Source organism: Mycobacteroides franklinii (assembly GCF_002013895.1).
In the GTDB taxonomy this organism is placed as follows: Bacteria; Actinomycetota; Actinomycetes; order Mycobacteriales; family Mycobacteriaceae; genus Mycobacterium; species Mycobacterium franklinii.
On record NZ_MAFQ01000001.1, the window covers coordinates 448,207 to 505,877 of the forward strand.

Annotated in this window: 46 protein-coding genes, 2 tRNA genes and 3 pseudogenes (1 of these 51 running past the window's edge); 32 read left to right on the forward strand and 19 right to left on the reverse strand. The window is 64.5% G+C overall.

Annotated elements, in window-relative coordinates; genetic code table 11:
- The 7 genes in view from B4393_RS02420 to rdgB are tightly spaced (at most 53 nt apart) and all read left to right on the forward strand, a layout consistent with a single transcriptional unit that may run on beyond the window.
- Positions 1-234, forward strand: the 3' portion of a protein-coding gene (locus tag B4393_RS02420) for a MoaD/ThiS family protein (RefSeq protein WP_070935767.1). It extends 39 nt beyond the left edge of the window; only the last 234 of its 273 coding nucleotides appear in the window; the start codon falls outside the window, past its left edge; it ends in the stop codon at positions 232-234.
- Between the two features lie 6 nt (positions 235-240).
- Positions 241-1,215 carry a cysteine synthase gene (locus B4393_RS02425; protein ID WP_078332759.1) on the forward strand — a complete coding sequence of 325 codons (975 nt, stop codon included), beginning with the start codon at positions 241-243 and terminating at the stop codon, positions 1,213-1,215.
- Positions 1,206-1,889: a rhomboid family intramembrane serine protease gene (locus B4393_RS02430; RefSeq protein ID WP_078332760.1), complete on the forward strand. Its 684-nt coding sequence runs from the start codon at positions 1,206-1,208 to the stop codon at positions 1,887-1,889. Before B4393_RS02425 ends, B4393_RS02430 begins: the two co-directional genes overlap by 10 nt.
- Positions 1,886-2,773 (forward strand): glutamate racemase, encoded by an 888-nt coding sequence (gene murI / locus B4393_RS02435; RefSeq protein WP_078332761.1) that lies wholly within the window; start codon positions 1,886-1,888, stop codon positions 2,771-2,773. The genes B4393_RS02430 and murI overlap by 4 nt, the downstream gene beginning before the upstream one ends.
- 53 nt (positions 2,774-2,826) lie before the next feature.
- Complete coding sequence (locus B4393_RS02440) at positions 2,827-3,588, forward strand: cyclic nucleotide-degrading phosphodiesterase (RefSeq protein ID WP_070935761.1); 762 nt, start codon at positions 2,827-2,829, stop codon at positions 3,586-3,588.
- 49 nt (positions 3,589-3,637) lie between these two features.
- Positions 3,638-4,414, forward strand: a complete 777-nt coding sequence (gene rph, locus B4393_RS02445) for a ribonuclease PH (protein ID WP_078332762.1) — start codon at positions 3,638-3,640, stop codon at positions 4,412-4,414.
- A 12-nt stretch (positions 4,415-4,426) separates the two neighbouring features.
- Positions 4,427-5,047, forward strand: a complete 621-nt coding sequence (gene rdgB / locus B4393_RS02450; protein WP_078332763.1) for an RdgB/HAM1 family non-canonical purine NTP pyrophosphatase — start codon at positions 4,427-4,429, stop codon at positions 5,045-5,047.
- A gap of 46 nt (positions 5,048-5,093) precedes the next feature.
- Here rdgB and B4393_RS02455 read toward each other — a convergent pair whose 3' ends face one another.
- From B4393_RS02455 to B4393_RS02465, 3 genes are read right to left on the reverse strand one after another with little or no spacing between them, the layout of a single operon-like run.
- Positions 5,094-6,029, reverse strand: coding sequence for an NADP-dependent oxidoreductase (locus B4393_RS02455; RefSeq protein WP_078332764.1), 936 nt, complete (start codon positions 6,027-6,029; stop codon positions 5,094-5,096).
- A 57-nt stretch (positions 6,030-6,086) separates the two neighbouring features.
- Entirely contained in the window at positions 6,087-6,446 is a 360-nt protein-coding gene (locus tag B4393_RS02460; protein WP_078332765.1) for a DUF3817 domain-containing protein, read from the reverse strand.
- Complete coding sequence (locus B4393_RS02465; protein WP_191987052.1) at positions 6,443-6,811, reverse strand: hypothetical protein; 369 nt, start codon at positions 6,809-6,811, stop codon at positions 6,443-6,445. The genes B4393_RS02460 and B4393_RS02465 overlap by 4 nt, the downstream gene beginning before the upstream one ends.
- A 143-nt stretch (positions 6,812-6,954) precedes the next feature.
- Between B4393_RS02465 and B4393_RS02470 the strand changes: the two genes are divergently transcribed.
- The 5 genes from B4393_RS02470 to B4393_RS02490 all read left to right on the forward strand — a co-directional run bounded on the left by B4393_RS02470 (position 6,955) and on the right by B4393_RS02490 (position 14,683).
- A tRNA-Leu gene (locus tag B4393_RS02470) sits at positions 6,955-7,038 on the forward strand.
- Between the two features lie 141 nt (positions 7,039-7,179).
- Complete coding sequence (locus tag B4393_RS02475; RefSeq protein WP_078332767.1) at positions 7,180-8,973, forward strand: fatty acyl-AMP ligase; 1,794 nt, start codon at positions 7,180-7,182, stop codon at positions 8,971-8,973.
- A gap of 148 nt (positions 8,974-9,121) precedes the next feature.
- Positions 9,122-10,582, forward strand: a complete 1,461-nt coding sequence (locus B4393_RS02480) for a DUF3375 domain-containing protein (protein ID WP_078332768.1) — start codon at positions 9,122-9,124, stop codon at positions 10,580-10,582.
- Positions 10,579-11,349: a DUF4194 domain-containing protein gene (locus B4393_RS02485; protein WP_078332769.1), complete on the forward strand. Its 771-nt coding sequence runs from the start codon at positions 10,579-10,581 to the stop codon at positions 11,347-11,349. Before B4393_RS02480 ends, B4393_RS02485 begins: the two co-directional genes overlap by 4 nt.
- Positions 11,336-14,683: an ATP-binding protein gene (locus tag B4393_RS02490; protein WP_078332770.1), complete on the forward strand. Its 3,348-nt coding sequence runs from the start codon at positions 11,336-11,338 to the stop codon at positions 14,681-14,683. Before B4393_RS02485 ends, B4393_RS02490 begins: the two co-directional genes overlap by 14 nt.
- 9 nt (positions 14,684-14,692) lie before the next feature.
- Here the strand turns inward: B4393_RS02490 and B4393_RS02495 are convergent, their stop codons facing one another.
- Positions 14,693-15,478, reverse strand: a complete 786-nt coding sequence (locus B4393_RS02495; RefSeq protein ID WP_078332771.1) for a crotonase/enoyl-CoA hydratase family protein — start codon at positions 15,476-15,478, stop codon at positions 14,693-14,695.
- A gap of 73 nt (positions 15,479-15,551) precedes the next feature.
- Between B4393_RS02495 and B4393_RS02500 the strand changes: the two genes are divergently transcribed.
- Positions 15,552-16,124: a TetR/AcrR family transcriptional regulator gene (locus tag B4393_RS02500; protein ID WP_109558242.1), complete on the forward strand. Its 573-nt coding sequence runs from the start codon at positions 15,552-15,554 to the stop codon at positions 16,122-16,124.
- The gene (locus B4393_RS02505) at positions 16,121-18,352 is read left to right on the forward strand and encodes a molybdopterin-dependent oxidoreductase (protein WP_078332773.1); all 2,232 of its coding nucleotides are present in this window, start codon (positions 16,121-16,123) and stop codon (positions 18,350-18,352) included. The genes B4393_RS02500 and B4393_RS02505 overlap by 4 nt, the downstream gene beginning before the upstream one ends.
- On the opposite strand, the pseudogene B4393_RS02510 reads toward B4393_RS02505, so the two are convergent.
- Positions 18,349-19,776 (reverse strand): annotated as a pseudogene (locus B4393_RS02510) (FAD-dependent monooxygenase). The gene B4393_RS02505 and the pseudogene B4393_RS02510 sit on opposite strands and share 4 nt — an antisense overlap.
- Positions 19,776-20,345 (reverse strand): TetR/AcrR family transcriptional regulator, encoded by a 570-nt coding sequence (locus tag B4393_RS02515; RefSeq protein WP_078332774.1) that lies wholly within the window; start codon positions 20,343-20,345, stop codon positions 19,776-19,778. The pseudogene B4393_RS02510 and the gene B4393_RS02515 overlap by 1 nt, the downstream one beginning before the upstream one ends.
- 65 nt (positions 20,346-20,410) lie before the next feature.
- Between B4393_RS02515 and B4393_RS27745 the strand changes: the two are divergent.
- The 3 genes and pseudogenes from B4393_RS27745 to B4393_RS02530 form a co-directional block, all read left to right on the forward strand.
- A pseudogene (locus B4393_RS27745) lies at positions 20,411-20,554 on the forward strand (2-aminoethylphosphonate ABC transporter permease subunit); the annotation flags it as partial.
- Positions 20,555-20,583: 29 nt separating this feature from the next.
- A pseudogene (locus tag B4393_RS02525) lies at positions 20,584-20,865 on the forward strand (hypothetical protein); the annotation flags it as partial.
- Between the two features lie 171 nt (positions 20,866-21,036).
- Complete coding sequence (locus B4393_RS02530) at positions 21,037-22,161, forward strand: AI-2E family transporter (protein WP_078332775.1); 1,125 nt, start codon at positions 21,037-21,039, stop codon at positions 22,159-22,161.
- Here the strand turns inward: B4393_RS02530 and B4393_RS02535 are convergent, their stop codons facing one another.
- Complete coding sequence (locus B4393_RS02535) at positions 22,162-22,617, reverse strand: MaoC family dehydratase (protein WP_070935719.1); 456 nt, start codon at positions 22,615-22,617, stop codon at positions 22,162-22,164.
- Positions 22,618-22,700: 83 nt separating this feature from the next.
- Between B4393_RS02535 and B4393_RS02540 the strand changes: the two genes are divergently transcribed.
- A complete protein-coding gene (locus B4393_RS02540; protein WP_078332776.1) occupies positions 22,701-23,447 on the forward strand; it encodes a sensor domain-containing protein in 747 nt (248 codons plus the stop codon).
- Positions 23,448-23,453: 6 nt separating this feature from the next.
- Here B4393_RS02540 and B4393_RS02545 read toward each other — a convergent pair whose 3' ends face one another.
- Positions 23,454-24,194 (reverse strand): TetR family transcriptional regulator, encoded by a 741-nt coding sequence (locus B4393_RS02545; RefSeq protein WP_078332777.1) that lies wholly within the window; start codon positions 24,192-24,194, stop codon positions 23,454-23,456.
- A 265-nt stretch (positions 24,195-24,459) separates the two neighbouring features.
- Here B4393_RS02545 and B4393_RS02550 point away from each other — a divergent pair, with 265 nt between their 5' ends.
- The 6 genes from B4393_RS02550 (at position 24,460) to B4393_RS02575 (ending at position 38,916) form a co-directional block, all read left to right on the forward strand.
- A complete protein-coding gene (locus B4393_RS02550; protein ID WP_078332997.1) occupies positions 24,460-26,211 on the forward strand; it encodes an alpha/beta hydrolase in 1,752 nt (583 codons plus the stop codon).
- 72 nt (positions 26,212-26,283) lie between these two features.
- Positions 26,284-27,105, forward strand: coding sequence for an alpha/beta fold hydrolase (locus B4393_RS02555; RefSeq protein ID WP_078332778.1), 822 nt, complete (start codon positions 26,284-26,286; stop codon positions 27,103-27,105).
- 103 nt (positions 27,106-27,208) lie between these two features.
- Positions 27,209-27,931, forward strand: coding sequence for a DUF1906 domain-containing protein (locus tag B4393_RS02560; protein ID WP_078332779.1), 723 nt, complete (start codon positions 27,209-27,211; stop codon positions 27,929-27,931).
- Between the two features lie 797 nt (positions 27,932-28,728).
- The gene (locus B4393_RS02565) at positions 28,729-37,983 is read left to right on the forward strand and encodes a type I polyketide synthase (protein ID WP_078332780.1); all 9,255 of its coding nucleotides are present in this window, start codon (positions 28,729-28,731) and stop codon (positions 37,981-37,983) included.
- Positions 37,980-38,384 carry a holo-ACP synthase AcpS gene (acpS, locus tag B4393_RS02570; RefSeq protein ID WP_070935711.1) on the forward strand — a complete coding sequence of 135 codons (405 nt, stop codon included), beginning with the start codon at positions 37,980-37,982 and terminating at the stop codon, positions 38,382-38,384. Before B4393_RS02565 ends, acpS begins: the two co-directional genes overlap by 4 nt.
- A 46-nt stretch (positions 38,385-38,430) precedes the next feature.
- On the forward strand, positions 38,431-38,916 hold the full coding sequence (locus B4393_RS02575; RefSeq protein WP_078332781.1) for an NUDIX hydrolase: 486 nt from the start codon (positions 38,431-38,433) through the stop codon (positions 38,914-38,916).
- Here B4393_RS02575 and B4393_RS02580 read toward each other — a convergent pair.
- Both B4393_RS02580 and bcp read right to left on the reverse strand, forming a co-directional pair.
- Entirely contained in the window at positions 38,913-40,511 is a 1,599-nt protein-coding gene (locus B4393_RS02580) for a DHA2 family efflux MFS transporter permease subunit (protein ID WP_078332782.1), read from the reverse strand. The genes B4393_RS02575 and B4393_RS02580 overlap by 4 nt on opposite strands.
- A gap of 127 nt (positions 40,512-40,638) precedes the next feature.
- Complete coding sequence (bcp, locus tag B4393_RS02585) at positions 40,639-41,112, reverse strand: thioredoxin-dependent thiol peroxidase (protein ID WP_078332783.1); 474 nt, start codon at positions 41,110-41,112, stop codon at positions 40,639-40,641.
- A gap of 83 nt (positions 41,113-41,195) precedes the next feature.
- Here bcp and B4393_RS02590 point away from each other — a divergent pair, with 83 nt between their 5' ends.
- Positions 41,196-41,432: a DUF3618 domain-containing protein gene (locus B4393_RS02590; protein WP_070935701.1), complete on the forward strand. Its 237-nt coding sequence runs from the start codon at positions 41,196-41,198 to the stop codon at positions 41,430-41,432.
- Positions 41,433-41,454: 22 nt separating this feature from the next.
- Here the strand turns inward: B4393_RS02590 and B4393_RS02595 are convergent, their stop codons facing one another.
- Entirely contained in the window at positions 41,455-42,285 is an 831-nt protein-coding gene (locus B4393_RS02595) for a class I SAM-dependent methyltransferase (RefSeq protein ID WP_078332784.1), read from the reverse strand.
- A 52-nt stretch (positions 42,286-42,337) separates the two neighbouring features.
- On the opposite strand from B4393_RS02595, the gene B4393_RS02600 reads away from it, so the two are divergent.
- The gene (locus B4393_RS02600) at positions 42,338-42,973 is read left to right on the forward strand and encodes a TetR/AcrR family transcriptional regulator (RefSeq protein ID WP_078332998.1); all 636 of its coding nucleotides are present in this window, start codon (positions 42,338-42,340) and stop codon (positions 42,971-42,973) included.
- Between the two features lie 91 nt (positions 42,974-43,064).
- Complete coding sequence (locus B4393_RS02605) at positions 43,065-43,448, forward strand: hypothetical protein (protein ID WP_078332999.1); 384 nt, start codon at positions 43,065-43,067, stop codon at positions 43,446-43,448.
- On the opposite strand, the gene B4393_RS02610 is transcribed toward B4393_RS02605, so the two are convergent.
- Positions 43,445-46,357, reverse strand: a complete 2,913-nt coding sequence (locus tag B4393_RS02610; RefSeq protein WP_078332785.1) for an MMPL/RND family transporter — start codon at positions 46,355-46,357, stop codon at positions 43,445-43,447. The genes B4393_RS02605 and B4393_RS02610 overlap by 4 nt on opposite strands.
- 134 nt (positions 46,358-46,491) lie before the next feature.
- Between B4393_RS02610 and B4393_RS02615 the strand changes: the two genes are divergently transcribed.
- Together B4393_RS02615 and B4393_RS02620 are read left to right on the forward strand one after the other, a co-directional pair.
- A complete protein-coding gene (locus B4393_RS02615) occupies positions 46,492-47,706 on the forward strand; it encodes a sensor histidine kinase (protein WP_078332786.1) in 1,215 nt (404 codons plus the stop codon).
- Positions 47,699-48,355, forward strand: a complete 657-nt coding sequence (locus tag B4393_RS02620; RefSeq protein WP_070935692.1) for a response regulator — start codon at positions 47,699-47,701, stop codon at positions 48,353-48,355. The genes B4393_RS02615 and B4393_RS02620 overlap by 8 nt, the downstream gene beginning before the upstream one ends.
- A gap of 2 nt (positions 48,356-48,357) precedes the next feature.
- On the opposite strand, the gene B4393_RS02625 is transcribed toward B4393_RS02620, so the two are convergent.
- From B4393_RS02625 to B4393_RS02635, 3 genes are read right to left on the reverse strand one after another with little or no spacing between them, the layout of a single operon-like run.
- Entirely contained in the window at positions 48,358-48,846 is a 489-nt protein-coding gene (locus B4393_RS02625) for a DUF1003 domain-containing protein (protein ID WP_078332787.1), read from the reverse strand.
- Positions 48,843-50,132, reverse strand: coding sequence for a magnesium transporter MgtE N-terminal domain-containing protein (locus B4393_RS02630; RefSeq protein WP_070935688.1), 1,290 nt, complete (start codon positions 50,130-50,132; stop codon positions 48,843-48,845). Before B4393_RS02630 ends, B4393_RS02625 begins: the two co-directional genes overlap by 4 nt.
- A 60-nt stretch (positions 50,133-50,192) precedes the next feature.
- Complete coding sequence (locus B4393_RS02635; protein ID WP_078332788.1) at positions 50,193-50,828, reverse strand: TetR/AcrR family transcriptional regulator; 636 nt, start codon at positions 50,826-50,828, stop codon at positions 50,193-50,195.
- Positions 50,829-50,916: 88 nt separating this feature from the next.
- Here B4393_RS02635 and B4393_RS02640 point away from each other — a divergent pair, with 88 nt between their 5' ends.
- Both B4393_RS02640 and B4393_RS02645 read left to right on the forward strand, forming a co-directional pair.
- Positions 50,917-51,774, forward strand: coding sequence for an SDR family oxidoreductase (locus tag B4393_RS02640; protein WP_078332789.1), 858 nt, complete (start codon positions 50,917-50,919; stop codon positions 51,772-51,774).
- Complete coding sequence (locus B4393_RS02645) at positions 51,771-53,219, forward strand: flavin-containing monooxygenase (RefSeq protein WP_078332790.1); 1,449 nt, start codon at positions 51,771-51,773, stop codon at positions 53,217-53,219. The genes B4393_RS02640 and B4393_RS02645 overlap by 4 nt, the downstream gene beginning before the upstream one ends.
- Before the next feature lie 6 nt (positions 53,220-53,225).
- Here the strand turns inward: B4393_RS02645 and B4393_RS02650 are convergent, their stop codons facing one another.
- The 3 genes from B4393_RS02650 to B4393_RS02660 form a co-directional block, all read right to left on the reverse strand.
- Positions 53,226-54,041 carry an aldo/keto reductase gene (locus B4393_RS02650; protein ID WP_078333000.1) on the reverse strand — a complete coding sequence of 272 codons (816 nt, stop codon included), beginning with the start codon at positions 54,039-54,041 and terminating at the stop codon, positions 53,226-53,228.
- 176 nt (positions 54,042-54,217) lie between these two features.
- Positions 54,218-54,709 (reverse strand): FAS1-like dehydratase domain-containing protein, encoded by a 492-nt coding sequence (locus B4393_RS02655; protein WP_078332791.1) that lies wholly within the window; start codon positions 54,707-54,709, stop codon positions 54,218-54,220.
- 218 nt (positions 54,710-54,927) lie between these two features.
- Positions 54,928-55,000 (reverse strand) — tRNA-Lys (locus B4393_RS02660).
- A gap of 159 nt (positions 55,001-55,159) precedes the next feature.
- Between B4393_RS02660 and B4393_RS02665 the strand changes: the two genes are divergently transcribed.
- Positions 55,160-56,380, forward strand: a complete 1,221-nt coding sequence (locus tag B4393_RS02665; protein WP_078332792.1) for a L,D-transpeptidase — start codon at positions 55,160-55,162, stop codon at positions 56,378-56,380.
- A gap of 63 nt (positions 56,381-56,443) precedes the next feature.
- On the opposite strand, the gene B4393_RS02670 is transcribed toward B4393_RS02665, so the two are convergent.
- Positions 56,444-57,331, reverse strand: coding sequence for a DivIVA domain-containing protein (locus tag B4393_RS02670; RefSeq protein ID WP_070935675.1), 888 nt, complete (start codon positions 57,329-57,331; stop codon positions 56,444-56,446).
- Positions 57,332-57,671: the final 340 nt, after the last annotated feature.

A 57,671-nucleotide genomic window follows, 5' to 3' on the forward strand; every position in this document is an offset into this window, starting at 1 on the left:
CACACTGGCGGTGAGAAGCGTGTCGCGGCAACGGGTTCCACTCTGCAGGCAGTGATCGCGGATCTGGAATCCAACTATTCGGGGATTTCCGACCGGCTCGTCGATGACGGCAAGCTGCACCGTTTCGTCAACATCTACGTCAACGACGAGGACGTGCGGTTCTCGGGTGGGCTGGACACCGTGATCGCCGATGGCGATTCGGTCACCATCCTGCCTGCCGTGGCCGGTGGCTAGCGGCGCATGACCCGATACAACTCGTTACTGCAGGCTCTCGGGAACACCCCGCTGGTGGGGTTGCAGAGGCTGTCCCCTCGGTGGGATTCAGGTGGTGACGGTTCTCCGCACGTGCGGTTGTGGGCCAAGCTGGAAGACCGCAACCCGACCGGATCCATCAAGGACCGGCCCGCGTTGCGGATGATCGAACAAGCCGAACAGGATGGATTGCTGGAGCCGGGCGCCACGATTCTGGAGCCCACCAGCGGTAATACCGGTATCTCGATGGCGATGGCCGCGCAGCTCAAGGGCTACACGATGATCTGTGTGATGCCGGAGAACACCTCCATCGAACGGCGTCAGCTGCTCGAGCTCTACGGTGCCAGGATCATCTTCTCCCCGGCCGAGGGTGGCTCCAACACCGCCGTGGCCACTGCCAAAGAACTTGCCGCACAAAACCCTTCGTGGGTGATGCTGTACCAGTACGGCAACCCGGCCAATGCCGATGCGCACTACCGCGGCACCGGGCCGGAGATTCTGGCCGACCTGCCCGAGATCACACACTTCGTCGCGGGGCTCGGCACCACCGGCACCCTTATGGGGACGGGAAGATTCCTGCGCGAGAACGTGCCGGGGGTCCAGATCGTCGCCGCCGAGCCGCGATATGGCGAGGGTGTCTACGCACTGCGCAACATCGACGAGGGATTCGTGCCCGAGCTGTACGACCCCGAGGTGCTCACCACCCGTTTCTCCGTCGGGTCCTTCGACGCGGTGCGCCGCACCCGGGAGCTGGTCCAGGTGGAAGGCATCTTCGCGGGCATCTCGACCGGGGCCATCCTCCACGCCGCACTCGGCATGGCCGCCAAGGCCGTCAAAGCCGGGGAGCGCGCGGATATCGCGTTCGTGGTGGCGGATGCGGGTTGGAAGTATCTGTCGACCGGCGCGTACGCCGGTACCGTGGATGACGCGGAAGATGCACTGGAAGGGCAGCTGTGGGCGTGACGGGATACGGCAGTGGATCCGAGTATTCGGGGTCCGCTGCATCCCGTCCCGAGCGGCCCGGCCGTCCGCAGTGGGTGACCGGCGGAATCCTGGTCGTCTCGTTCATCGCCCTGTTGTATGTCGTCGAGGGCATCGATTCGGTCAGCGGCCACCGCCTCGACGAGAACGGCATCCGGCCCCTGGAGACCGACGGATTGGACGGCATCCTCTTCGCGCCGTTGCTGCACGCCAACTGGGGGCACTTGGCTGCCAACACGGTGCCCGCGCTGGTGCTGGGCTTCTTGGCGGCAGCTGCGGGCGTGGGGCGCTTCCTGTTGGCCACCGCCATCATCTGGGTTCTCGGTGGTGTCGGCACGTGGCTCATCGGCAACATCGGATCGCCTTACGAGACCAATCACATTGGGGCGTCGGGTCTGATCTTCGGCTGGCTCACCTATGTGGTCGTCAGGGGTTTCTTCAATCGGAGCGTGGCGCAGATCCTCATCGGCGTCATCGTGATCGTCCTCTATGGCGGAGTGCTGTGGGGTGTGTTGCCCGGACAGTTCGGAGTGTCCTGGCAAGGACACCTCAGTGGCGCCATCGCCGGCGTGCTCGCCGCCTATTGGCTCTCCGGTAGGGAACGCAAGGCTAAGGCCATACGTGGTCCGGGGGCGCCGCCGAGGCTGATCACGTGAGCGGGCCGAGCGCGGCATCCGACGGTGTTCGCGCGAGCGGATCATCCCCGATCGGGATATTCGATTCGGGGGTCGGCGGATTGACCGTGGCGCGGGCGATCATCGATCAGCTACCCGATGAGGACATCGTCTACGTCGGCGATACCGGCAACGGGCCGTACGGTCCGTTGACCATTCCGGAGATCCGTAAGCACGCGCTGGCGATCGGCGACGACCTCGTCGAACGCGGGGTGAAAGCGTTGGTGATCGCCTGCAACACGGCATCGGCAGCTTGCCTGCGCGATGCCCGTGAACGGTACGCACCGGTGCCCGTGATCGAAGTGGTGCTGCCCGCGGTGCGGCGGGCGGTGCACACCACGCACAACAACAAGATTGGTGTCATTGGCACCGAGGCGACCATCGCATCGGGTGCTTACCAGGATGCGTTCGCGGCCGCGCGTGACACCGAGATCACGGCGGTGGCGTGTCCGCGTTTCGTCGATTTCGTCGAGCGCGGCATCACCAGCGGACGGCAGGTACTTCAGCTTGCCGAGGGCTATCTGGAACCGCTGCAGCGGGCACAGGTGGACACCGTGGTGCTGGGCTGCACCCACTATCCGTTGCTGTCCGGGTTGATCCAATTGGCCATGGGCGAGGACGTGACGCTGGTGTCCAGCGCCGAGGAAACCGCCAAGGACCTGCTACGGGTGCTGTCGGAGCGCGATCTGCTGCGGCCGCATCCGGACAACCCGAGCACCTCGCATCCGAACCGGATTTTCGAGGCAACCGGCGACCCCGATGCGTTCCGCACTCTGGCGGCCCGATTCCTCGGCCCGGCTGTGACAGCGGTGCAAACTCGAGCTAGCGGTGTTCCGGGTTACACCGAAATTACGCGGTCCAGTTAGACACCCCTGCGACCCTCTGCCGAGACGCTTGCCAGGCGTGGCAAGCTAGGGCTGTGCGAGTCACCGTGCTCGGCTGTTCAGGCAGTGTCACCGGACCGGATTCACCGGCATCTGGTTACCTTCTGACGGCACCGGATGCGCCACCGTTGGTCATCGACTTCGGTGGTGGTGTCTTGGGCTCTCTGCAACGTTTCGCCGATCCCGGATCGGTGTCCGTTCTGCTGTCGCATCTGCATGCCGATCACTGCCTGGACTTGCCCGGTCTGTTCGTGTGGCGCCGTTATCACCCGAATCCGCCCAAGGGTAAGGCGATCATGTATGGGCCCGCGGACACCTTGGTGCGCGTCGGTGCGGCCTCTGCCGAGATCGGGGGTGAGGTCGACGATTTCACCGACATCTTTGACCTGTACGCGTGGAGCGAGGGTGTGCCCGTCCAATTCGGGTCACTCACCGTGACTCCCACCAGGGTGGCGCACCCGCCGGAGTCGTATGGGCTGCGGATCGAGGATGCCTCGGGTGCCGTCCTGGCCTACAGCGGAGACACCGGCATCTGCGATGCCGTGGTCGAGCTGGCTCGCGATGCCGATGTGTTTCTCTGTGAGGCGTCCTGGACCCATATGCCGGGACACCGTCCGCCGGACCTTCACCTGTCGGGGACCGAGGCGGGGCAGATCGCGACCCGTGCGGGTGTGAAGGAACTACTGCTCACCCATATCCCGCCGTGGACCTCGCGCGAGGACGTGATCGCGGAGGCCAAGTCGGCGTTCGACGGACCGGTCCGTGCCGTGGTCGCCGGGGAGAGCATCGACCTGTAGGGCTGCCACTCGGACTCGGCGCCGCCGCGGAGACGATAGGGTCGAAGGCGTGTCCAGACGAGAAGACGGCAGACAAGACGACGAGCTGCGCCCGGTAACCATCACCCGCGGATTCACCGCCCATCCGGCGGGTTCGGTACTCATCGAGTTCGGCCAGACGCGGGTGATGTGCACCGCCAGCGCCACCGAGGGTGTACCCCGCTGGCGTAAGGGCTCGGGAATGGGTTGGCTGACAGCCGAATACGCGATGCTGCCGGCATCGACGCACACCCGTAGTGACCGCGAATCGGTCAAGGGGCGCGTGGGCGGTCGTACCCAGGAGATCAGCCGTTTGATCGGACGCTCGCTGCGCGCCTGTATCGACTTGTCGGCGTTGGGGGAGAACACCATTGCCATTGACTGCGATGTGTTGCAGGCCGATGGTGGTACCCGCACCGCCGCGATCACCGGTGCCTATGTGGCCCTGGCCGACGCGGTGACGTACCTGGCAGCACACGGCAAGCTGGCAGATGACGAGCCACTGTCGTGTGCGATCGCCGCCGTAAGTGTCGGCGTGGTAGATGGTCGGGTGCGTGTCGACCTTCCGTACGAAGAGGATTCGCGCGCCGAGGTGGATATGAACGTGGTGGCCACCGATACCGGCACCCTCGTGGAGGTGCAGGGCACCGGTGAGGGTGCCACCTTCCCGCGGTCTACCCTGGACAAGTTGCTCGACGCTGCCGTGGGCGCCGCAGATCAGCTGTTCGTCTTGCAGAAGGAAGCACTCGCGTTGCCGTATCCCGGGGTACTGCCCGACGCGCCCCAGAAAAAGGCATTCGGTTCGTAGTAGGCGGGGGCCATGAAAATACTCGTCGCAAGCCGTAATTCGAAGAAGCTCGCGGAGCTTTCACGGGTGCTCGAATCATCGGGTGTTTCCGGTGTCGAGTTGGTATCGCTGGCCGATGTTCCGGAGTACGAGGAAGCGCCCGAAACGGGCGCGAGCTTTGAGGACAACGCACTGATCAAGGCGCGCGAGGGCGCCAAGCACACCGGATTGGCCTGTGTTGCCGACGATTCCGGTCTCGCGGTGGACGCGCTGAACTGGATGCCCGGGGTGCTGTCGGCGCGCTGGAGTGGGCGGCACGGAGACGATGCCGCCAACACCGCGCTGCTGCTCGCACAACTTTCGGACGTGCCCGACGAACGCCGCGGTGCGGCCTTCGTCTCCGCGTGCGCACTGGTGACACCGGAGGGTGAAGAGGTCGTCGTCGAGGGCCGCTGGAAGGGTTCGATCGCGCGGGTACCCGCGGGGCAGAACGGCTTCGGCTACGACCCGATCTTCCTTCCCCGCGGTGGCCTCCGGACCGCCGCGGAGTTGACGGCCGAGGAGAAGGACGCGGTATCGCATCGCGGGCGCGCGCTGGCGGCGTTGCTACCGATGCTGCGCAACTTGGTGAATCTGGGCCGCACCGCGCCGTAGTTTCTCCTGGAGAGCAGTCCCCCGCGCGGGGGACTGCTCGCGAGGGTTATGGCTGCAGGATGATCTTGCCGCGGGCGTGACCCGTCTGTCCGTACTCGTGGGCCTGGCGAGCTTCGGCCAACGGATAGGTGCGGTCGACGGTGACTTTCAGTTCGCCGTTGCCCGCCAGGCGGATCAATTCGGGACGCGCTGCGCGCCGGACTTCGGTGCCCGGGTCGGCGCCGGGACCGCCGCCCAGTGCTTTGAAGCCATCGCTTGCGGCGCGGCCGAATCCGGCGATCGTGGCGATGCGGTCCTTATCGGCGACGAGCGCCAACGAGACGTCGGCGGCCTCATCGGTGCCGACGAGATCGAGTGCGGCGTCCACGGGCCCGATCGCGCTGACCCGCTCTTGCAAACCGGGGCCGTATTCGACGGGGATCGCGCCGTATCCGCGCAACTGGTCGTGGCGCGCGGCACTGGCGGTGGCGATCACGGTCGCGCCACGAGCCTTCGCGAGTTGGGTGGCGAGTAGGCCCACGCCGCCCGCGGCGCCGTGGATCAGGACGGTGTCGCCCTCGGTGACGTTGGTGGCTTCGAGGAGATGGACCGCGGTCTGTCCGGTGAGGAGGAAGCCGGCGGCCTCGTCGAAGGACAAGCTCGCGGGTTTCTTGAAGACCTCGTCCGCGGCGGCGATGATCTGATCGGCGTAGCCGCCGATCTGCCCGGCCGCGATGACGTCGTCACCGGGTTTGAGCCCGTCGACACCCGGACCGACGGCGGCGACGGTGCCGGAGATTTCGAGCCCCAGGCGCATCGGAAGGTTGTCGGGATCGGTGCCGAAGGCTCCCGAGTACAACTTCCAGTCGATCGGATTGACGCCGGCGGCCTTGACATCGACGAGGACCTGGCCCTCGCCGGGGCCGTCGAGGGGCACCTCGCGGAGTTCGAGGACGTCGGATGCGCCATACGCGGTAGCGACAACTGCATGTGTGGTGGTCATACCGCTATCCAAGCCCCATCTTCATGTCAGTATTCCTGACATGAAGATTTTCTTTCACTAGAGGCCGAACTGCTCCTTGACCTGCTTGGTGCGGTAGTGCTCGACGATGAATCCGAGGAGCGGGATGGTGCCGGCGAGCAGTGTGCCGATGGTGCGCGGCCACGGCCAGCGCACCTTGACGGCCAGATCGGTGGTGAAAATCAGGTACACGAAGTAGATCCACCCGTGCACGATGCCGATCCAGCTCGGCGGATGCGCAACCTGCTCAACGTATTTGAGCCACATCTCCCAGCAGAGGGCGATAAGCCACACCCCGGTGGTCCAGGCCAGGATGCGGTAGCGCCACAGCGCGCCGCGGATCTTCTCCACCGGGGTGGTGACCACGGGCGTGTCGGGAGTGGCTTTGGGCTCGGTCACGGGGTGGGCTTCCTATCTTGTTCGGCCAGGGCGGCGAGGTAAGCGTTGTACTCGGTGAGTGTGTGGTCGGCGGGGTCCGGCGTGGCGGCGGCCGGGCGCGGGGGCAACAGACCCTCGGGTATCTCGGTGACCCGATCGGCGGGCGGCGGGGGCGGGCCCTCGTCCTCGTATTGGACGAAGCGGCGGTAAGCCCAGATCACGAAGGCCGCGAACAGCGGCCATTGCAGCGCGTAACCCAGGTTCTGGCCGTCGCCGGTCACGGACTCGAAGCGCTGGAACTGCCAGTAGGCCAGGCAGAGGAATGCGACCACGCTGACGCCGACCAGCACGATGAGTGCCGGTCTCCGACGCCGTGTAGTGGACACCTTCTGACGGTACCGCGTGAGGTAGGTACAGATGCCAACGCCCCTGGTCAGCGCTTAGGTCCGAGGAAGTTGTGGCGGCCCGACGTGGTCGCTTTGCGGTAGCGACGGCGGGCTCGGTCCGGCCTGTAAGATTGACCTGCCTTGCGGGCGTGATGAAATTGGCAGACATGCTGGCTTTAGGTGCCAGTGCTTGAAAGAGCGTGTGGGTTCGAGTCCCTCCGCCCGCACAAATCGACGTTCATGCTGTTGCGCCATGCGGTTCTTCGCCGCGCTGCGTCCGAAATCGACGTTATGTAGACAACGTGCGAGTGAGCGTGTGCACAACGTAGATCTCGGCGCCCACTGCAGCCGCGCCTAGACTTGAAAACGTGGTTCGCAGTGACGGTTTGCTTGACATCGATGATTGCCTGGACGCCGACGGAAACATCGGGCTGCCGCCCGGCACCACACTGATATCTCTCATCGAGCGGAACATCAGGAATGTCGGGGACACCGTCGCCTACCGCTACCTGGACTTCACCGGTTCGGAGGACGGACAGGCCATTGAACTCACCTGGTCGCAGCTCGGCGTCCGCCTGAACGCTGTCGCGGCCGGAGTGCAAGACCATATGGCGCGCGGTGATCGGGTCGCCATCTTGGCCCCGCAGGGCCTCGACTATGTCATCGGCTTCTTCTCCGCCATCAAGGCCGGCGCCATCGCGGTGCCGCTCTTCGCCCCCGAGCTGCCCGGCCACGCCGAACGGCTGGACACCGCCTTGCGCGATTGCACGCCCACGGTCGTTCTGACCACGGCGGCGGCGCGGGATTCCGTCGAGGAATTCCTTGATGGCCGTCCGGAAACGCCGCGCGTGCTCGTCATCGACGAGATTCCCGACGAAGAGGGGGATGCCTTCGAGTATGTCCATCTCGTGGACGACGACGTCTCGCATCTGCAGTACACCTCGGGCGCCACCCGCCCTCCGGTGGGCGTGGAGATCACCCACCGGGCCGTCGGCGTCAACTTGACGCAGATGATCCTGTCCATCGATCTGCTGGATCGAAACACGCACGGCTGCAGCTGGTTACCGCTCTACCACGATATGGGCCTGTCGATGATCGGTTTTCCGACCGTGTACGGCGGCCACTCCACGCTCATGTCGCCGACGGCTTTCGTCCGACGTCCGCAGCGCTGGATCAAGGCGCTCTCCGACGGCTGCAAAGAAGGTCGCGTGATCACGGCCGCACCCAACTTCGCCTACGAGTACACGGCGCAACGTGGTGTGCCCAAGGATGGCGCAGATATCGATCTGGGCAAGGTGGTGATGATCATCGGTTCCGAGCCGGTCAGCATCGACGCCATCCGCACCTTCGAAAAAGCGTTTGCGCCCTTCGGTTTACCGTCGACCGCCTTCAAGCCGTCCTACGGTATCGCCGAGGCGACGCTGTTCATCGCGAACATCGCCCCGGATGCCGAACCCTCCGTCGTATATCTCGATCGCGCACAGCTCACCGAAGGCCGCGCGGTGCCAACAACTCCCGATGCGGCCAACGCCACCATCCATGTTTCCTGCGGTCAGCTTGCCCGCAGTCTGCACGGGGTCATCGTCGATGCCGAGGGCGCAGATGAGCTTCCGGACGGTCAGGTCGGCGAAATCTGGCTGCAGGGCAACAACGTTGGACGTGGATACTGGGGCCGACCAAAAGACACGGAGAGGGCTTTTCACGCGCGGCTCGGCAAAACACAGGCGAAAAGCCATGCCGTCAAAGCCAATGTCGAGGGCAATTGGTTGCGCACCGGCGATCTTGGCTTTTATCTCGACGGCGAGTTGTACGTCACCGGCCGCCTCGCCGATCACATAACCATCGATGCGCAGAGCCACTATCCGCAGGACATTGAGGCCACCGTGGCCGATGCCTCGCCGATCGTGCGGCGCGGATACGTGACCGCGTTCACAGCCGATGATGGCCTCGTCATCGTCGCCGAGCGCGCTTCCCGCACCGCCAAGGCAGACCCGCAGGAAGCCATCGACGCGATCCGCGTGGCGATCGACACCGAATACGGACTGGAGCCCTTCGACGTGCGGTTACTTCCGGCCGGGGCCATCCCGCGCACCACCAGTGGAAAACTGGCGCGGCGGGCCTGCCGCCGCCAGTACCTGGACGGCACGTTGGGCGTTCACTGAGATCCCAGCTAACTCATTTGCCTCATTTGTCCCACGTCAGCGAGCCCATTCGCCACGCCCTCTTCGGCCCGGTAGGTTTTCCGGGCCAGTGGCTGTGACGGCCGCGCGGCCGGGGGACAAGCCGCTAGCGATGTGATGGAGGTGTGCGATGAATGATCTGACAGTCGAAGAGCTGTTCGCGCACAACGATGACGTGCAGAAATCCCGCGCGGTCCGGCTGCTGGCCGCCAAGAATCTGGCGCCGTACATCACCCTCATGGAACGCCACCTGGACCGCAGCGCGAAGGTTTCCGAACCCCTGCTGGTGGCCAAGCTGGACAGAGATCTGGGGGCTGTCGGCCTGGGGGAGCAGTCAGGGCTGGCCCTCATCAAGAGTTGGGCGAGCGACGGGTGGCTGCACCGGGCATCGGATGGTACCGGTCCCGACGCCGAGAACGTCTGCTCGCTGACCGAGGATGCCCGCAGTGCGCTGGCCTTTGTCCGCCGGTTGCGCCGGGCCGACACCGTGGCCACGGGCGGATCGATCGCCGGTATCGCCGCGGGCCTCAAGCGAGTCGCCACGCAGCTGGACGGTGACCCGTCCCGCATGCGCGCCGATATCGAAGCGCAGATCGCGGAGCTGCAGACCCAGCTGCATGCCATTGACGACGGATACCGTCCCGAACCGGACATCGTCGACCTCGAGGACGAGACCCGCGCCATCGCGTACCAGATGGAACAGGTGATCACCGACATCGTGCGTTACGGCAGCATGCAGAATGAGATCACCGCCGGGTTGATCGATGCCGCCGAGGACTCGGATTCCGGATTCCGCGACCGCGCACGCCGGATGTTCGCCGACTACGACGCACTCTTCGATTCCCGAGAGCGCGCCTCCTTCTCGGCCTTCACGCGGACCATCCAAGACCCGGATCAGCGTGCCGCGCTGCGCAACGATATCGCCTGCGTCGCTGACGGATTGCCCGAACTTGATCCCGGGCTGCGCGAGGTCATGAAGAACTTCTTCAAGCTTGTTTCCCAGCAGATCGCGGAGGTTTCCCGCATCGAACAGCGCTGCGCACAGCGCATCCGGCGGTTCTTCGCCGCCGGCACCACCGAGCAGGCGCGTGGGCGCGCGCGGCAGCTCAACGACGCGCTGGCCGCCGGGCATGCCCTGCTCAAGGTGTCGACGGCGGATTCGCCGATCGACGCCGAACTACCCATCGGCCGTTCCGCCGCCGCCGCCATTGGTGCGCTCTCGTTCACCATCAAGGACACCGCGCCGCCGGTGCTCGCGCAGGATGCGCCGTCGGGAGCACTCGATTTGAGCGGATTCTCGGCGTTGGCCACTCAGGTGGACATGGCCGCGCTGGCCGAGACCGTCAACAGCGCTGTTGCCGGTGGCCCAGTTTCCCTGCCCGACATGATCTCTCATGTCGACGCGCCGTATCTGGGCGATGTGATCGTGCTGTGGTCGTTGGCCCTCAAGCAGGACAACACTGCCGACCGTGAATCGGTAAAGGTGAAGTTCCGGTCCCTCGACGGGCAGGACCGGGTGATGGAGGTACCTCAGTTGATGTTCCGTGAACCGGTGCTGGCCACCCTCGAGGAAGAGGGAGCGACGCTGTGACGACACAGACTTCGGGGATGCCGTTGGGAAACATCAATTTTGACGACCTCCCGGGTGTCGAACCCGACGCCTCGGTGCCCAGAACGGTCAAGGGACCGCGGTTCGACGGCGATACCAGCGACCTGCCCGACAAGGCGTGCTGGGCACTGCAGAACCTGGTGGCTCGACGCTACCTGAGCAAGGACGGCCAGCCCGAACTGTGGGCGTCGATGATTGAGCACCGAAAGGTGCTGGCCTCGCGTCTATCCGAATTGGACCTACGGCTGCGGGTATTCGACGATCTGGAGGTCGCGTACGCCGAACCTGCCCCGTTGGAGAATCCCAGCGCATATGGCGCCCGGGTGCTGCGCCGGGAACCCTTGGGCACCTACGCATCGATCGTGGCGCTGCACCTGGCCAAGATCGCGCGGACCGCGCATGACGAGCACGTGTTGGTCAGCCGCGACGATATCCACGAGCTTTTCGCCAACGTCAGCCACGACATCGACCGTGACGAGGCGATGCTGCGTGACCGTGTTGACGAGGCGATCAAGCGGTTGTCCAAGGCCGAGATCCTGCAACGCACCCGCGATGACGAGCACAGCTACACCATCAGCCCGGTGATCAACGCGCTGATGTCCGCGCAGATGATCGAGGCGCTACAACGCCAATATGAGCTGCTGCAGCGCGGCGATGAGTCGCTGGAGCGAAGAGCGTTGGACGAGACCGCCGCCTCGTTAGACGACTCCACCGACGAAGAAGATGGCGAGACCGATGACGATGAGTGATGCAGCGACCCAGCAGTTTTGGCTGTCCCGGCTGCAGGTCATCAACTGGGGTGTGTTCGACGGCTACCACAGTATCGAGTTCAGCCGCCGCGGCACGCTGATCACCGGTTCCTCGGGTAGTGGGAAATCATCGCTGCTGGATGCGATCTCACTGGCGTTTCTGTCCTCGAACCGCCGCAACTTCAACGCCTCCAGCGACACCACTGCCGCGGGCTCCAGCATGGGCAAGCGCACCGTGGACAAGTATGTGCGCGGTCTGTGGGGCGAACTGAAGAACCCGGGGGAGCGGCCCAAGCAGATGTTCCTGCGCGGCAAGGGCGGGGCCTGGTCGGCCATCGCCGTCACCTACTCGGGCACCGACGGCCGCGTGATCACCGGCCTCGTACTCAAGTGGCTTGCCCCAGGCTCGGATTCGGACTCGTCGAGTCGTTACTACCTGATCGATGCCGACGCCGACATCCGTGACCTGTGCAATGCCTGGGCCAGCAAGGGATACGCCGGCTCAGTGTTCGAGGGGGCGGGTTGGCGTGGTCACAAGAGCGAACGCTGGTATCTGGAGCAGCTGTACGCCGCCGTCGGTATTCAGGGCTCCTCCGCCGCCCAGCAGCTGCTGGGTAAGGCCAAGTCGCTCAAGAGTGTCGGCGGCCTGGAACAGTTCGTGCGCGAGTACATGCTCGACGAGCCCGAGTCGATGGCCGCGATTTCCGAAGCACTGGGCCAGATCACGCCATTGGTCGACGCACGCGCCGCGCTCGCGGTCGCACAGCGCCAGCGGCAGACCCTGGGCGATATCGAACAGATCCAACAGACCTACGCCAGCGACGCCGCACAGCTGGCCACCGTTGACGTGGTGGACCATCACACCGTCCGCGACTATGTCGACCAGCAACGCCTGGCCCTGGCGGGTCCGGAAATCGACCTGCTGGATACCGAGATCACCCGTCTCGGCGGTGAATGCGACGAAATCCAGTCGCGCCAAGACATTCTCACCGGTGAGCGAGACAAGCTGCTCGGCCGGATCGCCGCCGCGGACAGCAACCTGGCGCCGCTCAAGAGCGAGCTGGCTCATGCCCGTGCCCGTGCCGAGGAGGTGTCGCGCCGTCGTACCGCCTACGACAGCGCGCTATGGGATCTGGGCCATGACGAGGACATCGAATCCGCCGAGGAATTCGAAGCCATGCGGGTGGAGAGCCTGCGTGCGGTCACCCGGATCAATGCCGAGCTTGAGGCCGGCCATGACGCCTATGTCATGGCGGCCGGTGCATTGTCGACGGCACGCGATCAATTGAGGGCCGCCTCCACCGAATTCAAGCGGGTCGAGCATCTGGGCACCCCGGTGCCGCCGGATGAAGACCGCATGCGTGGGGAGATCGCCGCGGCGCTCGGCCTGACCGCCAAGGATCTGCCTTACGTCTGTGAGTTGATGGATCTGCGTCCAGGGCAGGAACGGTGGCGCAAATCCGTGGAGAAGGTGCTGCGGTCGACCGGGCTCTGCCTGCTGGTGCCCGATCAGCATCACCGGCAGGTGCTGCGCTATGTCAATGAGAACCCGATGCGGGGCTACCTGCAGATGGAACGGGTGATCCCCTCGGGTGCGCCGCGCCGGGCGGAGCCGGGCACTCTTGCCGACTGTCTGCGCGTGACCAACCCGAACCACGAATGTGCCGGCGCAGCCATGAATTTGGTGGCCGGTGTGGGCGACTACGTGCTGGTCGACAGCCCCGATGAGTTCAGTAAGCACCGCCGGGCGGTCACCGATCAGGGGCTGCGCAAGGACGGCGACCGGCGCGCGGTCAAGGACGACCGGCGAGAACTACGCGCGTCCCAATACATCTACCAGGGCAACGCGGGCGACAAGCGGGCTGCGCTTTCCGATGACGTGGTCGAAGCGCAGCAGGTCGTCGGTGATGCCGAGAAGTTCATCGGCGAAATGGATACCAAGCGCGAGGAGCTGCGCTCGGAGGTGGTGCGATGGTCCAAACTGCATAGCCAGTACGAGTATTGGAGCCAGATCGACACCGATTCGGCCGAGGCGGCCGTGGGGCGGCTACAGGATCAGTACGACGCGATGCTGGAAGCCAATCCCGACCTCACCGGCTTGCAGCAGCAGGCCGATTCGTATCTCGACGAGATCAAGAAACTCTCCGAACGTATCGGAGCTTTGAGAAGGCAAGAATCCGAGCATGATTCGCGTCGTACCCGGCTGCTGGATCTGCTGGACAATCTGAACCCGCGCGAGGTGGGCGGGCATACCCGTTCGGGTATCGAGGCCTACGTACCGCAGCTCTCGTCCAGCCTGGACGTGCTGGAGCCCGATGCCTATCGGCTGGAGCTGTGGCGCCAGATCGAGAAGGATCAGTCGGTGTTGCGGGAGAGTGTGACCCGCTCCCGCAACGAGCTGAACCGGATCTTGAACGCCTATGACCGGGACTTCCCTGATTCGATTCCCAACGACAGCGAGAACTTCGACGAGAAGATCCACGACTATGTCGCGTTGTGCCGCCGGATCGATGAGCGTGACCTGCCCGCCGCTTATGAGCGCATGCTGCGGCTCATCACCGAGCAGGCGCCCACCGCCGTGCTGCGGCTGCACCAGCTTGCCGAGGAGGAGGCGCACCGCATCACCGACCAGATCGATCGGGTCAACAGCGGTCTGGGCTCGGTGGAGTTCAACCGGGGCACGCGACTGACGCTACGGGCCGAGCCGAAGGCGCTCGAGGCGGTGGGCGAGCTCAACGAGCGCGCCCGGCGGATTTCGGCTCGCGCGGTGGCAGTGTCCATGGGGGATGAGAAGGCCATCCACGACCAGTACCAGGACATCCTGCAGCTGCGGAATCTACTGGCGGCCGAGACTCCCGAGGCCCGCCAATGGACGCGCGACGCGTTGGATGTGCGTAACCGCTTCGTGTTGTATTGCGAAGAACGTGATGCCACCACCGGCGAGGCGATCCGCACTTACAGCAATGCGGGTGCGAATTCCGGTGGAGAACAAGAGAAGCTGATGGCGTTCTGCCTCGCCGGTGCGCTGAGCTTCAACCTGGCCAATCCGGAAACAGGGGATAACCGGCCGGTCTTCGCGCAGCTGATGCTCGACGAGGCGTTCTCGAAATCGGACCCGCAGTTCGCGCAGCAGGCGCTGTCGGCGTTCCGCAAGTTCGGGTTCCAGCTGGTGATCGTTGCGACCGTGCAGAACACCACCACCATCCAGCCCTACATCGACAGCGTGGTGATGGTGTCCAAACCCGACGGCCCGGGTGTGCGGCCCGTTGCCTCGACGCGCACCGTGCCGATCGGCGAACTCGGTGATGTGCGTAAGGCAGTGAACGCCCGCTAGCGATCTGCGCTACCTACCGAGGAACTCGGCTGTGGTGCGGGACAGGAATGCCTGCACACCGAGCGAGGCGTCCTCGGTGGTGAACAGCTCGCGAACCGTGGGGACCAGCTGTTCCTCGGCGGCGGCATCGCCCTCGCGCACAGCCAGTCTGGCGTTGCGCAGCGTGGCCTGCACACCCAACGGTGCCTGACGGGCGATGGTCTGAGCGATGGCGATCGCCTTGTCGACGTGCTCACCGACCGGCACGATCTCCTGCACGATCCCGATGCGATGAGCCTCGGCGGCGTCGAAGGTGTCGGCCGTCAGCATCCACCGCATGGCGTTGCCCCAACCGGCGGTGCGGGGGAAGCGGATGGTGGCACCCCCGAACGGATATATGCCACGGCTGATTTCGAGCTGTGCGAATGTCGCGGTCTCATCGGCGATCACGATATCGCCGGCCAGCGCCAGTTCGATACCGAGAGTCAGGACCTTGCCGTGTACGGCGACGATCAGGGGTTTGGAAAGTTGCCGTCCGTCGACCTGCCACGGATTGATTCCGCCTTCGGGCGTCAGCGATGCGCCGCCCTGTATCTCGGCGGCCACGCTGGCAAGGTCCAGCCCCGCGGTGAACATCGGCCCCTCGCCGTACAGCACCGCGGCCCGTAGCTCGGCATCGGTGTCGAACTCGCCGAGGGCCAGCGCGAGCTCCTGGAGCATGGTCTTGTCGAAAGCATTGCGCTTGGCGGGCCGATTCAGGCCGATGACCAGGACATATCCGTCGCGGCGAATGCTCAGGGTTTCGTAGTCGGACATTGACTTCTCCGGGTCGATGGCGGATTATGTAGAGCATCATACATAGACAGGAATTCCTCGGGAAGGACGACGATTGAGCACCCCGCGTGAACGAATGGTGGCCTCGGCCGCCCTGTTGATCCGCGAGCGCGGTGCCCACGCGACGGCGATTTCCGACGTTCTCGAACACAGCGGTGCACCCCGTGGCTCGGCGTACCACTATTTCCCGGATGGCCGTACCCAATTGCTTGGTGAGGCAGTGGATCTGGCGGGCGAATACATCGCCGGGATGATCGATGCCAAACCCTCGGCGCTGGATGCCCTGGACTCACTGGTCATGTCCTACCGCAAGCAACTGGTGCGGAGCGACTTTCGGGCGGGATGCCCGGTGGTGGCGGTCGCTGTCGAGGCCGGCGATCCGGAGAGCCCTGCCAGTAATCAGAAGCTCATCGAACATTCGGCGGCAGTGTTCCGGCGCTGGATCAACCTGATCGCCGACAAACTGGTTGCCGCCGGCGTGGCCCGTGTCCGCGCCGACGAGCTGGCGATGCTGATGACGACCTCCCTGGAGGGGGCCATCATCATCGCGCGATCAACTCACGACATCACACCAATCGATGTGGTGCACAAGCAGTTACGCACACTTATTGAGGAGGCCGGACGATGACCGCTGAATGGTTGCCCACCGCGTGCATATTGTGTGAATGCAACTGCGGCATCGTTGTTCAGACGGAGGGTCGCACACTCGCGAAGATCCGCGGCGACAAGGAGCATCCGGGAAGCAAGGGCTACACGTGTAACAAGGCACTGCGTCTGGATCACTACCAGAACAATGCGAACCGGCTGACCTCGCCCATGCGGCGCCGTGCGGACGGCAGCTATGAGGAAATCGATTGGGACACGGCGATCGTGGAGATTGCCGAGGGTTTCAAACACATCCGCGACAGCTATGGCGGAGACAAGATCTTCTATTACGGCGGGGGCGGTCAGGGCAATCACCTCGGTGGCGCCTACAGCGGCGCGTTCCTGAAGGCCATCGGGTCCAAGTACCGTTCCAACGCGTTGGCGCAGGAGAAGACGGGGGAGGCCTGGATCGACAAGAATCTGTACGGCGGGCATACCCGTGGCGAGTTCGAGCATGCCGAGGTGTCGGTCTTCGTCGGCAAGAACCCGTGGATGTCGCAGAGCTTTCCGCGGGCGCGCGTGGTGCTCAACGAGATCGCCAAGGATCCGCAGCGCTCGATGATCGTCATCGACCCGGTGATCACCGACACGGCCAAGATGGCCGACTTTCATCTGCGGGTGCGCCCCGGTGCCGACGCATGGTGTCTTGCCGCACTGGCGGCGGTGCTGGTGCAGGAGAACCTGTGCGATGAAGCCTTTCTCGCGGAGCATGTCACCGGCTCCGCGGAAGTTCGGGATGTGCTGCACACGGTGCCGATCGCGGACTACGCACAACGCAGCGGTGTCGAAGAAGACCTCATTCGGCGGGCGGCCCGCCGGATTGCCGCCGCCGAGAGCGTGGCGGTTTTCGAAGATCTGGGCATCCAGCAGGCTCCCAACAGCACCCTGAGCTCCTACCTGAACAAGATGCTCTGGATTCTCACCGGGAGCTTCGCCAAGCGCGGTGGACAGCATCTACATTCGTGGATGGCGCCGCTCATGGGTGGGTTTTTCGGCAATACCCCGGTGACCGGAGCGCGCATCATCGGCGGCCTGGTGCCTTCCAATGTCATTCCGGACGAAATCCTCACCGATCATCCGGACCGCTTCCGCGCGATGATCGTCGAGAGCAGCAATCCCGCGCATTCCCTCGCTGATTCGGCGCGATGCAAGGAGGCGTTCGGAGCCCTGGAGCTGCTCGTGGTCGTCGACGTGGCGATGACGGAGACCGCGCGGCTTGCGCACTATGTGCTGCCTGCCGCTACCCAGTTCGAGAAGGTGGAGGCCACCTTCTTCAATCTTGAATTCCCGCACAACACCTTTCAGCTGCGTCACCCGCTGTTCGAACCCGAGCCCGGAACCCTGCCCGAGCCCGAGATCTGGGCGCGATTGGTCCGGGCGCTGCAGGTGGTGGACGATAAGGATCTGCAGCCGCTGCGCGAAGCCGCCGCACAGGGGCGGGATGCCTACCTGCAGGCGTTCTTCGCAGTGCTTGCCAATCCGGTGCTCGGCGCGCTGGCTCCCTATGTCCTGTACGAAACCCTTGGCCCGACGCTTCCCAGGGGGCTGGAGGGCGCCGCCGCGCTGTGGGGCCTGGCGCAGAAGGCGATGATGACCTATCCGCAGGCGGTGGCGCGGGCGGGGCATCCCGACGGCAACGCGCTGTTCGACGCCATCCTGAACAGCCCATCCGGCGTGACCTTCACCGTCCACGACTATGAGGACGACTTTGCCCTCATCACGCATGCGGACCGCAAGATAGCCCTTGCCATCCCCGAAATGCTGGATGAGATAAGAGGTCTGGCATCGCGACCGGCACAGCTGACGACACCGGAGTTTCCGATCGTGCTGTCCGCCGGAGAACGGCGGGCGTACACCGCCAACGACATCCTGCGCAATCCCTCGTGGCGTAAGCGCGATCAGCAGGGCGCGCTGCGGATCAGCCTGGAGGATGCGCAACAGCTCGGTATCTCCGACGGCGACCGGGTCCGCATCTCGACGGCCGCCGGCGCGGCCGAGGCCACCGTCGAGATCAGCGACATGATGCAGCCCGGCCATGCCTCCTTGCCCAACGGGTTCGGGCTCGATTACACCGATGAGTCCGGGGAAACGCACACACCTGGCGTGGCGCCGAATGCACTCACGTCATCGGCCTGGCGTGACGAATACGCCGGAACGCCTTGGCATAAGCACGTCCCCGCGCGTTTAGAAACACTGACCGCCGCCATCTAACATACGTGGGTGAGGTACTCGCGGACTGTACTCTCGGACTCGGTCATGACGCCGATGTACCCGTCCGGGCGCACCAGCACCAGTGTCGATTCCGTGACGTCGTAGTCGGGCGATGGTGCCATCTGCTGGATGCGCACACCGGCGATGGCGGGGCTTCGGCCGCCGAAGGTCAATAGGGTGAAGTGTGTGCCCCGCAACACATCAAACAGGCGCACGCTCCCTTGCGTCATGGCATCGGGAGCTCGGTCACCGGCTTGGAGCTCGCCGCGAGAGAGGCGATCATCCATGGCCAACGGACCCCCGCGATAGCTGATGTCCATCTGATGCAGTTGTGGGGCAGGGTTATTCGAGGGTGCGAAGTTGCGGCGATGCAGATCGGTGCTCAACCCGAGTGCCGAAGCGGCGACGGGCATTCGTTCCTCTTCATAGGTGTCCAGCAGTGCCTCGGGGGCCCCCGAGATGACCGCCGCCAGCTTTCACCCCACGTTGTAGGCATCTTGCACACTGGTGTTCAGCCCTTGCCCACCTGCGGAGGAATGCACGTGGGCGGCGTCGCCGGCCAGTATCACTCGGCCCACCCGAAATCTGTCCACCATCCGTGCGTTCACCCGATACAGGGAGATCCACCGCAGATCTCGCAGCACAACGTCTTCACGACCGGAGCGCTCGACGAGTAGATTCCGAACCGAGTCGAGGGTCAGCGGAGGAACATCCTCGGTGGCCATGTTCGCGACAAACTGGTAGTGGTCACTGCCCGGCAAGTTCCAGAGCGAAAAGCGTTCCGACACATGGCCACCACGCGTCAGTACGTGACAGAACGTACCTTCCAAACCGTCGGCCCTGACATCGCCGATCAACGTACGTTCGCTCTCGAAGGTCTCTCCGGCGAAACCCACGCCGAGGGCCTTGCGGATCGTGCTGCGCCCGCCGTCGCTGCCGACAAGATACGAGGCGCGGATGGGCTCGACAGTTCCGCCGCGGGACACCGTGACGGTCACTCCGTGCGCGTCCTGTGTGAAACCGGTTACTTCACAGCCGAACTCCACATCACCACCCAGTTCACGCAGCCGGCCCAGCAAGATCTCGTCGGTACGCCACTGCGGTACCAGCCAAAATCCTGGGTACGGAACACCCGGCCCCGACGGGATAGCGGTACCCAGCATCTCCAGAAGTGTGCGCTCGGCGACTATCTCGTGCCCTGCATAGATGCGAAAGGACGGCATGGCCATACCTCCGCTCCTGATCGCGTCCGCGACACCCAGATCGTCGAGCACCTCCTGGGTGCGTGGGGACAACCCCTTGCCGCGCGAGCCGGGGAACAGGCCGGGCGCCTTGTCGAGCACCCGGCACGGGATGCCGCGCCGCGATAATTCGCAGGCCAGCGTCAAACCGGCGGGTCCGGCGCCCACAATCACCACGGTCATCAGGGCGCGTCCCGGACGAGGACGAGCAAGACATCATCGACGAGTCGGTCGACAAACGCATCGTCAAGAGGTTGACCCAAGGTCATCCGGCGGGTAAGCATCGCTTCGGCGACGTCGTGAATGAGCTCGCGGTCAATGTCGGCAGAGACCTCACCGCGTGAGACTGCGAGCGAGAGTGGAGCATCGAAAGGGGAGAGTCCCGGGTCGGCGAGGTGCCGGTTGATGGCGTCCGCCAGTTCCGCATCGTGTGCCATCGCGCGAATCAGATCCACGTACAGGCTTGGCGGCACGGTCTCGGCCTTGCGGCGCAGCATGTTCAGCGTCGCAACGAGGTCCGTGCGTAGTCCTCCGGTGCTGGGGATCTCCTCGTTGAAGCTCGCATCGTGGGTGTCCAGCGCCGCCTTGACCAGCTCGGCCTTGTTGCTCCATCGGCGGTAGATCGTGGTCTTGCTGGCATGAGCCTGTGCCGCAACAGAATCCATGGAAAAACGGTCATATCCGTCGCGTATCAGGACCTGCAGTGCGGCCTCGAGTATTGCTGCGCTGCGCGCTTCTCCGCGGGGAACCATATCTTAAGTGTACGCACAACGTACACTTACTGTCACTCCCGTAATACCGCCTCAAACGCTACGCGGTCCCCGGGCTGATCTATACCCGCGGAATTATCACCTTTGATCTGCCCGGGGCTGCAATCCGCGCGACCGTTCAGGTGGTGCTCTCGCTCGCGTTATATGGCCTTTACCGGGTCGTCCTCTCGCGCATGCTGTCCGAGCGAGCGCCCACCTACCCACCCGAAGGGGTTCTGACGTGCTGCTGTGGAACAGGCGGAGCAGGTTCATCCTGTGGGCGGTCTTCGCGGTCCGCCGTCACGGTGATTTTCGTGGCGCCGATTGCCCTCGCGGCTCGGGCGAGCCCGTGGACGCCGTCTTCCACCTGCCGATCCGATCCCTATCTATGGCAATCGGCTTGGGACTGTTGACTGCCTTCAACGAACGTCCCTTCTTGCTCGGCGGAACGAAATGGATTGTGATTGTTGCCCATGCCGCGCTGGTACGGGCCTTTGTGCTCAGCTCGGTTTCGGCGGCACTGCTGCTTCTGGTCACACTGCTCGCGCGGCTCCTGGTGGGCGAGGTTCGCGGGAGGGCGGCACTTCGGTAGACGGAACCGGTCCCAAGCGCGGCTGTCGCTCCTATGATGTCGCTGTCCACATGACCAGACGGGTACGCATTGGCTGATACCGGCGACGGCCACCATCGTTTGGTGGCACAACCTCACAGCGAGGACGAAGGTCCCATCGCAGAGGCGGAACGCCGTGCGGCACAAATGCGTTCAGACGGGCATCCGCTGGGCCGTCGCGGAACCACCTGGAATCGGCATGCGCCGTTCTATGTAGGGCTCATGGCTTCGGCGGGTGTGGCGGTTACCTACGGCGCGATCCAGCTGCTGGCCGCCATGTCGTCGGTGTTGATCCTCATCGGGCTGGCGATGTTTCTCGCGCTGGGACTGGAACCCGCGGTGTCCTGGCTGGTCATCCACAGATTCCCGCGCTGGTCGGCAGTGCTGGTGGTGGTGCTGGTCGCGTTTGGGGTGCTGGCCGCTTTTCTTGCCGCCGCGATTCCACCGCTCGTGGAGCAGGGAACTCAACTAATTCAGCAGACCCCGCATTACCTACAGGCGGCACAAGACCATTCGTCGATTATCGGGCAAATCAACGACCGGTTGGACGTGCAGCACCGCGTCGGCGAGTTCGTCAACCGTGAGGGGGAGACGGCGTTCTCCGATCTGCTGCGTGCGGGAACTGCCGTCTTCGGGGCGCTCACCGATATTGGCATCGTCGGAGTGCTGACGATCTACTTCCTCATCGATATGCCCCGTATCCGCGCGACGGTGTACCGCCTGGTGCCGCATTCACGTAGGCCACGCACGGTTCTCATCGGTGACGAGGTGTTCGCAAAGGTGGGAGCGTACGTCGGCGGCAACGTGATGACCTCGATCATCGCCGGGGTGGCCACCTTCATCTGGTGTGCCGCGTTTGACGTGCCCTATGCGGTGTTGCTCGGGGTCTCCGTAGCGATATTCGACCTCATTCCCTACGGGTCGACGGTTGCGGGCATTGTCGTCGCGGCGGTGGCCCTCACGGTGTCGATACCGGTCACCGTCGCCACCTTGGCGTACTATGTCGCCTTCCGCTGGTTTGAGGATTATGTCTTGACGCCCAAGGTGATTGGACGCGTGGTCAAGGTACCCGCGGGCGTCACCGTGGTCGCAGTGCTGATCGGCGGGGCACTGCTCGGCATCGTCGGGGTGCTGGTAGCCATCCCGATCGCGGCGGCGATTCAGCTGCTCGCGCAGGAACTGTTGTTTCCGGCGCTCGATGAGTCCTGACTACTGGTACAGGTAAACGCTTTCGGCGGCGCAGGGCGGCCGATCCTTGCCCTCGATCTCGTACTTGATTCCGTACGTCGCCTCGACGGTGCCCTTGTCGCGCAGCTTGGCCGACAGCAGGGTGACGTGCCCGCGAACTCTCGCGCCCACATGCAGTGGTGCGGGGAATCGCACCTTGTTCACTCCGTAGTTGAGTACCGCGTCGTATGACGCAATCTCCAGAACCTCGTCCAGGAACGCCGGGGCAAGCGCGAGCGTGAGGTATCCATGCACGATGGTCCCCCCGAACGGGCCAGATTTGGCACGCTCGGTGTCGATGTGAATCCACTGCCGGTCACCCGTCGCGTCTGCGAACTCGTTGACCTGTTCCTGGGTGATCTGAACCCAACTGCTGGTACCCAATTCGACTCTGCCCAGGGACAGCAGCTCCTGTGGTGTCGCCAGCTTGGTGGACATACCGCGCGCTCCTCTTCGGGTCGTGGTGCCTGATCGCATTACCGACTCGTCACATCGGCTGGACTCTTCTTACCCGAGATCGCATGCCCGCCACGGGACAATGCGGAAATCCAAGCGAGCGCTGGATGCGGGTAAAGTTTGCCGATATGAGGTGGTCCGTACCGCTCGTCTTCGTGTTGCTGCTCGCGGCGACCGGCTGCCAACAGGGGGTCGACGGAGAGGCGACAGCGGAAAGGGGAGCCGGCTCGGCGGGGCCGATTCAACCTGCTCAGCTCGATCAACTCCTGACTCCGGCCCTGTCGTTGACCGTCACTCCGGGTAAGCCGCTGTTCGAAACCGACATGCAATCGGTGCTGTGGATCGGTGCCGATCCCGCGGAGTGCCAGGGGGTCGTCGGGTACGGCCGCCATCCGCTTTTCCCCACGGACTACACCGGGCGCGAGGCGCGAACCCAGACCGACAACCAATATCCCAACCAGCACCAACTTCTCGAGGTCTCGGCCACGTACCCGGGTGATTTCCAGGCGACGAAGTTCTTGGACTCGGTCCGCACGACGGTGTCCAAATGCCAGCGTTCGGTCGCTGCCTGGGGCGATGACCAGAAACGTAGCCTGGTCACGCCGGGCCCGGCGACTCCGGGCTCTCCGGACATGGTGCGATGGTCTACGAATCTTGCTGGTGATCAATGGGTTTGCGACTTCACCGTGATTGCCAAGGCGAACGTGATCTCGCAGCTCGTCACCTGTTCGCCGGATCGATCCATCGACAACCAAGCGCTGTCGAATCAGCGACTTCAGAAGATCGACGAGCTGCTGAACTCCAAGGCCTGAGCCCAGTCAGGACGCTTCGCGTGCCGCGATGTCCTGGGCGAGCAGGTTTTCGGCCCGTTCGATGATGGCCTCGACAGTGAAATCGAAATTGGCATCGGAGATCGTCGCGATCGAATGACCGCGGGCCGCGAGCTCGTGCAGGGTGGGGGCGAGGGTGGCGTTCGGCACCAGATTGCGCGCCTTCCCGGACGCGGGCATGACGGTGTCCATGTGTTCCAGCACCACGACACCTCGGATATGTAAGGACAGCGCGAAGTACACGTCCAGGGCGTTGTCTGGGCTAAAGCCGACGCCGATCAGGGTCCGGACAAGTGATTCCAGGTTCTGAATGCTCGCCTGCAGGGCTTCATTGCTGAGCTCACTGGTGCGCATCAGGATGAGCTCGACCAGTACCGGGCGCTCGCGAAACGCTTGACGCATCCGGTGGGTGTGGCCGCGCAAGGCGTCCTGCCAAGTTTCGTCGCCAATGAACGGTGCGGCGAAGTGATACTGCTTGGTCGCGCGGTCCGTCATCGCGTCGAGCAGCTCACCCTTTTTGCGGAAGTACCAGTAGATACTGGTGACACCGACGTCGAGATGCTTCGCTAGCAGCGGCATGCTCAGCCCACATATCCCAATTTCCTCGGCGAGCTCGAATGCTCCGGCGATGATGTCCTCGGCCGATATGGAGCCGCGGCGTCGCCGTTCCCGCTTGGGGCTTTGTGCGCTGGTCGTCGTGGCCTCGCGGCCGACACCGGCATGTCGCATGTGTAATCCTCGTCGTGCCCCCGTTGCGTAGCTCTGTCCCCGTCCTACCTTTGAAGGCCCTGATGGCAAGTTGGCAGGATACCGCAGAAACGTGGCAGTACGGTCGGCTCCCTAACACCACCAGTTCGCTGCGCTGCTGCTGCACGGCTGCTTCCGGGGATTTGCGCAGCGAGATTGCCGGGCCTGTTGGCGCCGCCGTCTTGCCGTCGGACCTGTCTTGCTGATCTGGTAATACCCCTGTGCGGTGCGCCGACGTGCGGGCACCATTGACTTCCGGGCTGGCGGCATCAAGAAGGGTGTGGCAATGGCGATTGACAGGGATATCGACAATGACCAGGACAAGGAGTCAGCAGCCGGCTCAGCCATAGCGTCGAAGCCCCCAAGGGCCGCGTGGTGGGTGAGGCAGTACACGTTCACGGGTACCGCGGTCGGCCTGGTCTTCCTCTGGCTGTCGATGACCCCGTCGCTGCTTCCGCGCGGACCGCTGTTCCAGGCGTTGGTGAGTGGGGGCTCGGGCGCGATCGGGTACGGGCTAGGCGTGCTGGCGGTATGGCTGGTGCGCTACATGCGGTCGAAGGACTCGAGTCCGAAGGCGCCGCCGTTCGCGTGGCGGATTCTCATCGTGATCGGACTCATCAGCACCGTCCTGATGATCGTCTGGTTCCACTTCTGGCAGGACCGGGTGCGCGACCTGATGGGCGTGCCGAGACTGAGTTTCTGGGCACATCCGCAGACCGCAGTGATGTCGATCATCGTGCTGTTCGTTCTGGTGGAGATCGGCCAGCAGATTCGCCGGCTGATCCTGTTCCTCATCGCGCAGCTCGATCGTGTTGCCCCCAAACGCGTGTCCGCGGTGGTGGCCGTCACATTGGTGGTGGCTCTTGCGCTGGCGCTCATCAACGGCGTCGTCGTCAGGGTGGCGATGGATTTCTTGAACAACACCTTCTCGGCGGTGAACAACGAAGAGAGTCCGGACAATCCGGCACCGACCACGTCGCTGCGCTCGGGTGGACCGGGTTCGTTGGTCTCCTGGGCGTCCCTCGGCAATCAAGGCCGGGCCTTCATCGGGGGCGGTGCCACCACACAGCAGCTCTCGGCGTTCAACAATGCTCCGGCGACCGAACCGATCAGGGCGTATGCGGGTTTGGAGTCGGCCGATGGCATCAAGGCGACGGCCGAGCTCGCCGCGCAAGAACTCGAACGCGAAGGCGGCTTGCACCGCAAGGTGGTGGCGGTGGCCACCACAACAGGGACCGGGTGGATCAATCAAGCAGAGGCGGATGCCCTCGAATACATGTACAACGGCGACACCGCCATCGTCAGCATGCAGTACTCATTTCTGCCCAGCTGGCTTTCGTTCCTGGTGGACAAGGAGAACGCGCGTCAGGCGGGGCAGGCACTGTTCGAGGCCGTTTCGGCGCGGGTCCGCGCCATGCCGGAGGCCGTGCGGCCCAAGCTGGTGGTGTTCGGGGAGAGCCTCGGATCGTTCGGCGGCGAGGCGCCGTTCTTGTCGGTGAACAACATCGTGGCCCGCACCGATGGTGCGCTCTTCTCCGGTCCTACGTTCAACAACTCCATGTGGCTGGAGGCCACGCACAATCGCGACGACGGGTCGCCGGAGGTGTTGCCCATCTACGACAACGGTAGAAACGTTCGATTCGTCTCGCGCCCAGAGGATCTCAATCGTCCCGCTGATCCCTGGGGGCGCCCGCGCATCGTGTATCTGCAGCACGCCTCGGACCCCATCGCCTGGTTCAATCCGGATCTGATCCTGAGTAAGCCCGATTGGCTGCGCGAACCTCGTGGCTATGACGTGCTGCCGAGTATGCAGTGGATACCGTTCGTCACCTTCTTGCAGGTGTCCGCCGATATGGCGGTCGCGGTCAACGTTCCCGACGGGCATGGCCACGTCTACGTCAAGGCAGTCGCCGATGCGTGGGCCGCGATTCTGCAGCCACCCGGATGGACACCGGAAAAGACTGCGCGGCTGCGGCCACTGCTGCACTCGGGGGCATAGCGGGCCGTCCAGGAGGGGCCGCTATTCCGTACGGTGGCGAGGGTGAGCCACACCCTTGGGTCGAGCAACTACGTGACCACTGCCGACGGGCGCGCCTTGCACTACATGGTGGCCGGCAGCGGTGAACCGACCGTTGTCTTCGAATCGGGGATGGGCTTCTCGCGAACGGCCTGGGGCCTCGTCCAACCCCTTGTCGCCCAGCGTTTTCGGTCGGTGGTCTACGACCGTGCGAACCTGGGGCGCAGCGATGACGATCACCAGCCGCGCACGCTGGAACGAATCACCGGGGATCTGGATGCGCTGCTGGCGGCGCTCGGTTCAGGTCCGTACATCTTGGTGGGCCACAGCTACGGCGGAAGCATCGCGCTGGCCTCTACGGTGGCCGACCCGTCGCGCATCGCGGGCGTGGTTCTCATCGACCACTCTGACGAGAATCTCGATGCCTACTACCGTCCGGCATCGCGCGGCCTTCGGCTCGTCGGCCTACTTCACCGCGCGGCGCTCGATGCGATGGGCCGGGTGGGTGTGCTGCCGCATCTCGTTCGTCGCATGATGCCCCGGATGCCGCGCGATGTCCTCGACGACATGGTGTCCGAAGACCTCACATCGAGGGCTCGGCGTGCCGCCGACGAGGAGGACCGCCGGTTCGTCGCGGGAATGACCGGACTGCGGGATAACCCGCCGGTGCTTGACGGCATCCCCGTCACTGTCATCTCGGGAGCGCGCGCCGAATTTTTCAATGAGGAGACACGATCGGAGCTGAACGCCGCGCATCAGCTCACCGCGCGTCGACTGGGGGCGCGCCATGTCGTGGCCCGTAAATCCGGGCATCAAGTTGTGCTCACCGAACCGGGTTTGATCGCCGACGAGGTGTTTCGGATCGCCGACGCGTAGTCGCCGATGTGTCGCATGCGACAAGCGTGGCTGCCGTGCTTGCTGAGGTGGTTGTCGTAATCTGAGGACTGAGTTGTTCACGGAGCGGCCTGGTGAGGTAGTAGTGGTGTCCATATCCCGTCGGGATGTCCTCAAATACGCCGCTGCCATGCCGGCGGCGGTGGCGCTGGGCGGAGCAGCCGCTGCGGCGACAGCCCCATTGGCGAACGCCGAGTCACTGGGAACACTTGTCGACTACGCCGGCGGTGTTCCCACTCCCGAGTCGATCAAGGCCGCAGGGCACCTCGGCGCTATTCGGTATGTGTCCGACCCGCGTAGTCCCGGGTTGTCGGCGGGTAAACCGATCAGACTCACCGAGGCCCGCGATTTGTACCGGGCCGGCTTGAAAATTGTCTCCAACTATCAGTACGGCAAGCAGGACACCGCCGACTGGCTCGGCGGTCACGACGCAGGAATCAAGCACGCGCAGCGCGGTTGGCAGCTACACGTCGCCGCGGGTGGTTCCTACAACGTGCCGATCTATGTTTCGGTCGACGACAACCCGACGCCCGAGCAGTACAAGAATCAGGTGGCTCCGTACCTGAAGGCGTGGGAGTCGGTGCTGGGGCATGCCCGCACCGGTCTGTACGGCAACTCCAAGACCATCGACTGGGCCCTGCAGGATGGACTGTGCTCGTATTTTTGGCAGCACAACTGGGGCAGCCCTAAGGGCTTTGTACATCCCGAGGCGCACCTGCATCAGTTCGAGATCGACAAACGGCAGGTCGGCGGAATCGGCGTAGACCTGAACGACATTCTCAAGCCCAGCTTTGGGCAGTGGGTCTAGGCCCTGGCGCAGCGAACGCCTTGACGGGCCCGTGTGCCGTCGCGCTGGCCTGGCGTGCCGTGCCCGAGGCGGGCGGCATCCTTGGTGGCTGTGTGTTGATGCCACACAGGCCACTACGTAGCGAGCGGACCGGGCACTCTGCGGTCAGTGACTGGTGGAATGTCTCGGTTGATACCGAAACCGCTGACACCGACGGGTATTGCTGAACCCCCAGGATGCTGGCCGATGCGGAGTCTCATGCCCAGGCCGGGGTCGGTGAGGTCTGCGATCTCCGGTGCTGCCGGATGGAGGCGGTGTCCAGCCGGACTGAGGTGTCGCTAGACAAACATCACCAGTCACACCCGTCACATAAGTTGAAACTGCGTTTCAGTATCAGCAAACTTTCGGCACACGTTCTAAGTTTTGGGGGTTGTGACGGCCTTGTCGGAGCCGCCGGACGCGACACGCGCGAATGTGGTCGGCGCCACCTCAATCAAACATAACGATTAGATAACAATCCATGTCTGATCTGCGATGTTATACCTACTCGACCGTAACCACCTGCACGCAGCACGTTTGATTCGGCGGTTAGTAGCCAGCGGCTGGCCTGCTGTTACGTAAGCGGTGGTTACTCCCGCGTAGAACTCGGCAGTAACTATTACGCCAGAAGAAATCGCCACCCCTCTTATGACACTCTTAAGTCCAGACCTGCGGTGATGGTGCAGATGGAACGTGCCACAACATGCCCCGATCGACAGAGACGACGACACGGGCGCGGCTGGAATCACGACTGACGGAAAAGACGGGTAGGCGGCGACGTGACGATCAATGAATACGACAAGGTGACCAGCTCTGAGGACCCCGACGCCAACGGTGCGGTCGATCCGGGTCCCGGTGCGGGTCCGGCGCTGATCGATCGTCTGGAGTCCGGTGAGCCCTACGCGGTGGCGTTCGGTGGCCAGGGCAGTGACTGGCTGGAATCGCTCGCGGACCTGGCGGCCTCGGCCGGCATCGAATCGGAGCTGGCCACGCTCGCCGGTGAGGCCGAGCTGCGGCTGGAACCCGTCGCCAAGGAACTGGTCGTTGTGCGTCCCGTCGGCTTCACACCACTGGCCTGGGTGCGCGCGCTGACCGCCGAAGAGCCCGTGCCCGCCGCCGCTCAGCTGACCTCGGCCGCAGTTTCCATGCCCGGCGTGCTGCTGGCTCAGTTGGCTGCGATCCGCGCTCTGAAGATTCAGGGTCTGGATCTGGCCCAGCTGCCGCCGGTCGCCGTCATCGGACACTCGCAGGGCGTGCTGGCCGTCGAGGCGCTCAAGGCTCATGGTGCTCGCGATGTCGAGCTGCTGGCCATTGCCCAGCTGGTGGGTGCGGCGGCCACCTTGGTCGCACGCCGCCGCGGCATCGTGGTGCGTGGTAATCGCACGCCCATGGTGTCGGTGACCAATGTCGACCCAGAACGCATCAAGGCGCTTCTCGACGAGTTCGCTCAGGACGTTCGCACCGTTCAGCCACCCGCGTTGTCCATCCGTAACGGGCGTCGCTCCGTCGTCATCACCGGTACGCCCGAACAGCTCTCGCGGTTCGAGCTGTACTGCGAGCAGATCGCCGAGCGTGAGACCGCCGAGCGCAAGGACAAGGTGCGCGGTGGCGCGGTATTCAGCCCGGTCTTCGACCCGGTCGACGTCGAGGTGGGCTTCCATACCCCGCGCCTGGCCGACGGCGTCGAAATCGCCGGTCGCTGGGCCGCCGCGGCGGGCCTTGATGTCGAGTTGACCAAGGCACTGACGGAGTCCATCCTCGTCACCCCGGTTGACTGGGTGAATGACGTCAATCACGTCGCCGATGCCGGCGCTCGCTGGATCCTCGACCTTGGCCCCGGTGATCTCCTTACCCGCCTGACCGCCCCGGTCATCCGCGGCCTGGGAATCGGGATCGTGCCCACCGCCACGCGCGGCGGGCAGCGCAACCTGTTCATGCACGGTGCGGTACCCGAGGTTGCCCGGGCATGGACCTCGTTCGCGCCCACCGTGGTGTCGCTGCCGGACGGCTCGGTCAAGCTGTCCACCAAGTTCACCCGTCTTACCGGACGTTCGCCTATCCTGCTGGCGGGCATGACGCCGACCACCGTCGATGCGAAAATCGTTGCGGCCGCTGCCAATGCGGGTCACTGGTCCGAGCTCGCCGGTGGTGGGCAGGTCACCGAGGAAATCTTCAGCGCCCGCATGGAGGAGCTCACCGGGTTGCTGGAACCGGGTCGTCAGATCCAGTTCAACTCGCTGTTCCTCGACCCCTACCTGTGGAAGTTGCAGGTCGGCTCGAAGCGCTTGGTGCAGAAGGCTCGTCAGGCCGGTGCGCCGATCGACGGTGTTGTCGTCACCGCCGGTGTCCCGGAGCTGGAAGAGGCCGTCGCGCTCATCGACGAGCTCACCGAAATCGGCTTCAGCCACATCGTGTTCAAGCCGGGCACTGTCGAGCAGATCCGCTCGGTGGTGCGCATCGCGGCCGAGGTTCCGACCCGGCCGATCATCATGCACGTCGAGGGTGGCCGCGCGGGCGGACACCACTCATGGGAGGACCTCGACGACCTGCTGCTGGCCACCTACTCGGAGCTGCGTTCGCGCTCCAACATCACCGTGTGCGTCGGTGGCGGCATCGGAACTCCGGAGCAGGCCGCCGAGTACCTCAGTGGCCGTTGGGCATTGAAGTTCGGATTCCCGCTCATGCCGGTCGATGGCATTCTGGTTGGCACCGCGGCCATGGCCACCCTGGAGGCCACCACCTCGGCGTCGGTCAAGCAGATGCTCGTCGAGACCCAGGGCACCCCGGAATGGGTGCCCGCCGGAAAAGCGCAGGGCGGCATGGCCTCCGGGCGCAGCCAGCTGGGCGCCGACATCCACGAGATCGACAACGCGGCCTCGCGCTGTGGCCGCCTGCTCGACGACGTGGCCGGTGACGCGGATGCGGTGGCCAAGCGCCGCGACGAGATCATCGCCGCGATGGAGCTGACCGCCAAGCAGTACTTCGGCGACGTCACGGAGATGACGTACGCGCAGTGGCTGAACCGGTATGTGGAACTGTCCATCGGTGACGGCGACAGCACCGCCGACACCGCCGTGGCGCATTCGCCGTGGCTGGACATCACCTGGCGGGATCGGTTCGAGCAGATGCTCAAGCGTGCCGAAGCCCGGCTGCACCCCAAGGATTTTGGGCCCGTCGAGACCCTGTTCGTCGACGAGGACTTGCTGGAGCGTCCGGCCGATGCCATCGCGGCCCTGCTGCAGCGCTACCCGGAAGCCGACGCCATCAAGCTGCACCCGGCGGATGTGCCCTTCTTCGTCGCGCTGTGCAAGACCCTCGGCAAGCCCGTCAACTTCGTGCCCGTCATCGACAAGGACGTGCGCCGCTGGTGGCGCAGCGACTCGCTGTGGCAGGCGCACGACGCCCGCTACACCGCCGAGCAGGTGTGCATCATTCCTGGCACCGCCGCGGTTGCCGGGATCACCCGGGTCGACGAGCCGGTGGGTGACCTGCTGAACCGGTTCGAACAGACCGCCATCGACGAGGTCGTCGCCACCGGCGTCGAACCGCTGCCGGTGCGCACGCGCCTGCGTCGCCGCTGGGATGTCGAGGGTCCGTTGGCGACAGTCCTGGACGCGCCAGATGTGCTGTGGTCCGGACGTATTGCCGTCAACCCGGTGCACCGGATCGCTCCCGACGGAGCCTGGCAGGTCTTCGAAGACCGCACCGCTTCACATCCTTCGACCGGTGCCCGTCTTGAGGTCACCGGCGACGACTCGGTGCGTCTGAGCGTGCCGTTGTCGGGTACTTGGGTCGACATCGACCTGACGTTGCCCGTCACCACGCGAGACGGTGGCACCCCGGTGGTGACCACCGAGGCGGCGGCCGCCGCCATGCGGACCGTGCTTGCGGTCGCCGGCGGGTTCGAAGATGCAGCGGGCCCGGCGTCATTGGTCGAGAACGGGACCGCACGTGTTGTCGCGCAGTGGGATCCGGAGCGCGTCGCTGACCACACCGGCGTTACCGCGGTGCTGCCCGCGCCATTGGCCCCCGGATCGTCCACCGTGCCGGACGCGCTGGTCGGCCTGTGCTGGCCGGCCGTGTTCGCCGCCATCGGCGAGGCCAAGACCGAGGACGGAACCGGCGTAATCGAGGGTCTGCTCTCCCTGGTGCACCTGGACCACGCCGCGCACCTGCTCTCGGCACTTCCTGCCGAAAGCGCCGAATTGACCGTCACCGCAACAGCTTCTGCTGCCACCGACACCGAGGTCGGTCGGGTCGTCCCCGTCGACGTCACCGTGGCGGCAGCCGACGGCACCGTGCTGGCGACTCTGCAGGAGCGGTTCGCCATCCTCGGGCGCAACGGCGCAGCCGAGCTGACCGACCCGGTACGGGCCGGTGGTGCACTCTCCGAGCACGAGGTGGATACCACTCGTCGCCGTCGTCGTGACGCCAAGATCTTCGCCCCGACCGATATGCGGGCGTTCGCGGTGGTTTCGGGCGATCACAACCCGATTCACACCGACAAGTCGGCCGCACTGTTGGCCGGACTGGGATCGCCGATCGTGCATGGCATGTGGCTCTCGGCTGCCGCACAGCACGTAGTCACCTCCGCGGACGGCTCGAGTACCCCGCCGCGCACGCTCATCGGCTGGACGGCTCGCTTCCTGGGCATGGTGCAGCCGGGCGATCAGGTTGATGTGCGCGTGGATCGTGTCGGAATCGATTCCGGCGCAGAGGTTGTAGAGATCCAGGCCAAGGTCGGCACCGATCTGGTGATGTCGGCCACCGCACGCCTGGCCGCCCCCAAGACGGTCTACGCGTTTCCGGGCCAGGGCATTCAGCACAAGGGCATGGGTATGGACGTGCGTTCGCGTTCCAAGGCCGCCCGCAAGGTCTGGGATAAGGCCGACAAGTTCACCCGCGAGCGCCTCGGCTTCTCGGTGCTGCACGTCGTGAAGGACAACCCGACGAGTCTCATCGCCGGCGGCGTGCACTACCAGCATCCCGAGGGTGTGCTGTACCTGACGCAGTTCACCCAGGTGGCCATGGCTACCTTGGCCACCGCGCAGATCGCCGAGATGAAGGAATCCGGGTCGTTCGTGGAGGACGCGATCACCTGTGGTCACTCCGTCGGTGAGTACACCGCGCTGGCCACCGTCAGCGGGGTCATTCCGCAGGACGGTCTGCTCGAGGTGGTTTTCCACCGCGGGTCGGCGATGCACGACATCGTGCCGCGAGATGAGCAGGGGCGCAGTAACTACCGACTGGCGGCGATCCGTCCGTCGCAGATCGGGCTGGAAGACGCCGACGTCCAGGCGTTCGTCGCCGATATCGCGGCGCATTCCGGAGAGTTTCTTCAGATCGTGAACTTCAACCTGCGGGGTTCGCAGTACGCGATCGCCGGCACGGTGCGCGGCCTCGAGCTGCTGGAGGCCGAGGTCGAGAAGCGGCGCGAGGCGTTCGGCGGCCGCCGCTCCTTCATCATGGTGCCGGGTATCGATGTGCCGTTCCACTCCGAGGTGCTGCGGGTCGGCGTTGCCGAGTTCCGCCGTTCCCTCGAGCGAGTTCTGCCCATGGATGGCGATCCGAACCTGATCATCGGCAAGTACATCCCGAACCTGGTGCCCAAGCCGTTCACCTTGGACCGCGAGTTCATCCAGGAGATTCGGGATCTGGTTCCGGCCGAGCCGCTCGATGAGGTGCTCGCCGACTACGACACGTGGCGCAACGAGAAGCCGGTGTTGTTGTGCCGCAAGGTGCTTATCGAGCTGCTGGCATGGCAGTTCGCCAGCCCGGTGCGGTGGATCGAGACCCAGGACCTGCTGTTCACCGAGGAGGCCGCGGGCGGTCTCGGTGTGGAGCGGTTCGTCGAGGTGGGCGTGAAGTCGATGCCGACGGTCGCCGGTCTGGCCAACAACACCCTGAAGCTGCCCGAGTTCAGCCACAGCTCGGTCGAGGTGCTCAACGTCGAACGCGACCATGCGGTGCTGTTCGGCACGGACAGTGATCCGGAGCCCGAGCCCGAAATCGAAGAGCCCGTGGAGAACACCGCGGCGTCCTCCGCATCCGCCGAGGCGGCTCCGGCTCCCGCTGCCGCCCCCGCGGCACCGAGCGGCGGCCCGCGTCCGGACGACATCGGGTTCGATGCCTCTGATGCGACGCTGGCCTTGATCGCACTTTCGACGAAGATGCGCATCGACCAGATCGAGCCGGTGGACTCCATCGAGAGCCTCACCGACGGTGCCTCCTCGCGCCGTAACCAGTTGCTGGTCGACCTGGGCTCCGAGCTGAACCTGAGCGCCATCGACGGTGCCGCGGAAGCGGATCTGTCCGGATTGCGGGTGCAGGTCACCAAGTTGGCGCGCACCTACAAGCCATTCGGCCCGGTGCTCTCGGACTCGATCAACGATCAGCTCAAGACCGTCTTCGGGCCGTCGGGTAAGCGCCCCACCGCCATCGCCGAGCGGGTCACCAAGACGTGGGAACTCGGCCCGGGCTGGGTCAAGCACGTCACTGTCGAGCTGTCCCTGGGTACCCGTGAGGGCACCAGCGTCCGGGGTGGCGACCTCGGTGGCTTGGCCCCCAGCACGCTGGCGGATGGCAATGCCGTGGATGCCGCGATCGATGCTGCGGTTGCCGCGGTGGCCGGCCGTCGCGGTGTCGGTGTGTCGCTGCCGTCGGCGGGTGGTGGCGGCGGTGCGACCGTCGACGCTGCCGCGCTGAGTGAGTTCACCGATCAGATCACCGGCCGCGAGGGCGTCTTGGCCTCGGCTGCCCGTCTGGTGCTCGACCAGCTGGGCCTGTCGGCTCCGGTCGTGACTCCCGATGGCGCTGCCGATACCGAACTCGTCGAGCTGGTTTCTGCCGAATTGGGTTCGGACTGGCCGCGTTTGGTGGCGCCGAGCTTCGACGCCAAGAAGGCAGTGGTGTTCGACGACCGCTGGGCCAGTGCTCGTGAGGACCTGGCGCGGTTGTGGATCACCGAGGAAGACGAGATCGACAGCCAGTGGGCACAGTTGGCCGAAAGCTTTGAAGGTGCCGGGCATGCCGTTGGCACGCAGGCCAATTGGTGGCAGGGCAAGTCGCTGGCGCAGGGCCGCAATGTGCACGCCTCGCTGTACGGTCGCATCGCCGCAGGTGCCGAGAGCCCCGATCAGGGCAAGTGGGGCGGCGAGGTCGCGGTAGTGACCGGTGCGTCCAAGGGCTCGATCGCCGCCTCGGTGGTGGCCGCGCTGCTCTCCGGCGGTGCGACGGTCATCGCGACCACCTCGCGTCTTGACGAGGCCCGGTTGGCGTTCTACCGCAACCTGTACCGCGAGAGCGCACGGTTCGGCGCCAAGCTGTGGGTGGTGCCGGCCAACATGGCCTCGTACGCCGACATCGACGCGCTGGTGCAGTGGGTCGGCACCGAGCAGTCCGAAAGCCTTGGGCCGATGTCGATTCACCTCAAGGATGCGCAGACCCCGACGCTGCTGTTCCCGTTCGCCGCACCGAAGGTGGTCGGGGATCTGTCGGAGGCCGGGTCGCGTGCCGAGATGGAGATGAAGGTGCTCCTGTGGGCCGTGCAGCGGCTCATCGGCGGCCTGTCGGCCATCGGTGCCGAGCGCGACATCGCCTCGCGTCTGCACGTGGTGCTTCCCGGTTCGCCGAACCGCGGCATGTTCGGTGGCGACGGCGCGTACGGCGAGTCCAAGGCGGCTCTCGATGCGCTGGTCACCCGCTGGAAGGCGGAGTCGTCGTGGGCGTCGCGAGTCAGCTTGGCGCACGCCCTGATCGGCTGGACCCGCGGCACCGGGCTGATGGGTCACAACGACGCCATCGTCACCGCCGTCGAAGAAGCCGGAGTCACCACGTACTCCACCGCGGATATGGCCTCGATGCTGTTGGCGCTGTGCAACGCGGAGGCGCGCGTGCAGGCCGCACAGGCGCCGGTGGAGAAGGATCTCACCGGCGGGCTGGCCGAGGTTGAGCTCGATATGGCCGAGCTGGCCGCCAAGGCCCGTGAGGACATGGCGAGCACAGCGGCCAAGTCCGATGAAGAAGGTGACGACCCGGAGTCTCCGGGATTCATTGCGGCACTGCCTTCTCCGCCGCGGGGTTACACCTCGACGCTGCCGCCTGAGTGGGCCGACCTCGACGTCGACCCCGCGGACCTGGTGGTAATCGTCGGTGGTGGTGAGCTTGGTCCGCTGGGCTCCTCGCGCACCCGCTACGAGATGGAGGTCGACGACGAGCTGTCGGCGGCCGGCGTCCTGGAGCTTGCCTGGACCACCGGACTGGTCAAGTGGGAGAACGACCCCGAGGCCGGTTGGTACGACACCGAAACCGGTGAGCTGGTTCCCGAATCGGAATTGGTGGAGCGTTACCACGACAAGGTGGTCGGCAACATCGGTGTCCGTGAGTTCGTGGACGACGGTGCGATCGACCCCGATCACGCGTCGCCGCTGTTGGTTTCGGTGTTCCTGGACAAGGACTTCACCTTCACGGTGTCCACCGAGGCCGAGGCCCGCGAGTTCGTGAAGTGGGATCCCGAGCACACCACCATCCAGCCGTTGCCCGATGGCAGCGACTGGCAGGTGACGCGCAAGGCGGGTACCGAGGTTCGCGTGCCGCGCAAGACCAAGTTGTCGCGGACCGTCGGTGCACAGATCCCGACCGGTTTCGATCCGACCGTGTGGGGAATCACCCCGGACATGGTCAGCTCCATCGACCGGGTGGCGCTGTGGAACATGATCGCCACCGTGGACGCGTTCCTGTCGGCGGGCTTCACCCCGACCGAACTGATGCGTTGGGTGCACCCGAGCCTGGTGGCCAACACACAGGGCACCGGCATGGGTGGCATGACCTCGATGCAGACCATGTACCACGGAAACCTGTTGGGCCGTAACAAGCCGAACGACATCCTGCAGGAAGTACTGCCGAACGTCGTCGCCGCGCACGTGGTTCAGTCATACGTCGGTTCCTATGGCGCGATGATCCACCCGGTGGCGGCCTGCGCCACCGCGGCGGTGTCCGTCGAGGAAGGTGTCGACAAGATCCGGCTCGGCAAGGCGCATCTGGCGCTGGCCGGCGGGTTCGACGACCTGACGCTGGAAGCAATCATCGGCTTCGGTGACATGGCCGCGACCGCCGACACCGAGATGATGCGGGCCAAGGGCATTGCGGACAAGCGGTTCTCGCGGGCCAATGACCGCCGTCGCCTCGGCTTCGTGGAGGCGCAGGGTGGTGGCAGCGTGCTGCTGGCGCGCGGTGACCTGGCCCTGAAGATGGGCCTGCCGGTGCTGGCGGTGGTGGGCTACGCCCAGTCGTTCGGTGACGGTGTGCACACCTCCATCCCGGCGCCGGGCCTGGGTGCGCTGGCCGCTGGGCGAGGTGGCAAGGATTCGGATCTGGCGCGCGCGCTCAACAAGCTGGGCGTCACCGCCGATGACATCGCCGTCATCTCCAAGCACGACACGTCCACGCTGGCTAACGATCCCAACGAGACCGAGCTGCATGAGCGGCTCGCGGCCTCGCTGGGTCGCTCGGACGGTGCGCCGCTGTTCGTCATCTCGCAGAAGAACCTGACCGGCCACGCCAAGGGTGGTGCCGCGGTGTTCCAGATGCTGGGCCTGTGCCAGGTGCTGCGCGACGGGGTCATCCCGCCGAACCGCAGCCTGGACTGTGTCGACGACGAGTTGTCCACCAGCCAGCACTTCGTGTGGTTGCGGGAGTCGCTGCCGCTCAAGGAGAAGCTGCCGCTGAAGGCGGGTCTGGTGACGAGCCTCGGCTTCGGTCACGTGTCGGGTCTGGTGGCACTGGTGCACCCACAGGCGTTCATCGCCTCGCTGCGCCCGGAGGATCGTGCTGACTACGAGAAGCGTTCGCGTGAGCGTATTCTCGCCGGCCAGCGCCGTCTGGCCTCGGCCATGGCCGGTGGCCGGCCGATGTACGAGCGGCCGGACGGTCGTCGCTTCGACCACGATCACGACGAGTCGGAGAAGCGTCAGGAAGCCGCGATGCTGCTGGATCCGGGTGCGCGTCTCAGTGAAGACGAGGTCTACCACCGGTGATTGTCGGTATCGGGATCGACCTAGTGACCATCTCCGAGTTCGGAGAGCAACTAGCCAGTCCCGGAACGGCTTTCGGGTCCGCGTTCACGCCGGGGGAGCGGCGTGACGCGGCCTCGAAGACCGGTGGTGAGGCGCGGTACCTGGCGGCTCGTTGGGCGGCCAAGGAAGCAGTCATCAAGGCGTGGTCGGGGTCGCGGTATTCGCAGCGGCCAGTGTTGCCGGAGAACATCCACCGGGACATCGAAGTCGTGACGGACACCTGGGGCCGCCCGCGTATCCGGCTTTCCGGGGCGATCGCCGAGTACCTGGCGGATATGACGATGCACGTGACCTTGACGCATGACGGTGACACCGCAGCGGCGTTCGTCGTGCTCGAGCAGGAGGGCGAAGCCTCCTCGTAGCGGCAGGCCGCCGGTGGGATGCGGCGCCGTCTGTTAAGAAGTGCCTATGCCTGTTCCCGAATTCGTTCTCGAACTGCGTCGGCACATCGGGCACGCGCCGCTGTGGTTGCCGGGTGTGACCGGTGTGGTGATCCGCGACGAGCAGGTGCTCCTGGTCAAGCGTGCCGACAATGGTGCGTGGACCGCGGTCACCGGAATCGTTGATCCGGGCGAGAACCCGGCAGACTCGGCCATCCGAGAGGTATGGGAAGAGGCCGGTGTTCATGCTCTGCCCACGCGATTGGTGTGGGTGCACGTGAGCCGGCCGATGGTGCATGTCAATGGCGATCACGCTCAGTACCTGGACCACGTGTTCCGAATGGACTGGCTCTCTGGATCGCCTTACCCGGCCGATGGCGAGAACGTCGCCGCGCAGTGGTTCGATATCGCGGCGATGCCGGATATGACCGAGGATATGCGTCGCCGGATCGAGCTTGCGGCGGATACCGATAGCGTCGCCACGGTTTTCGATGTCGCCGGCTCGCAGGACTAGGGGAGCGGCGCAGGCTCTGCAGTAGTGGCCGGCGAGATGAGAAATGTGGCAGCCAGCCCAACGACGAGGAATGCCGCCGCCAAGTAACTGCCCAATTCCACGCCGTGGGCCATTGCCTGTCGGGCCGCGTCGGCAATTCCGGCGGTCTGTGGTTGACGGCCGAACTCGTCGATGGCGGCCCCGGCGCTACGGACTACCGTGCGCGCAACGGAATCGGATTGATCGGGCGGGACACCCGAATCTGCCAGGGTCCGGGCGAGTTGGCTGCTGATGACGCTGAAGAAGGCAGTCGTCAGTACCGCGATGCCCAAGGCGGAGCCCAGCTGACGGAACACGCTCTGCATGCCGGACCCCTGCCCGGAACTGCGCTCGGGGACATCGCTGAGGACCACATTGGTGACCTGGGCGGTGGCAAAGCCGATACCGATCCCGTACACGAACAGCGCCAAGGCGAGGATCCACCACGCGGTATCGGGCCGCGCGATGAATCCGACGGCCGCCAGCCCCAGTGCTTCCAGCGCCAGACCTATGCGGACCAAACCCAGCGCCGAGATTCGTGACGTCATCGCGAAACTGGCGCCGCTGGCCGCGAAGCTGCCGAGCGCTATCGGTACCAAGGCGAGTCCGGCTTGGACGGGGCTGTACCCCTGCGCGAATTGCAGCCACAGCGGCAGCACCGCCACTATCCCGAACTCGCCCATCCCGATAATCAATGTCGCGATGTTGCCGTTGCGGAACGAACCAATGGAGAAGAGCCGCACATCCATCAACGCCTTGGTCGGTTGTCCCGGATCGATATCCCGGGTCAACGCCACCTGCCGGAGCACGAAGGCGATGAGGGCAAGTGCCGCAAGGACAAGCGCCACGAATACCGGCGACAGATCGAACGTCCACCGAACGCCCAACAACTCGAACGCCTCGGTGCTGTGTATCCATCCGTAGGTGCGACCGTCGATGAGTCCGAAGGCGAGCAAGCCCAAACCGATGATCGACAGCACCGCCCCGGCCACATCCACCTTCGCCTGGGTGCGCTGCGAGCGGGGAATGAACACCAGCGCGCCGATGCAGATCACCGCGACAAGCGGGATGTTGATTCCGAATGCCCAACGCCACGAGGCATGCTCGGACAGCCAGCCGCCCAGCAGAGGGCCCAGAGCCGTGGCGGCGCCAATGGTGGATCCCCAGACGGCGAACGCCTGACCGCGCTCCTTTCCAGTGAATTGTGCGTCGAGCAGAGCCAGTGACGTCGGCAGGATCAGTGCCGCTCCGGCACCCTGCAGGAAGCGGGCCAGCACCAACCAGCCTCCGGTGGCGGCCATACCAGCGAGCAGGCTCGTTGCGCCGAAAACCACCACACCGGTGAGGAAAACGCTGCGGGCGCCCAGAATGTCGGAGATGCGCCCCACGAGTAACAACAGTGCCGCGAACACGATCGCGTACGACTCTTGCACCCACTGCGCCTGTGCCGAGGTGACGCCGAGGTCGCGCACGATCGACGGGATGATGACGTTGACGATCGTGGTATCGACGACGATCAGCGCCACGCCCAACGCGATGGCGGCCAAGCCGAGCCACTTGCGGGCGCTATCTGGCATGTGATCCCTTGTTAGGTGTGTGACGTCACACTTTCGTTTAGCGCTGAGTGCGAGCCTCGCGCGGAATTTCGGCCCGTTCTCCGCGCGAGGCTCGCACTCGCCAGCTGACGCCAACCGGTGGCTGGCCCTACACGGACAGGTCGCGGCGCAGCTTCGCGACGTGGCCGGTGGCCTTCACGTTGTACTGCGCCACCTCGATCTTGCCCTTCTCGTCCACGACGAACGTGGATCGGATCACGCCCTCGACGATCTTTCCGTACAGCTTCTTCTCGCCGAAGGCGCCGTACGCGATCAGCGTCTCCTTGTCGGGATCGGATAGCAGTGGGAAGTTCACGCCGTCGCGTTCGCGGAACTTGGCGAGCTTCTCGGGCTTGTCGGGGGAGATCCCGATGACGTCGAGACCCGCCTCGTTGAGCTCGGCGAGGCTGTCGCGGAAGTCGCAGGCCTGTTTGGTGCAGCCGGGGGTCATGGCCGCGGGATAGAAGTAGATGATCACTTTGCGGCCCTTGTAGGAGGACAGTGACACCTTCTTGCCGTCGGCGTCGAGCAGGGTGAACGCTGGGGCTTTGTCGCCAACTTCGAGCCGCTTGGTTTCCGCCATCACCGGTGCCTTTCTGTTGACCCGTACAGTTGTTGCCCTAGGGTAGTTGCTTGAGTTTCAACCACTGACGTGGAGGAGTACACGTGGCCAGGGATCCAGAGGCAATCAAGGCCGATATCGACAAGGCGCGCGATCAACTCGCGGCCACGGTCGACACCCTGAGTGACCGCGCAAACCCGCAGCGTCTGGCCGAGGATGCCAAGGCGTCGGTGCTCGCGACCCTAAACAAGCCGGCCATCAAATTCACCATCCTCGGTGTGGGCGCCGTGGTTGCCGCTCTGGTGGTCCGCAAGGTCGTGCGCAAGTTCCGCAAGGACTGATCCAGCTGTTCGCCGACCGCGCCTAGAACTCGAATCGCAGGATGCGGGCGGACCGCCTCATCGACGCGCTGTGCTGCGCTATGCGTGAGGAGATTCGCAGCCAGGTCGGAAATAGATCGATCTCCGGCGCGTCCACCAGATTGAACTCTTCGACAAACCGCAGCCGAGGGTTCCAGCGTTCCGGGGTGCGTGGATCGTTGTAGCCCTCGAACCCCCGTACCTGATTGACTTTCTTGAACATCTTCTGCGGAAACAGCTTTGAGATCCAGACGCCCACAACCATGCGGCCATAGTCGTTGAATGCGAGCTGCCCGGTGGGGAAGTGGTCGGTGACGGCCCGCATCGTCGCGATGATCTGTTCCTTGGTCAGGAAGGCGAAGAATCCATCGGCGATCACCATGGCCGGACGGTCCGACGGTATGTCGTTGATCCACGCCGGGTCGGTGATGGACACGCCGATGGTGTGCTCGTTGGGCCCCGGGGGCATCACCTCATCGCGCAGTCTGGCCATTCCGGGCAGGTCGACGCTGTACCAGTCGACGGTGGCCGGTGGCTGGATGCGCCGGTACCCGTCGTCGAGACCCGCCCCCAGATCGACTACCACCGCGTTCGGGTGCGCCGTGACAAAGGTACGCACTCTGTCGTCGAGAAGCTTTGCGCGTAGCGATGATTGGCATACCACCGGGGCGATCACGCCGAGTGCGTCGAAGTCGTAGTCGATTGTGGCGACGGCCGCCGCTGCGCCTGGGTCCGGCAGGATCGGCCGCTGCCAACCGTCGTTGACCGCCCGTGCTTTCAGGGTGAGAAAGGCGGTCTCTTCCTCGGGGGTAATTCCGCTCGTGTCGATGCCCATGGCTCGACTATACAAGCGTGTAGTCAATTGTCCAGCCGTGTAAAATATGGCGATGGAGACCGTGGATCCCGACGACCTCACCGCGCGCGCCCGGATACGGGATGCGGCATTGCATGAGTTCGGCGACAAGGGATACGACGGCGCGACCATTCGGGGGATTGCCGCCCGCGCCGGAGTCTCTTCCGGGCTGCTGCGGCATCATTTCGGGTCCAAGCAAGAGCTGCGGGACGCTTGCGATGAATACCTCGTCAAGACGATGCGCACCATCAACGAGCAGGTGCGCTCGAATGTGGAACGCGGTGATGTGCACTATGTTTCGGCGCGCATTCCCATCGGCCAATACCAGGCCTACATCACCAGGGCCTTGGTGGAAGGCTCCGCGGGGCAGGTCTTCGACGAGATGGTCGCGATGACCGAAGGCTGGCTGGCTGCCGCGGACCAAAACCGCACCCATCCCCCCGAGGTCGACGTGAAATCCCGCGCCACGGTCATCACTGCCATGGCATTGGCGGTTCCACTTCTTCAGCAACACGTTTCGCGTGGCCTGGGAGTGGATGTCGGTTCGCCCGAGGGTGATCTGAAGATGGCCGCCACGCTGGTCGATGTGTACGCCAACCCGCTACTCACCCCTGAGCAGGCAAAATCGGCGCAGGAGGACCTATCGCGCAGAATGGGTAGCCATTCCTGATTGGGTAATATTCGCTGCAACACCTCACAATTGCACTGCTACCTGGTTAGTCTTACCGCGTGCCAAGTTTCTGTGCACCGGCCGGGTGTCGATGATAATCGTCGCTGGTCTACGGCTCGATGCGACCGTATTCAAGGCCTCGGCGATGATGCTCTATGTCGTCGGGTTCGCCTTCACGGTGTTTTCTGGTGTCGACAGTGTGCGCCTTGCCGTGGTGCTGCTGGTCGGGATCGCAGCGACGGTATTGCACTACTGGCCGGAGCGCGAAGAGTTTGATCGGCTCTCGATCGCGGTCGCGCTCGATGTGGTCCTCGCATTCGTACTCGACGCCTGGTCGACCTGGGTTATCGACCAGACCCCGTCCTCAGGTGTGGGAATCGACGTGATGCGCCTGTGCGCATGGCTGCTGTCGGTGGCCGGCATCTTGGCGTTTCCGCGCCGCCTCATCGACAGGGACGCCGAGACGGCCGGTTAGGCCCGGGTTCTCTCCAACCGCGACGGCCTCGTCAACAGATAGGAGAGCACACCGGCGGTGCGGGGCGAGCGTGTCTTGGACCACCGAAAAAGCAGGCCGTGCAACAACGGCACCGGCGACCACCAGAACCACTTGCCCAGCACGCCCGCCATCGCCGGCACCACGAACGTTCTCACGATGAGTGTGTCGATCATCAGGCCCACGCCGATCGTCGTGCCTGTCTGTTCAATGCTCAGCACGTCGCTGGACAGCATCGCGAACATGGTGATCCCGAAGACGATTCCGGCCGTGGTGACGACCCCACCCGTCCCGCCGAACGTGCGAATCATGCCGGTACGCAAGCCGGCTCCGTGCAGGAACACCTCCTCGCGCATCCGCATGGTGAGAAGCAGGTTGTAGTCGGCGCCGACGGCGACCAGCGCGATCAGGGCGATGGACGGCACGGCCCAATGCAGGTCGCGGCCCAGCATGTCCTGCCAGATCAGTGTGGTGACACCGAGGGCCGACACATACGAGATGATCACCGTCCCAATAACCACCGCGGCCGCGACCGGGCTACGCAGCATGATCAGCACGATGAGGAAGACCAACGCGAGCGCCACCGCGGCCAGCAGGAGGAAATCTTCGCTGACATATCCGCGCAATTCGGCAGTGCCCGTGCCGAATCCGGTGAGGTTCACCGAGCTACCCGCCAGGGTGCCTTCCTTGGTGGCCTCGCTCACCGCAAGCATGATCTGCGGCGACCGATGTGCGCCGTCGGCGCCGAATACCTGGCCGTCACCGAACACCATCATGCGCGTGGAGCGCCCGTCCGGGCCGAAGTAGAGCCCGGCCGCGCGCTGGAATCGCGGGTCCTGCCAAGCGCGTTGCGGCAGGTAGTAACCTCCCTCGCCGCTGCTACGGAAATCCTCGCGCATGGCCCGTAGGTACTCGGTGAGCCCAGAAAACATGGTCCGCGTCTCGCCCACGGCCTTGGTGAGCTGATCGGTGACCGCACTGAGCTGCGCGACGGTGGATCGCATGTTCTTCACCGAATCCACGGCGCCGGAGAACGATTTCTGCATGCCCTGGGCGCCCGCGCCGAACTTGTCGGTGCTGGCGGTCAGCGTGGCCGTCGCCGCAACCACGGAATCCATCGGTTCGACGGCCTTGAGTACCAGTGAGCAGATGCCGTCGTTGGCGCAGTTGGGGTTGCCGTTGGTGAAGTTGCGCAGTGGTTCCATGTATCCGGAGACCTGGGACACGTTGTCCTGCAGCGCTTTCATTCCCGAGTGCATGTCTCCGATGCCGCCGTTGAGCTCGCCCAGTCCGCTCACCCCGCCGGCCAGGCCCTTCTGCAACTGGGCGATGGCGCCCGAGAACTGGCTGAGTGTCGTCGCGAGTTGGTCGACGGCCCCCAAGCGCTGGCTCATCTGGGCGGTGCCGTCGTTCAACTGATCGGCGATGATCCCGGCTTGTTCGGTCAGCGCAGCCTGTTCCGGAATGGAGCCTGCTGGTCGCGAGGCCGACTGCACCATACGAATCCCGGGGATCTCCATCAGCTTCTTGGTGACTCGCTCAACACCGATCACTCCGGCAGGGTTGCGCAGGTCGTGGTCGGATTCGATCGAGACGATTTCCGGTAGCAGCCGATTCGCTGGAAAGTGCCGGTCCATCGCCTGATATCCGCGGTTGGCGTGCGTGGAAAGCGGTTGGGCGGCAAGCTCGTCGAACCCGAGACGCAGGCCGGCCACGGGAAGCGCGCAGACGACGAGAACCAGCAGCGATCCGGCCAGGACCGGGCCCGGCCAGCGCGCCACCATGGCGCCTACCCGGCGCCAGCGGCGCCCGGGTCGGCTCGATCCCTGTTGCAGAGCACGTGGTTGTGCCAGGCCCCGGCGGCCCGCCAGCCCGATAAGTGCGGGCAATAGCGTCAACGAGGCCACCATTCCGGTGAGTATCCCTATGGCACAAGGTAATCCGGCGCTACGCAGCATGCCGACCTGTGCGAAGAGCAGGCAGGACAGGGCTGCGGCAATCGTCAGCCCGGACGCCGCGATGACCGGCGCCACGGAACGATTCGCCATGACGAGGGCCTGCTCGTGGTCCACACCCGCGCGGCGCTGCTCGTGATAGCGCCCGAGCAGGAAGATGCCGTAGTCGGTTGCCGCGCCGAGAACCAATGCGGCGAGCAGCGACACCGAGAAGATGGACACCTCGATGAGATCGCGCTCGCCGAGGAACGCGACGATGGAGCGGGCCACCGCGAGCCCAAGGCCCACGGTCAGCAACGGGATCGCCGCGGTGATGACGGATCGGTGCACAACGAACAACAGCACCGCGATGAGCACCACGGTGACACCGGTGATCATCAGCATTTGTGTGTCGATGGCGGTGAGCTCGTCGGCAATGGTGGCTCCCGGCCCGGTGACCCAGGCGTGCATCCCGGTGGGGGCGGGTTCGTCGGCGACGATCTTGCGAACGGCAGTCAGCGCGTCGTTGGCTTTCGCGGCCCCGAGCTCACCGTTCACCCGCAGCATGGTGTACACCGCCTTGCCGTCAGGGCTGAGCGCCCCCTCGGCGGTCAACGGGTCCGACCAGAGGTCCATCGCGGAGTCCAGATGAGCGGCGTCGGCACGCAGTTTGGTCAGCAGCCGATCGTGATACTGGTGTTCGACGGGTCCGAGCTTGTGATCGCTTTCCAGTACCAGGTAATTGAGATTGTTACCGGCACCGTCCTGGAACTGCTTGCCCATCACAGCACCCGCGGCGTTCACCGGTGCGTCCTTCGGCAGGAAGCCGCGGGCGTGGTTGTGTGCCGTGCTTTCCACCTGCGGCACAAGTAGATTTCCCGCCCCGGCGGCCAGCATCCATAGTCCGATGATCAGAACCGCGTAGCGGCTGGAGAACCTTGCGATGGCGTCCCACATGGCTGCCGACGCTACGGAGGGGGCCGGGCGTCGTCGTCGTGCTGTGGGCGAGACTTGTTCTCCTACCGTGGTAGGAGACGCGGATCCGCGCCAAGCATGATGTGTGACCCGGCGACCGCCTCTAGGCTGGCCTGATGGACCGGTTCCGGGAATGGGCGTACCAGCGCCGTGCCTTGGTGCCGTATGAGTTTCCGTGGACCGTGCCCGTGGTGATGTACGGCAGCACGTTGCTGATCGTTGGCTGCGCGGTGATACAGCGGGACGTGACCCGCCCGTGGCTGTCGGTCGTGGCGAGCCTGATTGCGCTCACCCCGATACTGGTGTTCATCTGTGCCGGTTACAAACTGAACACGTTCTGGACCGTGACGTGCGCTCTTGCTGGGGTCGGATTGTTTCTGACCTGGCCATCGAATGTCGTGGATGCTGCCCCCTTCTTGCTGATGTTCACGGTGGGGGAAGTCGGCGCGCTGGCATCGGTTCGCGCCGGCCTGGCCTCAATTGGCGCCTGTGTGGCATTGCTCGTGGTGGCCGAGCAGCTGAATCATCTCGGAACCTTCTCGCTCTTCATGATGTTCTTCGTGATCTGCGGGTGGTTGATCGGCCGCATCATGCAGTTGCAACAACGCCTACTCCTGCAGGAACGCGCACAACAGGTCCGCATGCAGGAACAAGCTGCCGCCGATGAACGCCGCCGCATCGCGCGTGAGATCCATGACGTGATAGCGCATTCCCTGTCCGTGACGATGCTCCATCTGACCGGTGCCAGGCGGGTGTTGCAGGAGGACCACGATGTGGACGACGCCGTCGCGGGATTGCTCGATGCCGAACGTCTTGGCCGTCAAGCTATGTCGGATATCCGGGGAACCGTCGGTCTGCTGAGTGCGGGACCTGCCGGCGTCGAGCCGATGCGGTTGGCTCCGGAACCCGGTATCGCAGACATCCCTGACCTAATCGCCGATTTCACCGCGGCGGGGATGGCCGTGGAGTCGCATATCTACGGGGCAGATGAGTCTGTCAGCGCTGGAGTGGGTTTGGCACTGTATCGAGTGGCCCAAGAGTCTTTGGCCAATATCGCCAAGCACTCGCCTAAGTCGTCGGCTGCGGTACTCCTTGATATCAATGACTCGGTGGCGAGTCTGACCGTGAGTAACGACCTGGCCGCCGGATTCCGTCTGGATGTGTGTTCGGGAGGTGGGCTTTCGGGAATGCGGCAGCGCATCGAGACGCTCGGCGGTGAGTTCCGCGCCGGGATGGGCGAGGACGGCTGGACAGTTTCCGCAATGGTTCCCATGGCGTCCAACGGGACACCATGCCGTTCGCGACGGAAGGCGTTGTGGCGCCATGACTGACACCGAAGTGGGCGTGCTGCTGGTGGACGATCAGGAGTTGGTTCGTACGGGGTTGCGCCGGATTCTGCGCCGCAAGGACGGATTCGCGATTGTGGGGGAGTGCGCCGATGGCAGCGAGGTCGCTGCGGCGGTGGTCCACACGCGGCCCGATGTGGTGGTCATGGATCTGCGGATGAAGCAGATGAGCGGTATCGAGGCGATTCGGTTGCTTCACGCCTGCGAGGGTCCACCGGCTTTGGCGCTCACCACATTCGACGACGACGAGCTGCTCTCCGGCGCACTGCGTGCCGGCGCTGCCGGATTCATTCTGAAGGACTCGCCCGCCGAGGAGCTGGTCCGTGCGGTGCACGCGGTGGCCCGGGGCGAGGCATATCTAGATCCGGCGGTGACATCGCGTGTGCTCAACGATTATCGGCGGGCGCCTGCCGCGGCATCGGGAGATGCCGAAGGGAAGCTCACCGCGCGCGAGCTGGATGTGTTGGCGCTCATCGCCTCCGGTGCGACCAACTCTGAAATCGCCGAACAGTTGGTGATATCGGAGGTGACCGTCAAGAGCCATATCGGGCGGATCTTCGTCAAACTCGATCTACGTGATCGGGCCGCGGCCATCGTGTACGCCTACGATCACGGCATCGTGACCCCCAAATAGGGTTACAGCAGATCCTTTTCGCGGATCTTCTCCAGTGCCTCGTGTATTTGTTCCAGCTCGCGGCGCAGGTAGTCACGGGTCGCGACCTCGCCAACTGCCAGTCGCAGGGCGGCGAGCTCCCGGGCCAGGTACTCGGTATCGGCCTTCGTCTGTTCGGCCCGTCTGCGGTCCTCTTCGAGTGACACGCGGTCGCGGTTTTCCTGCCGGTTCTGGGCCAGCAGGATCAGTGGCGCCGCGTAGGCGGCCTGGGTGGAAAACGCCAGGTTGAGCAGGATGAACGGGTACGGATCCCATTGCAGTCCAACCGCGAACAGGTTCAACGCAATCCATACCAGGACGAAGATCGTCTGCATGGCGAGGTATCGCCCGGTCCCGAGGAAGCGGGCGATGTTTTCACTGACCTGTCCGACAGCTTCCACGTCGAGACCGAGGGACAGCCCGCGCGAGGTGCGCGGGGTATCGAGCCGTTGTCGTGCCGACATCTCACTCACAAGCGGTCGCCTCCCGTGACAGACTCGGGCTCCTCGGCGCGCCAGCCGTCGGGCATCAGGTGATCCAGCACGTCGTCCACGGTGACGGCACCGAGCAAGTGGTCCTCCCTGTCGATCACCGGGCCGCACACCAGGTTGTAGGCGGCGAAGTAACGGGTCACCTCGGCCAGCGGCGCCTCGGCGTCCAGATAGGGCAGATCGGCATCGAGGATGCCGCCAACCATCGCGTAGGGAGGTTCACGCAGCAGCCGCTGCAGGTGCACGCATCCCAGGTAGCGGCCGGTGGGCGTCGCCGTCGGCGGTCGTACCACGAATACCAGCGAGGAGAGTGCGGGTGTCAGGTCCGGATCGCGCACGCGGGCAAGTGCTTCGGCGACGGTGGTGTTGGGGCTCAAAATCACGGGCTCCGGCGTCATCATGCCGCCGGCGGTGTTGGGGGAGTGGGTGAGTAGTCGGCGGACCGGCTCGGAGTCTTCCGGATCCATCAGCGCCAGAAGTGATTCGGCCTCTGCGGGTGGTAGTTCACCCAACAGGTCGGCGGCATCGTCGGGATCCATCGCCTCCAGCACATCCGCGGCGCGTTCGTCTTCCAGCTTGGTCAGCACCGCGGCCTGATCATCCTCGGGAAGTTCCTGAAGGATGTCGGCCAGCCGCTCGTCGTCGAACGCGCCAAGTACCTCGTCGCGTCGCTTGGGCGGAAGCTCGCGGATGGCATCGGCCACCTCGACCGGCCGCATGCCCTCGAACTGAAGCATCAGCTGGGCCACGCCCTGCCCGGGCAAGTTCAGGGTCGAGGGCGTCAATCCCTGGATGTGGCTCCATTCGGTGACCTGTACACCGCTGCGCCGTCCCAGCCGTCGCGGGCTTCGCACCGCCACGCGGGTGACCACCCAGTCGCGGGTGCGGGTCTGCTCGAGTCCCAGGTCCACCACGGTGAGATCTATTCCGGCGAACTGTTCGAGCTCGGGATCGTCGGTGTGCACGGTGGTGTCCAGGACTTGGCCCAGGACCAATGCCTCGCTGGGGCGTTGTTCGAAGCGGCGCAATGAGACGTTTCCGGTGTTCAGTGTCACCGATCCGGGCTCGATGGCGGTGACCCGCAGCATGGGCACGAAGATTCTTCGGCGCGTGAGCATTTCGACAACGAGTCCGATGACGCGCGGCTGTTTTCGGGCAACTCCCATGCCGATCACGACATCGCGAACCCGTCCGATCGACTCGCCGTCCGGGCCCAGAACAACCAGGCCTGAGAGCCTGGCTGCGAACACCTTGCTCACTGCGGCCATGACAGCAAGGTTAGGGGGTAACCACATTGCGGCCGTGTGCCGGTGTCGCGAGTTGGGTGGTTAGGGGCCGATTCCGCCGTACATGAGTGCGATGACGGCGGCCGAGAATCGCTCGGTGTCCTGTACCTCGCCGCCCCGTGACGCGTGCAGTCCGTTGGCCAGGATCATTCCGGTCACTGCACGGGCGGTGTATTCGGTGTCGAGATCGGCGCGTAGGTAACCTTTTTCGACTCCGTGTCGTAGGTATGCCTCGGTGAGGTGATCACTCGTGGAGAGCATGCCGAAGACGCGTTCGCGCAGCTCGCTGTCCACCGAACCTGCTTCGAGGAGCAGTAGTGGTAGATGCGGGTTGTCGCGAAACAGGTGTGCGAGAGCGGCGCCGATCCGGACCGATTGCTGCCGGTACTGCTCGATGTCGTCCGCGAGTCCTGCGGCGTTCTCGGCGCCGATCGCCTCAAAGATCTGTCCGGTGACGTCATCGATGACATGCTCGATGATGTCCCGTTTGCTCTTGAAGTACCGGTAGAAGGTCCCATGGCCGATCCCGATCCGTCCGGCGATATCCGCCACACCGGTGGCGTGGTAGCCCTGCTCGGCGAAGCACGCGAACGCCGCGTCCAAGATCTCCTGGCGCATTTCGAGCTTCTTGCGCTCGGCGCGACTGAGCGCGGGGGAGCTAGCCGGACTTGTCGACATGATGGGCGATCCTACCGACCTTGACACTTCTCAAGAATGACATATCATTCCGAAACTGACACACCATTCCGTTCTGTTGGAGGTTGATGTGAGTCGTTATCCGAAAATTGAGCTGGCTGGCGCGGTGGTCGTCATCACCGGCGGGGCCCGAGGAATCGGCGCGGCGACCGCGCGACTCTTCGCCGACAGGGGCGCCGACGTGTGGATTGGTGACGTCGATGACGTGGTCGCCAAGGAGACGGCGCACGGCATCCGCAATGCGCAGGCGGGTGCCCTCGATGTCACCAAGCCCGAGTCGTGGGCCGCCTTCCTCGACCGCGTGCGCAGTGAGTCCGGGCCCGTCGACATCCTGATCAACAACGCCGGTGTCATGCCGCTGGGCGGGTTTGTCGAAGAGAACGAGCGCACCACCGACTTGATCCTCGACGTGAACGTGCGTGGTCCGCTCAATGGTGCACGGGCCGCGTTGCCGGAGATGGTGGCCCGCGGGTGTGGACACATTGTCAATGTGGCGTCGATGGCGGGCAAGTTGGCCGTTCCCGGCATGGTCACCTACAACGCCTCCAAGTTTGGTGCCGTCGGGCTATCGGTGGCGCTGCGCAAGGAATACGGGAACAGCGGCGTCAGCATCAGCTGCGTGCTGCCGAGCGCGGTCCGGACCGAACTGGCCTCGGGGGCACCGCTGGGCAAGGGCATGCCGACCGTCGATCCGGAGGATGTGGCGGCCGCAATTGTTCGCAGCGTCGATACCCGTCGCGCGCAGATTTCGGTGCCCGGCTGGCTCGCCTTCGGATGGGGGGTGGTGGATCTGTTTGTGCCCGAACCGGTTGAGCGACTTGCCCGCCGGCTCATCGACGACCGTCGTGCCCTGACATCGCTCGACCTGAACGCGCGCGGTGCCTATATCGAACGCATCGAGCGTCAGAGCAAGGAGCATCAGAAATGAGCGATCGGCGTGACCCGAAGGTCATCGTCGTCGGGGCGGGCATGGCCGGGATTGCCGTGGGACACAAGCTCAAAGAGGCCGGCTTCAACGATTTCACTATTCTGGAGAAGGGCGATGACGTCGGCGGCGTTTGGTACTGGAACCGCTATCCGGGGCTGACCTGCGATGTGCCGTCGCAGGCTTACCAGTACCCGTTCGCGCCCCGGACTGACTGGCCGCGACTGTTCGCCACCGGTAGCGAGATTCAGGCGTATCACCGCAAGGCTGCCGAGGATTTGGGCGTGATGTCGCATATTCGGTGCGGGCAGGAAGTCACGGCCGCGGAGTTCACCGGCGCTGGCTGGCGGGTCTCCACCGCGGCAGGGGAGACGCTCGAGTGCGACTTTCTGATCGCTGCCACGGGAGTGCTACACCACCCGAACATTCCTGACATCCCCGGGCTCGACAGCTTCCAGGGGAACGTGGTGCACACCGCACGGTGGGACGATTCGGTGCAGTTGGAAGGCAAGCGCGTTGCTGCCATTGGAACGGGTTCCACCGGGGTGCAGGTTGTTTCGGCGATGCAACCCATCGTCGAGCAGGTGACGTCCTTCATCCGGACTCCGCAGTGGGTGCTGTGGGCGCCGATGGCGATGCGGCAGCCGAAGTTCGTCACCAAGGTGCTGGAGGCGTTGCCGACTCAACGCATCGTGCGGTTGACCGCGCTCACGGGCACCGATGCTCTGGTGAACATTGTGACCCGGCCCAGCTGGGGGCGGCGTCTCGTGCAGCAGTATGCGCGCGCGTGCCTGCACTTGATCCGCGACAAGGAGCTGCGTCAGAAACTCACCCCGGACTACCAGCCGCTGTGCAAGCGGCAGGTGCTGTCCGGGTCGTTCCATCGCGCCGTCCAGAAGCCGAACGTGGAGATCGTCACCGATCGCATCGACAGGGTTACGCCAACCGGCATCGTTACGGTCGACGGTGTCGAACGTGATTTCGACGTGATTGTGCTGGCGACCGGATTCCAGGCGCACAACTACATGCGTCCCATGAATCTGGTTGGCAAGGATGGGTACTCGATTGACGAGGCGTGGGAGAAGGGCCCCAAGGCTTACCGGATGACCGCGATCCCCGGCTTCCCGAACTTCTTCACAGTGCTTGGCCCCAACTCACCGACCGGCTCGATTTGGCTTCAGCACACGGCCGAACGCACCGCCGAATACATCATCGGCTGGCTTCATCGCTTCGCCCGCGGCGAGATCAACACCGTGGAAGTGAGCCGCGAGGCCACTGATGAGTTCAATGACCAAGCGCGCGAAGCGATGAAGCCGACCGTCTGGGCCACCGGGTGTAACTCCTGGTACCTCACCGACGACGGATCCGTCGATCTATGGCCCTTTGACCGAAAGACGATGGAGCGCATGCTCGCATCGCCCGAGGAGAGCCACTACATCCTGCAGTGAGGCGCGTCAGCGCAGGTTGAACGTCGAGGGGTCCGGGCCGATGCGACCGTCGGGCGTATGCAGCGCGGTGATGCGCTCCATCTCGTCGGAGCTGAGCTCGAACCCGAAGACGTCAAAGTTGGCGGCGATGCGGGCCGGCGTCACCGATTTGGGGATGACGACGTTGCCCAGCTGTAGGTGCCAGCGCAGGATCACCTGTGCGGCACTCACATTGTGGGTTTCGGCGATGGCACCGAGCGTCGCATCCTCCAGGATCGTGCCCTGACCGAGTGGCGACCACGCCTCGGTGGCAATGCCGTACTCGGCATGGAACGCGCGCAGCTCGGGCTGGGTGAACCGAGGGTGCAGCTCGATCTGGTTGAGGGCGGGCACCTCGCCGGTCTCGTCGATCAGTCGCTGGAGGTTCTCGACGGTGAAGTTGCTGACTCCGATGGCCTTGGCGCGCCCGTCGGCCTGGATCCGCTGCAGGGCCTTGAAGCTGGCCACGTATTCATCGAGCTCTGGCACCGGCCAGTGGATGAGGTACAGGTCCACATAATCGGTCCCTAGGCGCTCCAGGGAGGCGTCAAAGGCGCGCAACGCGCTGTCGTAACCCTGATCGCCATTCCACAGCTTGGTGGTCAGGAAGACGTCGCCGCGCGGAAGGCCGGATTCCGTGATCGCACGGCCGGTGCCCTCCTCGTTCTCGTACACCTTCGCGGTGTCGATGCTGCGATATCCGACCTGCAACGCGGTCGACACGGCGGCCTCGGCGCCGTCGTTGGGCACCTGCCACACCCCGAAGCCCAGCTGGGGAATCGTGGTACCGGAATTGAGGGTCACATTGGGCACTACGTGGGGAACCGTCACGGTCAACCCAACGCAGGGCGCTCTCGAGTATTCCCGGCCATGGGGTTCAGAGGCGGGCACCAGGTTGGATCACGAGACGTGTGGTGTGCCTGGTGACGGATTGGACTCAGGGGTAAGCACTTCGGCTTGGCGCGGCGACCCGGCGCTACTTAAACCGCGGAAACGCTCTCTGAGGTGAATTGAGTGAATCCCGGTTGGTCTCCGGTTTGGCCCATGAGGGTGGTGTATCCGAGTTGTACGGCCGTTCCGTCGTCGGTGGTGATGACGTTCTTGGTGGTGACGATGTCGGCGCCGAATGCGGTGCGGATGTCATGCATGTGGACCTCGCAGTGCAGGACGTCCCCAGCGATGATCGGGCGCAGCATCGTGAACTGCTGATCCACTTGCGCGATTTTCTTGTCGTTGATGGTGATGCCGCTGTGTTGCAGAAACCATTTTTGGGCGCGGTATCCCAGGATGCACAGGAACGTCGGGGGTATCACCAGCTGGTGGTGTCCGAGGGCGTTGGCCGCGGACAGCGTGTGGTGTGCGGGGTGATGGTTCTGGATAGCCAGGGACAGTTCACGGATCTTCTCGCGTTCGACCACGTACGTGGAGGGGTAGCGATGGTGAGTGCCGATCAGATCGGGAGAGATGGGCATGGGATTAATGTAAACGAGCGTTGACTTGCAGTCTCCCTGAGGGCCCCCAAAACCGCGCGTTCCAGCCTTCGGTATCAACTCGATGTGCTTGCGCGGCATGGCCGTACCGCCGCGACGTAATCATCGAAGCCGCCGCGAATCTGGCCTGTGACCACGAACCGGGGGAATTGGAGGGTGTGTAGGCGGGACCTAAATCCCGCCTACACCGTCCTGCATTGTGCGCCGTCAGGGGCTCGAACCCCGGACCCGCTGATTAAGAGTCAGCTGCTCTACCAACTGAGCTAACGGCGCGTGAACGTGCGTGGAAGACCTTAGCAGCCTCGGAGCCTGTAACGAAAATTGTAATCTCGGCGATAGCCCGGTCGCGGTTGTTGAGGTCGTCGCCGACCATCGTGAACCCGTACAATCATCGTTGAGTTTGCATGCATCAAGATTCAAAGGGAGCAAAGCATGACCCAGGGTCGTCCACGCCTGTTGATTGGCGCGCGTCGGCGGTGGGCAACCGCATTGGTCCTCCCTGTCGTGGCAATGGCTGTACTGGTCGGATGCTCCAGCACCGCACCGCAGGAACCGCCGAAAGTTATTGATAAGGCAACGCCTTACGCCGATCTGCTGGTGCCCAAGCTGGCAATGTCAGTTAAGGACGGGGCCGTTGGTGTGTCGGTCGATGCGCCGGTGACGGTCACGGCAGGCGAAGGTGTGCTCGGCAGCGTCACCATGGTGAACGCCGATGGCAAAGAGATCGCTGGCGAAGTCGGCCCCGATGGTGTCACCTGGTCGACCACCGAACCGCTCGGGTACGACAAGCAGTACACGATCAACGCGGATGCACGTGGGCTCGGCGGTGTGGCTCGTGCGAATGCGACGTTCCGCACGCATTCCCCGGACAACATGACCATGCCGTATGTCGTGCCGGGCGATGGTGAGGTCGTCGGCGTCGGCCAGACGGTCGCCATCCGATTCGACGAGAACATCCCGAACCGGGCCGCGGCCGAGAAGGCCATCAAGATCACCACCAACCCTCCCGTGGAGGGTGCGTTCTATTGGCTGAACAACCGCGAAGTGCGTTGGCGCCCCGAATCTTTCTGGGATTCCGGCACGGCGGTCGACGTGAAGGTCAACACCTACGGGGTGGACCTGGGCAGTGGCGTGTTCGGTCAGGACAATGTGGCGTCCCACTTCACCATCGGCGACGCGATCATCAGCCGGGTGGATGACACGAACAAGGTGCTCAATATCGAGCGCAACGGCGAGATCATCAAGACCATGCCCACCTCGATGGGTAAGGACAAGGCGCCCACCAACAACGGCACGTACATCATCGGTGAGCGGTTCAAGGATCTGATCATGGACTCGTCGACCTATGGCGTCGCGGTCAACTCGCCCGACGGTTACCGCACCAAGGTGCAGTACGCCACCCAGATGTCGTACAGCGGGATCTACGTGCACGCCGCGCCGTGGTCCGTCGGCGCGCAGGGCCGCACCAACACCAGCCACGGCTGCCTGAACGTCAGCACCGCGAACGCGAAGTGGTTCTACGAGAACACTAAACGCGGCGACGTGGTGATCGTCTCCAACACCGTCGGGCCTGTGCTACCCGGTACCGAGGGCCTGGGCGACTGGAACATCCCGTGGGCGCAGTGGAAGGCCGGGAACGCCCGGCAGCAGTAGCGGCCCCGCAGACGAAAACGCCCCCGGCGCCTCGAGCGCGCGGGGGCTTTTCGTTCGTGGTACCTACCCCTCGATGACCTTCTGGTCGAGTACCCGCTTGGACGGCACCATGATGATCGACTTGGAGTTGTCGCGATCGCGGTAGGCCGACTCCAGGATCGACGGGATGCTCTCGAGTTTGCCATGCACGCTCATCAGCTGCTCCAGGATCGAGATGCGCTGCTGACCAACCTCTTCCACGGACCGGCGGGCCTGATCCAGGCGGCGTTCGATCTGCTCGTCGGCCAGGCGCAGGCGACGATCTGCCTCCTCCTTGGCGTCGGCAAGCCGCTTCTCGCACTCGGCCTGGGTGCCGCGCCGCTGCTCGTCGACGGCCGACTGGGTCTCTGTGCGCAGCTTGGTCAGTTCTTCGTCCAGCTCCGTCTCGGCCTTCTCTCGCCGCTTGGCCTCCGCGGCCCGGAGGCGTTCGGACTCGCTGACCGCCTGGGCGACAATCTGATTGGCTTCCTCGCGGGCCCTCGCCATCACCTCGGTGTATTCGGTCTCCAGTGCGCTCTGCCGGGCCGCCATGTCGGCGAGCATTTCCTTGTGCTTGGTGCGCATGGCTTCGGCGTCGGACTTGGCGGCGGCGACCAGGGCGGCGGATTCGGTGCGCGCCTCGCTCTGCATCTCGGAGACCTCGTCGACCGCGATGCGGAGCATCTTGGCCATACGGTCGGTCATCGCGTGTGCGGAAGGGGAGGTGTCGCTGAGGTTGGACACCTCATCCTTGAGCGAGCCGATCTGCTTGGTGGCGTCCTCGAGCCGGCTCTTGAGCGTCTCGACATCGTTCAGCCCCGACTGGTGCATGATCGTCAGCCGGCTGATGTACTCGTTGACCTCAATGGGGTCGTACCCGTTGCGGGTCCGCGTGAAGTTCCGAGTGGACTCATTGGTGGTGGTCGCGGTCACTTGTACCCCTTGAACACAGGTATGGAAGTAGGAGCTGGCGTTAGCCCGCGAAGAGTATGACACGCGTTACCAGTTCTCGTACAGCGGTGTTGGTAAATAGTGGATCGCGACGTAACCAGATTGCTTGCATCTGACACTCCTGGTCACGGCATCCGTTTCTGCAAACATTGCCGCCGTGGCGAGACGGCAGCATTCGGTCGGCGGGTTCGCTATCACGGTTCATGCTTGTTGGCTAAATTAGCTGGATATTCCCTGTCGGGATCACTACCGAAGCATGTGTTGCGTGCCACATGATTTGCCGTGGGTGCAATTGCGGAACGTAGCTCGTGCAGGAGGTGTT

Excerpts from the sequence above, each read along its gene's own strand:
- B4393_RS02480 (WP_078332768.1), top strand. The coding sequence starts at position 9,122 with ATGAATGATCTGACAGTCGAAGAGCTGTTCGCGCACAACGATGACGTG.
- B4393_RS02575 (WP_078332781.1), top strand. The coding sequence starts at position 38,431 with ATGCCTGTTCCCGAATTCGTTCTCGAACTGCGTCGGCACATCGGGCAC.
- B4393_RS02595 (WP_078332784.1), bottom strand. The coding sequence starts at position 42,285 with ATGGGCATCGACACGAGCGGAATTACCCCCGAGGAAGAGACCGCCTTT.
- B4393_RS02545 (WP_078332777.1), bottom strand. The coding sequence starts at position 24,194 with ATGCGACATGCCGGTGTCGGCCGCGAGGCCACGACGACCAGCGCACAA.
- B4393_RS02645 (WP_078332790.1), top strand. The coding sequence starts at position 51,771 with ATGAGCGATCGGCGTGACCCGAAGGTCATCGTCGTCGGGGCGGGCATG.
- rdgB (WP_078332763.1), top strand. The coding sequence starts at position 4,427 with ATGAAAATACTCGTCGCAAGCCGTAATTCGAAGAAGCTCGCGGAGCTT.
- B4393_RS02665 (WP_078332792.1), top strand. The coding sequence starts at position 55,160 with ATGACCCAGGGTCGTCCACGCCTGTTGATTGGCGCGCGTCGGCGGTGG.
- B4393_RS02495 (WP_078332771.1), bottom strand. The coding sequence starts at position 15,478 with ATGTCCGACTACGAAACCCTGAGCATTCGCCGCGACGGATATGTCCTG.
- B4393_RS02490 (WP_078332770.1), top strand. The coding sequence starts at position 11,336 with ATGACGATGAGTGATGCAGCGACCCAGCAGTTTTGGCTGTCCCGGCTG.
- B4393_RS02535 (WP_070935719.1), bottom strand. The coding sequence starts at position 22,617 with ATGTCCACCAAGCTGGCGACACCACAGGAGCTGCTGTCCCTGGGCAGA.
- B4393_RS02635 (WP_078332788.1), bottom strand. The coding sequence starts at position 50,828 with ATGTCGACAAGTCCGGCTAGCTCCCCCGCGCTCAGTCGCGCCGAGCGC.
- bcp (WP_078332783.1), bottom strand. The coding sequence starts at position 41,112 with ATGGCGGAAACCAAGCGGCTCGAAGTTGGCGACAAAGCCCCAGCGTTC.
- B4393_RS02540 (WP_078332776.1), top strand. The coding sequence starts at position 22,701 with ATGCCCGCCACGGGACAATGCGGAAATCCAAGCGAGCGCTGGATGCGG.
- B4393_RS02655 (WP_078332791.1), bottom strand. The coding sequence starts at position 54,709 with ATGCCCATCTCTCCCGATCTGATCGGCACTCACCATCGCTACCCCTCC.
- B4393_RS02515 (WP_078332774.1), bottom strand. The coding sequence starts at position 20,345 with ATGGTTCCCCGCGGAGAAGCGCGCAGCGCAGCAATACTCGAGGCCGCA.
- B4393_RS02600 (WP_078332998.1), top strand. The coding sequence starts at position 42,338 with ATGGAGACCGTGGATCCCGACGACCTCACCGCGCGCGCCCGGATACGG.
- B4393_RS02605 (WP_078332999.1), top strand. The coding sequence starts at position 43,065 with ATGATAATCGTCGCTGGTCTACGGCTCGATGCGACCGTATTCAAGGCC.
- B4393_RS02425 (WP_078332759.1), top strand. The coding sequence starts at position 241 with ATGACCCGATACAACTCGTTACTGCAGGCTCTCGGGAACACCCCGCTG.
- B4393_RS02505 (WP_078332773.1), top strand. The coding sequence starts at position 16,121 with ATGACCGCTGAATGGTTGCCCACCGCGTGCATATTGTGTGAATGCAAC.
- B4393_RS02615 (WP_078332786.1), top strand. The coding sequence starts at position 46,492 with ATGGACCGGTTCCGGGAATGGGCGTACCAGCGCCGTGCCTTGGTGCCG.
- B4393_RS02455 (WP_078332764.1), bottom strand. The coding sequence starts at position 6,029 with ATGACCACCACACATGCAGTTGTCGCTACCGCGTATGGCGCATCCGAC.
- B4393_RS02630 (WP_070935688.1), bottom strand. The coding sequence starts at position 50,132 with ATGGCCGCAGTGAGCAAGGTGTTCGCAGCCAGGCTCTCAGGCCTGGTT.
- B4393_RS02610 (WP_078332785.1), bottom strand. The coding sequence starts at position 46,357 with ATGTGGGACGCCATCGCAAGGTTCTCCAGCCGCTACGCGGTTCTGATC.
- B4393_RS02580 (WP_078332782.1), bottom strand. The coding sequence starts at position 40,511 with ATGCCAGATAGCGCCCGCAAGTGGCTCGGCTTGGCCGCCATCGCGTTG.
- B4393_RS02620 (WP_070935692.1), top strand. The coding sequence starts at position 47,699 with ATGACTGACACCGAAGTGGGCGTGCTGCTGGTGGACGATCAGGAGTTG.